Raw genomic sequence first — 49,449 nt, 5'->3', positions numbered from 1 at the left:
TGATTCAAGCCAAGGCTTGTTTCCAACTTTCGCGTTCATTCTGCAAGCAGAATGTTTACTCACTCGTTGTTCAGTTTTCAAAGATCAAACTCGTTTTTTCGTCACCATTCTCTCTCAGCGGCGACTTTTATAATATATCACACTTCGTTTGTTTTGGTCAAGTGTTTTTTTGAAATTCTTTTTCGAAGCTCGTTGTGAACTTCTTCATTTCATCTAAAGCATCTTACCAAGCAAGCAAAGCAACGAGATATAATGTACCATATAAATATCCTCGGAGTCAACTATCCAAACAAAGAAATTTTCAACCCCAACAATAGCCCCACACCTGGCAATCCCAAAACAGTTACAGTCCCTATCGTTGCAGGGTTCAGCGGGATGTAGGTTCCTGTAATCCAGCCGGAATAATTCACGATATATATCCCCACTGCAGCAAGCACCAGATGAATTCCAAATGAAGTGAAAACCGACAGCCCTATCCGCTTTCTGAATAAAACAACGATAAGTCCCAGTAACGATACAACCAATACACTCCCCAGTATAATACTCTTCATATGCTACACCTCCATGTTTAATGTAAACTCGACTCTACATACTAAGCCCTCGCTGTGATTCAATATCATCATTAGCTACGGCTCGCTTCGCTCTTCTCAAGTGGATCTGGTATTTCCGCTCTGCTGCCTCCAATACATAAATAGCATAATCAATCTCATCCTGCCCCTGTGCATCTTCAAACTGTCTCATAGCTCGTTCCCACTCCTGCTTAGCCATCTGAATATCTGCATAAATCTGACCCTCCTCAAGCTCCTTCAATATTCTGTTGTGTTTCTCTATCGATTTCCGTGTATTTCGCCATAAAAACATAAACTCTTCCCCCTTCTGATCAGCACAGCATATTCTCATACTTATCAGGGAAAGGACAAACTTAGAACTCGGGCATTCAATTTCTTCACAAAAAAAGAGAGCCCTAGGGCTCTCTTTGCACATTGAAACGTATTTAGCATCCGAAGTTTCCAAGGAAGTGCACTGCGTAATACAAATTGATTACACTAACGCATCTCCCTGCGCCCTTCCAACGCTTTGGAAAGGGTCACTTCATCCGCATACTCAAGATCGCCCCCTACAGGCAATCCATGCGCAATCCGGGTCACACTGATCTCAAAGGGACGGACCAAGCGGGAGATGTACATTGCTGTAGCCTCACCCTCAATATTGGGATTTGTCGCCAAGATGATCTCTTTTATACGTTCATCACTTAATCGAATCAGGAGTTCCTTCAAACGAATATCGTCCGGGCCAATTCCCTCCATAGGTGAAATCGCACCCTGTAACACATGATAGTATCCATCGAACTCCTTGGTGCGCTCCATGGCCACCAGATCTTTCGAATCCTGAACTACACAGATTACAGAGACATCCCTGGACTTATCCTGACAGATACGACACGGGTCCGTATCGGTGATATTACAACACACAGAACAGTAATGAAGATTACGCTTCACACTTACGAGTGCTTTGGCAAAATCAATAACGTCATCTTCCTTCATGTTAAGCACATGAAAAGCTAAACGCGCTGCCGTCTTGGGACCTACACCCGGCAATCGGGTGAAGGCATCAATCAGCTTGGCTATTGGTTCGGGATAATACAATCGATTGTGTCTCCTTTGACAGGATCAATTTTTTAATTAAAACAATCCCGGAATATTCATGCCGCCTGTGAACTTGCCCATATCCTTGTTGGCAATCTCATCGGCTTTGGCCATTGCATCATTAACAGCTGTCATAACGAGATCCTGCAACATTTCAACATCTTCCGGATCTACCGCTTCAGGTTTGATCGTGATCGCAAGCAATTTCTTGTGTCCGTTAACTTCAGCCGTCACTACACCGCCACCGGATGTACCTTGGACTGTTTTGTCCGCCAGTTCCTCTTGTGCTTTCAGCATTTGCTCCTGCATTTTCTTCACTTGTTTCATCATTTGGTTCATGTTGTTCATAATTGTTCATCTCCTTTGTTATGGTTATCGCGCAATGCGCATTATTCTTTGATCACTACAAGGTCCTCACCAAAGAGCTGGATGGCTTCATCAATCCAAGGCTGCTTGTTGCTTGAACCGCCGTCTTCATGCTCAGGTTCAAGCTTAAAGTCCTCCTTTGGCGTTTCAGAAGCTCCCTCCGTCGCTCCGGTCCAATCTTTGAGCATCATCGTCACCAATCGTGCAGGACGCCCAAGCTGTTCGGACAATACCCGCTCAATGACTTCGCGGTTCGCCTGCTTCTCCGTTGTTTCACGGTGAATGTTGTTTTTGAAGGCAACCAATACATTGTCTTCAAGCAAGGATACCGGCTCACCATCTACAAACCAAGCGTGAACGGTAACCCGCTCTTCTTTCACTCGTTGCAAAATCTGACTCCATTTTTTGCTGATCTCTGCGAACTCAGGAGCACCTTTGCGCGCAACATACTGATCCAACTGTGCAGGAAGCTTCGCAGGTGAGTTACCTCTCGATACAGGGGCTCGTGTTGCTGGACGCGATGGAGCGCTTGATACACCTTCCCCGCCAGGCAATCCACTCTTGAGTGCACGATCCAACTTCTTCTCCAATTCAGCAAGTTGCTGCTTCAAACGGTTGATCTCTCCCCCATCCGCAGGTGCTGCATGAACTGAAGCCCCTACCTGAACTGAGGCCTCACCTTGAGCTGGAATACTGCACAGTTTAAGCAACGCAACTTCAAATAATGTCTGTGGCTGTACTGCATATTTCATTTCACTTTGGTACCGATTAAGGGTGTCAATCATGTGGAACAGTTGCTCCCTGGTGAATGACTCCGCCATATCACGAAAAGATTCAGGATTAAGCACCCGGTCCGTCAGTTTGTCTGCATCAGGTACCATCTTAATCATAAGCAAATCACGGAAATAATACAGCAGATTCTCCATGCACTTGTCTGCACTCTTTCCTTCATGCATGAAACCTTCAATCATCTGCAGAATATGACCCACATCACCCTTGAGCAGCGAAGCAGCCAGCGCAGCAAATTGCTCTGAAGCAATTCCACCCGTCATGTCCATGACCTGCTGGTACGTTACTCGCCCATCCGTATATGAAGAGATCTGATCCAGCACACTAAGTGCATCCCTCATTCCACCGTCCGATAAACGGGCAATGTATTGGAGCGCATCCTGGTCAGCTTCCATGCCTTCCTGTTCACAGATCAGCGTAAGTCTTGCTGTCTGCTCTTCCAGGGAAACCCGGCGAAAATCAAATCGCTGACAGCGCGATATAATGGTAGCCGGAAGGCGGTGTGGTTCCGTTGTTGCCAAAATAAACATCACATGTGGCGGCGGCTCTTCCAATGTTTTGAGCAAAGCATTGAATGCCTCCGTCGTCAGCATGTGCACTTCATCAATAATATAGACTTTCTGCCGGACTTCGGTTGGCGCATATTTAACCTTTTCCCGAAGATCACGGATTTCTTCAACGCCCCGGTTGGATGCAGCGTCAATCTCCTGCACATCCATCACAGCGCCAGTCGTAATCCTCCGGCAAGCTTCACACTCGTTACAAGGTTCAGGCGCAGGCCCACGTTCGCAGTTCACAGCTTTGGCCAAAATCTTGGCGGCACTTGTCTTCCCCGTTCCTCTGGGCCCGCTAAATAAGTAGGCATGGGAAGTCCGCTGTTCACGAATCGCGTTCTGCAAGGTCTGAATAATATGCTGTTGCCCCACCATATCTTGAAACGACTGGGGACGCCAAGCCCGGTATAACGCGATATGCTCCATGATGCGTTACCTTCCTTCCACTTCGCATTCGAGTCCTTTGTCGTTCCCCCATTATACTATATTCCAGGGTGAATCCAAACTTTATCTGACTCATTCATGCGTGGTTTTTTAAGACATATCAAAAAGACCTCTGCATACATACGACTGCAAAGGTCTCTACATTTAAATGGTAAGCCGTGCACCTGCTATCGATATTCGCGATCCAAGTGGCACCCCTGAACAATAGCTCGGGCTAGGCAACCCTCCGGCACAAGAGTGATCTCACTTATGGCTGCTTCCTTCCGGACCTGACCAGGTTCATGAGTACTCATTGCGGAGGACCCAACCGTCAACACCACGTTCAGGGACCAAACCTCACATCGACAAAACCTCTAGCAGGAATTCAACCTCGCTATAGCGGATTGCGAGTTACAGGGCACCGCTACCTCCCCATCTAGCACGGTAAGAAATAGTATAACGTAAGGTTATCCAAATTGCAACCAGAAGGAGCGGGAGACAATTATGCAGGCATGAAGCATATAAAAACCCCTGCCAGATCAGCAGGGGTGTGTTGGATGCAAATTAGCAGACAACTCCCAAGAATTGTCCTATTAGATTCCGTATTTTTTCTTGAAACGATCAACACGGCCGCCAGCATCGATAAACTTCTGTTTACCTGTGAAGAACGGGTGGCACGCGGAGCAAATCTCTACACGAAGTCCGTCTTTAACCGAACCTGTCTCAAAAGTATTCCCGCAAGCGCAAGATACTTGACCAATCGTGTAATTAGGATGAATTGCTTCTTTCATTACCTTTCACCTCTTTCCGCCCTGAGCCTCAAGCGGACCCAGAGTAAATGGCACAACTCTGAGATTATAACACGGCCTTGTGCCCGTTGCAATCCATTATTGTTAAGAGGTAATCAACCGTTTAGGACGTGCCATTCCAGCTGGCGGAACATGGGTATACGATCCGATCACAACATCAGGCAACTCGTCTTCAAAGATCTCAATCATCTGCTTCATACCCAAGATATCACCCTGAGCTGGAGGGATTAATTCCAGATAGCTCTCCGGGTCAATATTGAGATTACGCATCTGAATCAAGCGCAGATCGGTTCTTCTCGCAAACTCAATCATCGCCTCAATCTCTTCTTCACGATCTGTTACGCCAGGGAAGATCAAATAGTTAATGGAGGTGTATACACCCTGCTGCGCTGCGTATTTCATCGACTTTTCAACATTGGCTAAGGTATAACCACGCGGTTTATAGTAGGCATTATAGTGGTCATCCAGTGCGCTGATTGTACTTACACGCATCAGATCCAAACCAGCATCCACAATACCTCTAATGTGATCATTCAGACCGGCATTGGTATTAATGTTGATATACCCCATATCCGTTACGGAACGCACTTCGCGAATCGCTTCAATAATCAGTTTGGCCTGCGTGGAAGGCTCCCCTTCACAACCTTGTCCAAAGCTAATGATGGACTCCGGTGTCTTCAGGTGTTCCAGCATAACCTCCACAATCTCATCCACACGTGGTCGGAAGTTCATACGTGTCTGCGGGGAAACAAAGCCGCTATCATCCGGTTGCTCGGAGATGCACCCGAAACAACCCGCATTACAAGAATAGGATACCGGCACTCCACCTTCCCAACGATTCAGGAATGTGTTCGAAGATGTTAGACATTCATATCCAAGCGCACAGTTGGATAGATGGGTGTAAAGACGGTTCTCCGGGTATTGCTCTGTCAACCGCTTAACCCCGGAACGCACATCGTCACGATTACAGTTGAGCGGGTTCCATTGGTCAGGACTATCTGACTTCGCAGCCGTGACATAGAAACCGCCATCTTTCCAGACTACTGCGGAATAACCGAACAACGGCAACTTATACTCCTTATCTGTCTTCACATAACCAGGGAGACACAAACGAGTGAATCCCTGTGGAAGCAACGCGCCTACAGCCTGTGTGTCCGTTGGCATTGGCAGCATCTCACCGGTATCCGGGTCCATACCAATGGGACGGGTGCTTGGGAGTCCAACCAATGTTGCACCTTCTGGCAAAGGAATTAACTCATCTTCCATAATCTCAACGATCATATCTCCACTGCGGGCAAGCCCGTACAGGGATGGGTGATCAAATACATTACCTTTTTCATCTGCGTATACTAAATACATGATGTTCTCCTCACATCTAATGGGTTAAACCTAACGACGAGTGTATTGTACCATTTACAGCAATGCTGTAAAAAGAAATTGATTAGTCAAACGACACTTAAGTCGATGTACCTGACGTAGCTGTCTGTCTAGGTGTGCGACGGGTTGTTGTTGTCCCCGAATTGCTTGTTGGGGTATTACCAGCCGAATCAAATGCTGCCAAAAACTCTGCATTCGTTTTGCTGTTACGAAGTTTCTTCAGGAAACCTTCAACAAAGTCATGGGAGTCATTCATATTCTTGCGAATCGCCCAAATTGTATCCAGTTCTTCTTTGCTGAGCAGCACTTCTTCACGACGCGTACCAGAGCGACGAATGTCGATCGCAGGGAAAATACGACGTTCTGCCAGTTTGCGGTCCAAATGAAGCTCCATATTTCCTGTACCTTTAAACTCCTCATAAATGACATCATCCATACGTGATCCGGTATCAATTAATGCCGTTGCCAGGATCGTCAAGCTTCCGCCTTCTTCCACATTCCGGGCAGAACCGAAGAAACGTTTCGGACGATGGAACGCAGCTGGATCAATACCACCACTAAGTGTACGACCGGATGGTGGAATAACCAGGTTATACGCACGGGCAAGACGCGTAATACTATCCAACAGGATAACAACATCCTTTTTAGCCTCAACGAGACGAAGCGCACGCTCAAGTACCAATTCCGCCACCTTGATATGATTCTCAGGCAGTTCATCAAATGTCGAAGCCACAACTTCCCCTTTAACAGAACGCGACATATCCGTTACTTCCTCTGGACGTTCATCAATCAACAGGACAAATAGTTCAATTTCAGGATTGTTAGTTGAGATGCTGTTGGCAATTTCTTTGAGGAGAAGCGTTTTACCCGCTTTGGGAGGTGCTACAATCAATCCGCGCTGTCCCAATCCTACCGGGGCGAGCACATCCATAATTCGTGTGGACAAATGGTTGGGGGATGTTTCGAGAACCAGTTTTTTCTGCGGATACAGTGGGGTTAGTGCCGGGAAGTGAAGTCGCTCTGCAGCCGCCGATGGATTCTCACCATTCACAGCGTTGACTTGCAACAAACCGAAGTATCTCTCGTTTTCCTTAGGTGTTCTACACTTACCTGATACGAGGTCACCTGTTCTTAGGTCAAACTTGCGAATCTGAGAAGCTGAGATATAGATGTCTTCCGTACTTGGCAAGTAGTTAATCGGCCGTAGAAATCCGTAACCTTCAGGTAGAATTTCGAGCACGCCTTGCATGAACATCAGTCCACTCTGTTCAGCTTGTGCGCGTAGTATGGCAAAGATTAATTCTTTCTTTTTTAACGTACCATAGTAAGGTATCTGATATTTTTTGGCCAGTTTGTAAAGGTCCGTTAGTTTCATTTCTTCCAAATCGGAAATTTGTAGATCCATATAATAACCACCTATTCAATTAATAAGTCCGTGTGATGGATAGTTTCGCTAGATGTTCCGGCTATAGAGTGCAGCGTCTGCCACAATCTCTTCTGTCCATTGTACGGAATGTAACCGTTATAATGCAAATACTTGTCTTAGAGTGTAAGTTTTCCGGGTGGGATGGCCAACATTCGGCAAGATCCGCTATTGAGTGAACGATGCAATGAGGCGATCAATCCGGATAGACCGGCTATGGAGCGCAGTTCAAACAAAACCGGGGTTTGGGGATGAGAAATGATGTTCTTACAGCCATATGAAGTTTAATTCAAAAAAAGACCCTCCGGTAAAGGAAACAGGAACATTTCGTCTTATGCCGGAGAGACTGAGAACTCTATTAAAACAGGTTTGCCTAATCATCGAAAAGATATGCAGTTCAGTTAAAATAAACATGTGTATAACTGAATCCTGCATCATGCTTCCTGTTAATCCGTTTCCCGCCACACATCTGCACCGAGCAGGCGCAGATTAGTTACTAGATGATCATAACCACGGTCGATATATTCGACCCCGGTTACTTCAGTCACACCTTCACTGACGGTGAGACCTGCTATCACCAGCGCTGCTCCAGCGCGAAGATCGGATGCTTTTACTTTGGCCGCGTTTAAGGCACTGCCTTCAATAATCGCTGACCGTCCTTCTACTCGAATCTTTGCGCCCATCCGTACCAACTCAGGCACATGCTTGAACCGATTGCTGTATACAAAGTCGCTCAGGACACTTACACCAGTTGCCTGTGTTAAAACGCTGGTCATTGGTGACTGTAGATCCGTCGGAAAACCAGGATACACAAGTGCCTTCACGTCGACATGATTATAGCTCGGTTTGCCAATAACACGTATACTTTCATCCAATTCTTCAATACCAACACCCATCTCCAACAGCTTTGCCGTTAAAGCTTCCAGGTGTTTCGGAATCACATTGTCAATCAGAACATCTCCGCGCGTCGCCGCTGCAGCGATCATATACGTACCCGCTTGGATACGGTCCGGAATGATGGAATGACGGCAGCCTTTCAGCTCCGAGACCCCTTCAATACGGATTGTTTCGGTACCTGCACCCTTGATGCTGGCACCCATGGAATTCAGAAGTGTTGCTACATCTATAATCTCAGGCTCTTTAGCCGCGTTTTCGATAATTGTAGAGCCTTTGGCACGAGTAGCCGCCAGCATGATATTAATGGTTGCGCCGACACTGCTTACATCAAGATATATTTTTGCTCCGCGCAGCTCTTTGGCATGCAAATGAATGGAGCCATGTTCGTTCGTTACGGTTGCGCCAAGCGCTTCAAATCCTTTGATATGTTGATCAATTGGACGAGGCTCAAAATTACAGCCCCCTGGTAAACCTATCGTTGCTTCTTTAAAACGTCCCAGTAATGCACCCATCATATAATACGAAGCGCGAAGCTTCTTCACTGGACCATTCGGCATAGGAATGGATTTGATATCAGAAGGGTCAATTTTCATCTGACTGCCTTCCCAAGTCACACGTGCTCCGAGTTCCTCCAAAATTTCTGCATAAACCGCCACGTCACTCAAAAGCGGCAGGTTGTCCAACACGACTTCTGACTCGGCAAGCAATGCTGCAGGAATAAGCGCAATGGCGCTGTTCTTGGCGCCGCTTATAGTTACAGTTCCCTGTAACGGACGTCCGCCACTAATCATCAATTTTTCCATAAAGCTTAATGTCCCCCTACGTGTTTTGCAGCCGATGAACGGCAATACGTGCTGATGGCTTCCGATGTAGAAATAAGGTGTGAAAATGGAAAGACACCGGCTAGGCGGTGTTTTTCCATTTCACAGTATGGAACTGGTAAAGATAAATTACGCTTTGTTGTTGGAACCAAACTCGCGGATTTTACCTTTAACGGTTTCTTTGATTGCATCACGGCCTGGTACGATGAACGTACGTGGATCGTAAGCATCTGGTTTAGCTGCAAGCACTTCACGAACCACTTTGGAGAAAGCAATTTGGTTCTCTGTGTTTACGTTGATTTTGGATGTACCCAGGGAAATGGCTTTGTCGATGTCGTGTTTAGGAATACCTGTACCACCGTGCAATACGAGTGGAACTTGTACCGCGTCACGAACTTCTTCCATTTCTTTGAAGCCCAGGTTAGGCTCGCCATGGTAAGGACCGTGTACAGAACCAAGAGCAGGTGCCAATGTGTCGATACCTGTTTCTTTAACGATACGGATACATTCGTTCAGGTCAGCGTACATGATTCCGCCGATAACGTCGTCTTCTTGTCCGCCTACAGTACCTACTTCAGCTTCTACAGAAACGCCTTTAGCGTGTGCATATTCAACAACTTTTTTAGTCATTTCGATGTTCTCATCGATAGAGTGGTGGGAACCGTCGATCATTACGGATGTAAATCCAGCATCGATCGCTTCTTTACACTTGTCGAAGCTTGAACCGTGGTCCAGGTGAATAGCAACTGGTACGGAGATTTTCATGTCGTGAATGAGTCCTTCTACCATTTTAACTACAGTGTAGAAGCCGCCCATGTGACGCGCTGCGCCTTCGGATACACCCAGGATTACTGGGGATTTCTCTTCTTCAGCAGCACCAAGAATCGCTTGAGTCCACTCAAGGTTATTGATGTTGTATTGACCAACTGCATATTTTCCTTCAAGTGCTTTGTTCAACATGTCTGTCATAGATACTAATGGCATGGTTTCAATCCTCCTAGGGGTTTGGGTTGTGTCTATGGTTTTTAGCCGAAATCACATACGGGCTTATTATACCACATCCCATGTCAAATACTAAACAAGCATTTGCAAAAATGCTGTGCTTTGCAGCACAGTTTTCATAGACACCGCTTTATAACTTCCCCATTTCCAATATTCCCCGGATGAAGGAGTGAAATACCCCATTCTCCCACCAAGCACCTTCTATGTTCTCCACACGCAAAAAAATCCTGTATCAACAGGATTCAGCTGCATTTATTGGCAGTACCATTGCGAAGTTGCATATTCACAGCCACTCGCATCTCGTCGATATCAAACGGTTTCGTAAAGTGCATGAGGGCTCCGAGATCCGTGGCTTCCTTAATCATGTCCAGTTCACCATAAGCAGTCATCATGATCACCTTGATACCCGGATCAATTTCTTTAATATGCTTTAGAATTTCCAGACCGTCCATTCCTGGAATCTTCATATCGAGCAATACCAGGTCAGGCTTGTCATTATTCACAATCTCCAGAGCAACCTTGCCGTTGGGTGCTTGAAACGTGTTATACCCTTCACTGCTGAACACTTCCATTAACAGGATTCGAATTCCATTCTGGTCATCAACAATCAAAACTTTTTTATCTTCCACTCTGTAACCTCCTAGAATTAGGAAAGCATGTACGTCTTCGAATCTGGATAACTATCCCATAGTCGTCATGATAAGTATTCTACCTCTTCCATTAAAATCCTGCTACCTTTACAAAATGACAAAAAGCATTTCCACCTGTTTTTTACGCAAAAAAAGAGATGTTCCGGCATCCGCTACGGCTGCCATGAACATCCCCAATATCTATTACGTTAACACTAAAACTTTATTATTTTTGTGCATTCTCCAATGAAGCTTTCACGAATTCACGGAACAATGGTTGCGGACGGTTCGGACGGGAAGTGAATTCCGGATGGAATTGTACCGCCAAGAACCAAGGGTGTCCAGGAAGTTCCACGATCTCAACCAGACGTCCATCCGGGGATGTGCCCGAGATAACCAGTCCTGCTTTTTCGATCGTTTCACGGTATTCGTTGTTGAACTCATACCGGTGACGGTGTCTCTCATACACCAGCTCGTCATCATAACAAGCCATTGCCAAAGAACCTTCCTGAAGCTTACAAGGATACAGACCCAGACGCATCGTACCACCCAAATTTTCAATATCTTTTTGCTCAGGCAACAGATCAATCACCGGGAATTCGGTAGCCGGATTAATCTCGGAGCTGTTCGCACCATTCAAACCAACGATGGAACGTGCATATTCGATAACAGAAACCTGCATACCCAGGCAAATACCGAAGAACGGAATTTGTTTCTCACGTGCATAACGGATTGCCGATACTTTACCTTCAATACCCCGATCTCCGAAGCCACCAGGAACAAGGATACCGCCAATACCATGTAACAGGTCGCCTACATTTTCATCGGTAATATCTTCCGAAGGAACCCAGCGAATTTTGACATCGGCATTGGATGCAAATCCTGCGTGAGACAACGACTCAACAACACTCAGGTATGCATCATGCAGCGCTACATATTTACCAACAATAGCGATCTCAACCGTATGCTCCAGCTTGTTGATCCGGTTAACCAACCCTTCCCACTCGCTCATATCCGGTGCAGGAGTAGTCAGTTTCAGGTGATTTACCACGATCTCATCCAAGCCTTCTTCACGCAGGTTCAAAGGCACTTGATACAAGGTGTCTGCATCGCGACATTCAACCACGGCATTCTCATCAATGTCGCAGAAGAGAGCGATCTTGGCTTTCATGTCATCAGACAATTTATACTCCGTACGACATACAATCACATTCGGTTGAATACCGATGCTGCGGAGTTCCTTAACACTATGCTGCGTTGGTTTTGTTTTCACTTCACCAGCTGCTTTGATATAAGGAATAAGTGTTACGTGGATGTACATCACATTGTCGCGGCCTACATCACTCTTGATCTGACGAATGGCTTCCAGGAAAGGCAAACTCTCGATGTCGCCCACTGTTCCACCAATTTCCGTAATAACCACATCCGAACCCGCTTCACGTCCAGCGCGGAATACACGCTCTTTGATCTCGTTCGTAATGTGTGGAATAACTTGTACCGTTCCGCCCAGATATTCCCCGCGTCGCTCTTTGCTGATGACGGAAGAGTATACTTTACCAGTCGTGACGTTGCTGTTTTTGGAGAGGTTGATATCAATAAAACGTTCATAGTGGCCAAGGTCCAGATCCGTTTCCGCGCCATCATCCGTTACAAAAACCTCGCCGTGCTGATACGGACTCATCGTCCCCGGGTCGATGTTGATATATGGATCAAATTTTTGGATCGTTACTTTAAGCCCTCTGTTTTTCAGCAATCTGCCCAGCGAAGCAGCTGTAATCCCTTTGCCCAGGGAGGACACAACTCCGCCTGTCACGAAAATATACTTTGTCACTGTTATTACCCTCCTAATATAAGTACAGAAATTCAGGCGATATATGGTGTTATCGTAACCTGTTTCCCAGGTAATCATCGTTAAAAAGAGCAATGGCAGAAATTCCCTGCATCTGCGAACTGCTCTTTCTGCGAAGACGGTTTGAATACACGTTGTTCTACAGCAAAAAATGGTGCAAATATTCCGGTAGCCTTCATTTCATTCCGTGTTTTTGATATACAAAAACGGGCCACGAAATGTTGGCCGGGAGCATACGGAAAACAATCATTTTGCAAAATTATGCCTCTAAAAATACAAAAAAAAGTACTCCCGCAGGACGGGGCACCTTCTATAAAAAACATAAATATATTGTCGCTCATTCATAAGCCCATGCAATAGTTTACCCGTTACCCCGTCCGCTGTCAAGGCTGACTATTCCGGGGAAACGGGTAAATTATAGACGTCAAAAATGACTACCGATTATCAGAATCGTCGTCAAATTCATCCTCGTTTTCGGACTCTTCTTCGTCTTCTTCGAGGTCTTCATCTTCCAGATCGTCATCTTCGACCAGCACTTCTTCTTCGCTGTCTTCTTCATCAAAGATGTCGTCTTCGTCTTCATCTTCTTCGTCTTCATCTTCGTCTTTATCCGCGCTGTCGAAGTCTTCATCGCTGTTATAGCTATCTTCTTCTTCACCGAAGTCTTCATCTTCCAGATCATCATCTTCATCGTTGATGATACGCGGACGCTTCGCACCCGTCATGGAATCTTCTGTTCCAGCTACCGGATACCAGCGTTTTAAGCCCCAAAGACTTGTACCGACGCAAGCAAAACGACCATCGATATTAATCTCGGTATATAGCTGGGCGATAAACTCGTTGATTTCTTCATCAGTCATTCCGCGCTGCTTCGCTACCTCATTCATCAAGTCACGATAGTAATACGGCGTATTAGCCGCTTTCAGCACCATAAAGGCAAGGTCCACCAAAGGGATCTCTCTTACCTTTTCTTTATCAATTTTCAAATTGAGCGAGGTACTCACTGCAGACACTTCCTCTCACACAAAATTCACTTTTTAACCCCTACGAACTGGACTGTTACGTATAACATATCCATTAACAAACCTAAGTAAAACCTATTTAGCGTTAAAAAGCAAGTTTTTATGTACGGATGTGACGCAAATGCGGAAAGCAGCTCCAATCCGTCCAATATATTCAACGCGATGTGACATTAAACTCATACGTAGCCTTCATTACCAAAGAGACATCTCCATATTAAAAAAGACGGAGTCCCCTCCGCCTTCTGACTGTATACCCTTGAAGGATTGCTCCTCACCAGGTTCCCCGCAAGAGCCCTCTAGCTCTCCATCCATCATATGTCCCTGCGCCCGTTTTGACACGAAGAGAATGTGTTTTTGTAAAAAAAGGGCAAGTTCCCCATGCGGCGGGATGAGCGCATTCATAGAATACCTCAGCATGTTCATCCCGAAGGGGGCTGCCCATTATGGACTATACTGGTTTATTGCATCAATTGATTGACGGAATGCGCCGCCCTGAACCAGAGCAGGGAGGGCGATATTTGATCCGATTTGCCAAACCGCAGCAATACGAAGCCTGTCTCGTGGAGTTATCCCGGATGCGAAATGAATTTACCGACCTCGAGACCGTCCGCTCCTCGCGACTAGCCCGTTCCATTATCGCTACAGTGCAACGCCCAGAGGACTTATACCGCTATGGGGATGAGATTACGATTGAAGAAGACATACCCATCTCCCTTCATGCCACCGCACTCCACAGCAGACCGAGCAATGCCCAAGGCATACCCTGGGGAGTGAAGCAGATCCGGGCACCCAAAGTATGGTCTGTGTCTACCGGACACCGGATTAAAATCGGTGTAATTGATACAGGTGCTGATTACCATCATCCTGATCTTCGATATTCCCTGGCACGCGGCATTAATCTGTTAAACCGCAGCCTGCTACCACATGATGACAACGGACACGGCACCCACATTGCAGGAACGATCGCCGCAGCCAACAGCACCGCCGGCATGATTGGTGTAGCTCCACGCTCTCTGATCTATCCCGTGAAGGCATTTGACCACAACGGATCGGCTTATGTATCCGACATTGTGCTTGGCATAGACTGGTGTGTACGCAACAAGGTCGATATCATCAATATGAGCTTTGGCATGAAAACACGCAGCAAGGCGCTTCTTGACGTTGTCAACCGTGCGTACCATGCCGGAATCGTCATTGTTGCTTCATCTGGAAATGATGGCAAACGCCGTAGTATTGATTATCCAGCACGTTATCCCCAGACCATTTCTGTTGGAGCAACCGACAAAAACAGACGTATTGCGTCCTTCAGCAATCGCGGTGCATACGTGGATGTCTATGCGCCTGGCGATAAGATCGTCTCCTCCTGGATACAAGGCAAGCATAACGAGATGAGCGGCACCTCCATGGCGACCTCCCATGTGAGTGGCGCTATCGCTTTGCTACTTTCAAAACATCCAGGGTTATCCCCCAGCGAAATCAAGACACTCGTGAAACGTGCTACAATCCCTTTGCGTGCCCGCAAAACCACCACTGCAAAAAGCAAGGTACGCGGCGGTGAGATTGACGCCCTGCGGCTAATGCAGGAAGGCGGGGAGTAAGACGCCCTCTTGCTCTGTGTCGCTGTAGGCAGGACTCCCTTAAACTTGATGCTTGGTGAATCCTATTAACCCAGCCCCGGGAAACACAACAAAAAAGTCTCCATATACCACGTTGATGACGCAACGTGGGCATGGAGACTTTTTACTTTGGGCAGAGCGGCGATATGCCGCGAGCCTGAGTTACATTTTGTCCGGAGCGGTTACGCCTACCAGACGAAGCGCCGTTGCGATAACGGTACGCACAGCACCGATCAGTGCCAGACGTGCCTGAGTTTGCTGCGCGTCTTCCGTAATGACACGTTCTGCACGATAGTAGCTGTGGAACAAGGATGCCAGCTCGTATACATAACGGATGATACGATGAGGCGCATACCCTGTTGCCGCTGCCGCGATTTCTTCAGGCAGCTCTCCCATTTTGCGAAGAAGGTCATATTCGTGCTCTGTTGTCAGCTTGGACAGGTCGATCTGTGCCAGTGGCAGCAGTTCAATACCTTGTTCTTCAGCCTGACGATACACACTGCACACGCGCGCATGTGCGTATTGCACGTAGAACACCGGATTTTCATTGGATGTCGAAATCGCCAGGTCCATGTCAAAGTCCAGATGGGAGTCCATACTGCGCATCGTGAAGAAATAACGGATGGCATCAATGCCCACTTCATCCATTAAGTCTTCCATCGTTACCGCCTTACCCGTACGTTTGGACATTTTTACTTTCTCGCCGTTTTGGAACAAGCTAACCATCTGTGCAATCAAGACCACCAATTTTTCAGGGTCATTGCCCAGTGCTTGCATTGCAGCTTTCATCCGTGGAATATATCCGTGGTGATCCGCACCCCAGATGTTGATCATCGTGTCGTATCCACGAGCATATTTATCACGGTGATAAGCAATATCTGGCGTCAGGTAAGTATACGTGCCATCGTTCTTGATCAACACACGTTCTTTGTCATCACCGTATTGCATCGTTTTCAGCCAAGTTGCTCCATCTTGCTCATAGATCTCATCGCGGTCGCGCAATTCATCAAGTACTCGCAAAACTTCTCCGTTGTCATACAGGGAGGTTTCGCTGAACCAGATATCAAAGTTAACACGGAAGCGATTCAAGTCACGTTTGATCTTGTCCAGTTCCTTCTCCAGTCCAAAGTCACGGAAATAAGCTGCACGGTCACCCGGATGCATGGACAACAATTCATCGCCCTTTTCAGCAACGAGTTGCTTGGCAAATCCTTTAATATCCTCACCGTGATAACCGTCTTCAGGCATCTCAGCATCCTGACCCAGCTCTTGCAGATAACGAGCTTCAATGGAACGAGCCAGATTAAACACCTGATTACCTGCATCATTGATGTAGTATTCACGGGTTACTTCATATCCAGCATAGTCAAGGATGTTACACAGAGCATCACCTACAGCTGCTCCACGGGCATGACCCAGATGCAGACTGCCTGTTGGGTTGGCACTGACGAACTCCATCTCGACTTTGCGTCCTTCTCCGATGCTAATTCTTCCGTAGTCTTTGCCCTGCTCCTGCACAAGCGCAAGTACTGGATAAAGGTAACTCTTGTCCAACTTAAAGTTAATGAATCCTGGACCGGCAATCTCAGCCTTCTCAATTCCGGCTTCAGCCAGATTCAGATTAGCAATGATCTCTTCAGCAATCTGACGCGGATTACGCTTGGCAATCTTGGTCAGCTGCATGGCAGCATTGGTAGCCAAGTCTCCGTGTGTCTTCTCACGGGGTACTTCCAATGTGATGGCTGGCAATTCTTCCTGCGTAACAATTCCGGCCGCCACAATGGCGTTGCCGATGGCCGTGCTTACCCGTTCGTTAATCGTATCTAGTGGATTACGTGTCATGAAATTGGTTCCTCCTGTATATGCAAACTAATCGCGAAATGTCCGGATTCTTCATCAAAGCGGTAAAAGTCGTAGCTCCACGCTGCGCGTGCGCTCAATCCCTGAATGGAAAGTTCCAGCTTCTGTGTATGCGTGGACAAGGCAAACGACATGTATGGTGATCGGTAGAAACCAGGAAGCTTCCGATTCAATTCAAAAGTCTGCTCCGATTCCACTTCACCATGACGTATAATCTTGATGGATTGTCCGCCCAGCTTCAATGTGGTACGAGTTGTGCCTCCCTCGGGCCCAACCTGCGGTTCTTCATAACGAACATAAAGAACAGACCCTTTCAACACGGCTTCACCCTGCATTTCCTGCAGCACATCTTCACCTTCATAACGGCTGTGCAGCCGGATGTGTACCGGTCGCATGTTCGACATGAATGTTAACCTCCATTATATTCGAGGCGACGCAAAATCAGGCACGGCCGGTGAGAAAAGCCCTTCCCGTATTGTTGTGTCGCTATACGCGCTCATATTCCCGGATAGCTCGCTATCCTACACTCTACTGTATAACTATATCCAGTTCCCTCGCTCAATTCAAATCCAAATTCAGAGTTTTTTCCTGATCAAGCCAAAAAAGAAGAGTCACACCTGTACAGTGCAACTCCCTTTTGCTTCATTATAATAAATTTCATTCATCCGATCAGGCCCATTGTGATTCATAAGGAAACGGACATGTCGACTCGCTCAGCTTCGCTCGCACCTGTACGAGACAGCCACAGTGCCGACAGGTTGTGCCATATTGCAATCCCGGACAGGCAGAGCAGATGGATAGCCGCCGCTCATATTCTTCATCCTGTACCGTCGGACGCGAGCGTGAAGCAATCTCAACAAGCCTGGCCATTTTGGCATCGCTAATCTTTACATCATACTGATCATTGCAACCTTTGCAAGGTTCCTGCCTTTTCATCATTAACCCTCTATAGCGATAACTCCAACGGATGCTGGAGGAAGAACAAAACGCAAAGTGTTATTCTCCAGTGTGAGTCCTTCCCACGCCACAGGCTGAACATGATTCGGCTGTTCAAAGGTATTGAATGCACCAAAATCAGTATGGTGTAGAATCTGGCCGTATACTTTAGCCGCTTGAGTTGCGTCCAGCTGACACACGACTTCCAATTCATCGATGTGGCTCAGATTACAAGCTGTCACATGAATGGCCCCATCCTTGTTGCGGGAGGCTGATAAGCTAAGCTGCGGAATGGTGTCTTCTCCGAAAGTATATCCAGGGCTTTCATAATTCAGATCCAGTCGCTGCGCATCCATATGCACCTGATACATATCAAACACATGATACGTCGGAGTCAGAAGCATTTTGTCCCCTTCCGTGAGCACAAGCGATTGCAGCACGTTCACGATCTGAGCCAAGTTGGCCATCTGTACCCGTTTGTTATGCTGATTGAAAATGTTAAGGTTCACCGCTGCAAGAACTGCATCCCGCATCGTATTTTGCTGGTAGAGAAAGCCCGGATTGGTTCCCGGCTCAACGTTATACCACGTTCCCCACTCGTCTACAATGATACCAACCCTGCCATCTGGATCATATTTGTCCATAATTTCGGAGTGCTTCACAAGCAATTCATCCATAAACAGCGTTTTCTTCAACGTGGTAAACCATTCAGCCTCTCCAAAACCGGTAGCGTTCCCTTTGTCCTCCCACACACCAGTCGGAATCGTATAATAATGAAGGCTGATGCCATCCATGAATCGAGCTGCTTCTCGCATCAGCACTTCCATCCACTCATAGTTACTGTCGTTCGGGCCACATGCAATTTTATAAATCTCATTCCCGGAATAGTTACGTACGTATGTAGCATATCGGCGATATTCATCCGCATAATATTCAGGACGCATATTTCCGCCGCATCCCCAGTTCTCATTACCCACACCAAAATACTTCAGCTTCCACGGTTCCTCCCGGCCATTCTGTTTCCGCCAGTTCGCCATAGGAGACTCACCATCAAACGTAATGTATTCCACCCATTCCTGCATTTCCTGAACGGTTCCACTGCCAAGGTTGCCGCTGATATACGGCTCTGTGTTCAGCAACTCACACAATCTCAGGAATTCATGTGTACCAAAGTGGTTATTCTCCTCCACTCCGCCCCAATGCGTATTAATCATCCGTGCACGTTTGCTTTTAGGACCCACACCATCTTTCCAGTGATACTCATCGGCAAAACAACCGCCTGGCCAGCGGAGCACTGGAATATTAAGCTTCTGTAAGGCCGTCAATACATCATTTCGAATCCCATCCGTATTCGGAATAGGTGAATCTTCTCCTACCCACAGCCCCTCATAAATACAACGTCCCAAGTGTTCGGAAAAGTGACCGTATATATTGCGATTTATTAATCCTTGGTCTGAATCTGCCTTTAGAATAACATTAACCATGACTTCAACCTCCATATAATGTATTGTTATCGCTTACAATAACTTGTTTTAAAGCAGGTTTCAACCGTTTTTATTTCTACACAAACAAGCCCCTTCCCACATCATTAGCCAGGAAGAGACTTATTCATTATAGATATCCATGCAGAGACATACCAAATTGATTTTCATTCATTTCTAATTTGGATTTGCTCCTTTGTTATTTCAGATTAACAGGCTATTTAATCCTTTTCTGAGGGCAACAACATTTTTTGTGCCCATGTCGTTCCGCCATCTGTAGTCCGATAGATCGCAGGGGAGTTATCACTTGTTACAACGAGCCAACCTGTCTTGGCCGATGGGAAAGAAAGACGGGAACTGTACCCCGGATCGTTCAAGTCGACGTTTTTCCACGTGGAACCTGCATCATAAGAACGTCCAATCCCCACTTTGCCAGCTGCCGGTGAACCTGCAGATAGATAAGCCGTCTGATTGCCAATCAACGCCATGTTGCCAGGATGACCACCTGGGTTGGCTGGTCCGGTTCCTTTGCCCGTACTGTTTGTACCGGGTGCAGGCCCTCCCCCTGCTGTGGATTGCGCAAATACTTGGGTCCAGTTCTTGCCTTGGTTACCGCTCGCATAGAGGGAGTAAGATTGCTGGGACATGCCTGCATCACCATACAGAAGGGCCCACACTTGCTGTCCATGTGCATACAGATCCGCTCCGCTCCATGTGTCTGAGACAACTCGAAGAGAGGTTGTCCAGTTCTTGCCGCCATCACTTGTTTGCTTCAAATGATATCCCGATCCAGGTACAACCACGACGGCATACCCTTGTTTCTCTGTCGCAAAAACAGCTGCACGCGTGTTGGCAGGCGTATTCATTTTGCTCCAGGTTACCCCGCCATCCTTCGTCTGATATGCACCATTATAGGTGTAACCATACCCTACATCTTTATTGCGAAAATCGATTCGCTTGAATTGAATGCCGGGCGTGTCGAGCCGCGTCCAGTGCGATCCCCCATCATGGGTACGGATCAGATAGGTTGCAGGTGAATTTTTCACTTGTGCCAACGCAAATCCATTCACATTATTCGGAAAATCAAGCTGTGTGAATTGCCACTGCCCGGTATATATGGACTGCCACGTACATCCTGCATTCGAGGTGCCGATCAGGAAGCCTTCACCCCCAGCTCGTCCAGTCGTATCATTTAGAAAATCAATGTCAGTAAATTGCAATCGTTGCTCTTCCACACCACTACCTTTTTTCAGTATAGCAGAGAGTCCATGATCTCCCTTTCCACATGCCTGCGAGGATGCAGCGTTAGCGCCTGATAGCGTATGTATCGGTCCCATCCCCCAAGCCAGCGTTAACGATAATGCGAGTGCACCAATCCGTTTCCATGTCCTTGTACTCTTAGTTGTCATCGTAACACCTCCTTCTATGGTTTTACCCAAATTGTTTGGTTATAACGTAACAATCTGGTGCACTTGGATGACAATTTCGCAAGAAAAAAACCACCTTTACCCATGATTGGTATCATGCGGGCAGAGGTGGTTGATTACTAAACGTTGTGCACTCTAAGTTACATGGGGAATGTTCTTATACCAAGGATAACAAAACTGACACTTAAGAACAGGCATAAACTAAAGTATATTTTGTTGTATTTATATTCCCGAATACTATATGCAGCAAAAAGCATCGCGAGGCTAGCTAACATCAACGTGAAGTTAAGAAATACCGTCACTGCTAATACAAAATTGATGAAAAAAACTATAAAAACTATAGGAAACCATTTGGGATACATACTCAATTGAGATCGAATCACACGCATACATATTCACCTTCCTTTACTTCCATATTATACATAAGTGTGGTGATAGATTCATGGCAAGGCAAGATATCTGGATGTGCGAGCCTATACTGATACAAGCAATAAATGGTAGAGACATGGGAACATACGTGCTATAATTGATTTTATGGACTCTTGAATAACGGTGGATGTTTTCAGATCACGGCGCAGCTTCCCGAGAGGGGGTGACGTCGATGGTCAAACTTGTGGCGTTGCTTGATGTGATCCGATGGATTGCTGCGATCCTCAGTATTGTACTGAGCGGACGAAAGCTTTACCGTTGGTTACGCAAAAAGTTTCGTAGCAAGCGAAAACCCACCTCATAAGGTTTGCGGCCTGACGGTGGGTTTCGCTTGAATAAACGTATTTAATTCATGCACGCCGTGGCAGTCCACAGCCTTTCGGGTCCTAAGAGTCTTTGCCGTTGGCGCGGTGAAGACTCTTTTTTAGTATATGGTCGAACCCGACCACCATATACTTCACGAATGTAATATATCAATTCATATACTACTGAATACTTATGTAGTCAGTATAGCATAGCTCTGCATAGAAGTTAAATTAAGTTAACTTCGTAATTTCGTTTGGCAGAATCGTTTCAGCTCGATTATCCAGTCCGTTCATTAAGCTGGAATAGTTGAGTCAGGCAGATAACATGAACGATAAAAAAACGCCCTCCCCTGCGCAAATTTGAGTCGGCGCAGACAGAGAGCGTTATGAGTATCGATTATTCTGTAATTACTTCACGAATCCAAGCAGCATTTCACGGATCAGCTTCGCAGCTACAATCTGTGTCTGTTGTGTCGGATCATAGATTGGTGCCACTTCAACCAAGTCACAGCCAACTACATTTACATCAGATCCCGCGATCATGTGAATGGCTTCCAGCAATTCCTTGGACGTAATACCGCCTGCTTCTGCCGTACCTGTTCCAGGTGCTGCTGAAGGATCAAGCACATCGATATCGATGGTCACATACACCGGACGGTTGCCCATCTTCGGAAGAGCTTCCTTCATCGGAGCTGCCACTTCGAATGGATAGAAGTTGATGTTCTCGCGACCATACTGGAACTCCTCACGTGAACCGGAACGGATACCGAACTGATAGATGTTTTGGCCCCCCATCAACTCCGCTGCTTTACGCACTGGCGTGGAGTGGGACAACGGCTCGCCTTCATAGTTTTCACGAAGGTCTGCGTGTGCATCAATATGAATCAGGATCAGATCCGGGTATTTCTTGTACATTTGTTGGATGACTGGCCAAGTAACCAGATGCTCGCCACCGAGACCAACCGGGAATTTGTCGTCAGCCAATAGACTGCCGATATACTCATGAATCACATCAAGGCTGCGTCCAGCATTACCGAAAGGCAATAGCAGGTCTCCAGCGTCAAAGTACGTCATGTCTACAATACTTTTGTCGAGATATGGGCTGTACTCTTCAAGTCCAACCGATGCTTGACGGATATGAGATGGGCCGAAACGGGAACCCGGGCGGAAACTGACGGTGTAGTCCATCGGCATACCATAGATAACTGCTTTCGAGTTCTCATAATCCTCAGAGCTGCAAATAAATACGTTTCCTGAATAAGCTTGATCCAGTTTCATTAATGATTTCCCCTTTATTTCGTTAAATCTTCCACGAATTTAGGAAGTACAAATGCTGCTTTGTGCAGACGCGGAGAGTAATACTTGGTATCCATCTCCGGGATTTGAGTCTCATCCACCTCGAGCGGGTCATGTTTCTTGCTACCCATGGTGAATGTCCACAAACCACTTGGATAGGTTGGAATATTACAGCCGTACACATGTACGATCGGGAAGATTTCTTTGACGTCTTTGTTCACCTTCTGGATCAGATCCGCCTTGAACCAAGGGTTGTCCGTCTGAGCAACGAAGATTCCGTCTTCTTTAAGTGCTTCGTAGATGCCTTGGTAGAACCCACGCTCAAACAATGGCGCAGCCGGGCCTACAGGCTCCGTGGAGTCTACGATAATCACATCGTATTCATTTTTATGTTCAATAATATGCATATAGCCGTCGTTAACGAGAACTTCAACATTAGGCTCGTCCAACTTGCCGGCGATTTCAGGCAAATATTTTTTGGAGTATTCAATGACTTTACCGTCGATCTCGACGAGAACTGCTTTTTCTACAGCAGCATGCTTGATCACTTCACGAATGACTCCGCCATCGCCGCCACCAACAACCAGAACTTTTTTCGGATTCGGGTGAGTGTTCAGCGCAGGATGTGCCGCCATTTCGTGATATACGAATTCGTCTTTTACGGTCGTCATCACCATGCCATCAAGAAGCAACATGTTACCGAATTCTTCGGTCTCTACCATGGCCAAATCTTGAAAATCCGTTTTCTCTGTAACATAGGTCTGCTTAATCTTCGCGGTGATCCCGAATACCGGGGTCTGTTTCTCCGTAAACCACAATTCCATAATCTCTACCTTCTTTCCGTAAAGTTAATGATCAGCCATACCCGACCAAGCGCCGTGCACTATAATCGGTTCGCCCAAGCACGTCCAGCGTTCGGCGACATATCGCGTTATGATTGCCGGCCTGCGGGAAAGGTACGCGGTTCACTTCATTATATAGATTAAATTGACCAGAGCGTGCAGAGCGTCTGACTAATCAATGAATCAATGACCACTCGTCTGTTCGTCCTTACGCGCTTTAGTATCTTGTGCCGAATCTTACCTTTTCATTACCCTTTTGCATTATACGCGATTGACGTTTATACTGCAAAACGGTTTTTCCGATGAAAATGCTACATTTTGTTTGCTTATGCACCCCATTGAATATCCCTGCCAATGAAGTCCCATACTGGAAGAAAAGAGAGGAGCCCGTTCCATGACCAAACCAAATCAAAAGACCCGCAAACGCGGGTTCCGTGTACGTAAATTGTTTAAAAACCTGTCTCTGCTCGCCGTGCTCGCTATGCTTGCCACCGCTGCAGGATTGGTGTACCTATACGCAACAAGCCTGCCTCTTGCAGACTCTGACCGGAATTCCAGATTACTGGACAGTCAGGGTGAAGTCATCGCTACCTTCTCCGCAGGTGGCAAAGACTCTGTTCCCGTTCAACTGGAGGATATCGCTCCAGATCTGGTCAATGCCACTCTGGCTGTAGAGGACCGCAAATTCTATAATCACTACGGGTTCGATGTGCAAGGGATGGGACGGGCTGTGCTCGTTAACCTCGAACATATGCAGATGTCGCAGGGTGCGAGTACATTGACTCAACAGCTGGCGCGTAACCTGTATCTATCTCATGAGAAAACATGGACTCGCAAAGCCAAGGAAGCCATGTACACGGCTCAATTGGAGATGAAATACAGCAAGGATGAAATTTTGCAGATGTATCTGAATGAAATCTATTATGGACATGGTGCATACGGAATCGAAGCAGCTTCACGAATGTATTTTGGCAAATCAGCCAAACAGCTGGATCTCGCAGAGAGCGCTATGCTGGCAGGAATCCCAAAAGGACCAACCTACTATTCACCCTATAACCATATGAAAAACGCCAAAGACCGACAGAAGATTGTGCTGAATGCTATGGCTGATATCGGCAAGATCACCCAGACCGAAGCGGATAAAGCTTATGAAAAAATGCTAACATTCAAACCCGAAAGTGAACGTAAAACGGTGGAAAGTGCCCCGTATTTCCGCGACTATATCCGTAATCTGGCCATCAAAGAACTGGGAATCAGTGAAGCGATGCTGGATCATGGGGGATTGAATATCTACACCACCCTGGATCTGCGTGTACAAAAAGCAGCTGAAGACGCCATAGCGAAGGGTATGGATGCCAAAAGTGAGCTGGAGACAGCTCTGGTGTCCATCGACCCTCGGACAGGCTACATTAAAGCCATGGTGGGCGGCAAGAATTACCGCACCAATCAGATTAACCATGTACTGGCGACAACACGCCAGCCAGGTTCGGCGTTTAAACCCATTATGTATCTGGCAGCCCTGGAGTCCAAGCAGCTTACCAGTGCATCCATATTTAACAGTGAACCTACCCTATTCCACTACGACAATGACCGCAAAACTTATAAACCCGGCAATTTCGGAGACAAGTATCTGGGTGAAATTGATCTTAGGCAGGCGATCGCCGCTTCAGACAATATCTATGCGGTGAACACCATTATGCAGATCGGTCCTGAGCAAGTTGTAAGTATGGCGAAAAACCTCGGCATTACAAGCAACCTGAGCGCCGTGCCCTCTCTTGCACTGGGAACTTCACCTGTAAGCCCGCTGGAGATGGCGTCAGCCTTTTCCGTCATTGCTGCTGGTGGACAACGGACACCACCTGTGGCCATTCTGCAAGTGACAGATGCAGCAGGACGTGTACTCTATGAATCGCCTCAAACCAAGGCTGAGACCGTGGTGGAACCTGCGGCGGCTTATGTACTAACTCGTTTGATGGAAAGTGTGTTCGAAAATGGGGGAACGGGTAACCGGGTATCTAAGGCGATCAAACGTCCGGTAGCCGGAAAGACAGGGACGACCAATACGGATGCCTGGCTCGTTGGATTCACACCAGAGCTCTCTACCGCCGTATGGGTTGGGTACGACCAAGGCAAAGCCATCTCAACTTCCGATGGCCGCCGGGCTGCACCGATCTTTGCCCAGTTCACAGAGCAAGCACTTGCGAGTGTACCACCCAAAATTTTCACCGTGCCTGATCATGTCGTAAGTGTCTATATCGACCCGGAATCCGGCAAGCTGGCCGGCAACGGTTGTGAAGAGAAACGTCTGGAAGTTTTTATTGATGGCACTGAACCGACAGAGGTATGCCATGGGACAACGAATGATTCGGATTCTGGTGAAGATGAGAAAGCCCGTCAGGTACAGAATCAGCAAGGCATACAGGAAGAAAAACATTCCTGGTGGGGTGATTTCAAACGTTGGTGGGTAGAATGACGCAAATGCGCAATGACTTAAATGCGTCACCTTATGACCACTACATCTACTGGGCATTTGGAAATTCACTGCGGATGAAAACTCATAATTATTCAGATCGATGAATATGGTTAGTGCACAAGCAAAAGACCCCAAACCGAACTTTCCGGTCAAGGGGCCTTTTTTTTTGCTTTTAAACGGTGTTGAACGATCTGCCTTAGGCGAGTGCTTCTTTCAATTCATCTGGAGAAGCGTTCCACCATTCTTCATTATGTGAGATCAGCAACTTCTTGAGTGCAGCCCGATCTTCCGGCCCCAGCTCATCCAGCATGAAACGGCGCTTCATGGCGTAATCCATGCGATTCACATGTTCAGCCAGCAGTTTCCATCCGCGTCTCGCTTCTGTATCGATCCACATCTCACATGCCGTTGCTCCACCATACAGTTGCCCCTCTTCCGTGCGATCTACAGCTACCCACACCAGCCATACCTGGCGTCCGTTGGGTACATCTTCGCGATTCGTCGAGAACTTGATATTGCGCTCCACTTTACTCTTCGCATGCATCGCACCAATATCAATTTTGGCTTCGCCATTATCAATAATGACCGGAGAAAGGTTATTCAGATCAATGGAGCCTGCACCGAAGCCTTTATGCTTGCTCTTTGCACTAACGATATTCAAGGCAATCTGTTTTTTGCCGTTTTGCTCGTTTTGGTCCATGTTTATAGCCTCCAAGGGTTGATACAAATATTTTAACTAATAATTGGCCCATTGCAAACATATACATGCTGTAGATGCTTGTCAACGGGAGGTATTTATCGATGATTCCACGACGCGCCAAGAGCTGGCTCACCGCATCCCTGGCCCTGTGTGTGCTGGCCGGAGGGATATGGATCACTCTGGGTTATACTCACTCAACTCATTCCGAATTGCCAACACTTGCCCCGGAATCGGGCAAGCCTAAGGCAAAAGCCCCAACGCCAGCACCTCCAGAAAGTGTACAGACCCCCACTGCCGAAGTGTACAGCAACCGTGTTGTGGAATATCACATGGATGTAAAACTGGTCGAAGGGAACGTACTGGAAGGAACTCAGACGATTACCTGGACACACCCAGGTAAAAAAACCGTCAACGAGCTTTACTTTCATATGTATCCCAACGCCTTCTCTTCTGCTGACACCACCTTTATGAAGGAATCCGGTGGAAAACTTCGGGGTGATATCATGCCTACCAATGGTTATGGCTCGATGAACATTACCGAAATGAAAACGGAGGACGGGCTCTCTCTGCTGCACCGGATGCAGTATGTGCAACCAGATGACGGAAACATCAAGGACACCACACTCATTAAAGTCCGCTTACCCAAACCCGTCAAAGGCGGGGAAAGCATTACAATCCATACCCGATTTGTGGTGAATCTGCCGAAAATTTTCGCCCGGATGGGAACTGCTGATGATTTTGTCATGGCAGGTCAATGGTTCCCCAAAATAAGTGCATATGAACCTGTGGGCAGACGCGGACGGACAACAGAAGGCTGGAATCTGCATCAATACCATGGCAATTCAGAGTTTTACGCCGACTTCGGTATATATAGTGTGCGTATTCGGGTGCCTGAAACATACAAAGTTGCTGCTACCGGATTTCCGACACAACAAGCCGTGGTGAAGAACGGAGAAAAGGTTTATCAATTCTATGCCGATGATGTGCATGATTTCGCCTGGGCAGCTTCACCGGATTTTGTCTACGCCGAGGAACCCTTTTCTGCACCCAATGTGCCCGGTGTACGAATCAAGTTATATCTGGACCCTGCTCATCAGGATTTGAAAGAACGTTATTTCTACGCCGCTAAAGCCGCACTAGCCAATTATAGCAAATGGTTTGGCCCATATCCTTACGCTACCTTATCCATCGTTGTTCCACCCAAATCGGGGAACGGTGCTGGAGGTATGGAATACCCTACGCTGGTTACAGCCTTTGGAGCCGATGATACCACTCCAGGTTATGACCTGGAACGTACCGTAGTCCACGAGATCGGACACCAATATTTCTACGGTATGGTTGCCAGCAACGAATTCGAGGAAGCCTGGCTGGATGAGGGGTTCACCTCTTATGCAGAAGACAAACTGATGGAGCAGGAATACGGATTGATTCCGAATCTGCCGGTACAATCAGGCCTGATTACGTCTCCTTCGTCTTTAACCCAAGAATCCTGGAAGTTCGATTCACAGAATGAGTATGCAGCCAATGTCTACACACGTGGCAAGCTTGTATTGCTTGGTATTGAACATCAAGTCGGCACAAAAAAGATGGAACGCATTCTCTCTACCTATGTGAAGAAGTACCGTTTCAAACATCCCACTTCGGCTGATTTCCAGAACGTTGTGGAACAAGTGACACGCACTTCCTGGTCTGAATATTTTGATCATTACGTCTACGGTGACGGGATGGCTGACTTTGCTGTAGAAAAGATTCGTGTTACGCCCATACAGAAAGACGGTCAAACATGGTACGAGTCATCCGTAACAATCGCCAAAAAAGGTAGTGATTACAACGCCGTTCCTGTTCGAATTGCTTTTGAAGACGGACATACCCTCACCAAGCAATGGGATGGCAAAGAAGATCGCATTACTTATAAATTAACTCACACATCACCCGTATCCTGGGCCATGACCGATCCACTGTACACGATCGTGCTGGAGAACCGCCATATGAACAATTTCCTGAAATCCGGACTGGATGAGCAGACGAAATCCCGCTGGAGCATAAGTGTAACCAAACTAATAGAAGCCATATTCGGAGGTCTGTCATGGTGAGGTGGAAACGGTGAAAGCGAAAATACGTGAAGGCTGGTTTCTCGTCCGTCAGCATATGTTCATTGCGGCACTCTTATTTCTTTATCAACTCATATGGGGATATTTCTTCTATCGAATGGTACAATCGGCAGTCATCCCACTCCTCCTGCGCTATCCAGATCCTGATGCCGGGGAGCTGAGTACACTTTTGTTCAAAATGGAAAGCCAACTTAACTTGTCTACCCATCCGGAGGTTCATCGTTATCTATGGATTCTCGGGGGCATGCTGCTGGTTCGCATGTTGATTAGCCCCCTGATTCAGGCCGGACTGCTCTACTCACTTCAGCACTTTAATTCTACAGAAGAGCGCATCCCATTCGTCCGCGGAATCAGAAACCTGTGGAAACCGATGATGCTGCTCCACACCATACGTACATTATTGATACTTCTGCCCGCCTACTGGCTCATACCTAAGCTCTACTCGATCCTCATGGACGGATTTCATTCCCTTCAATTACTTGTACCTGGCATACCTTATGTTGCTGCCTGGATTGTATATGGTTGGATCATCCACCATGCCCTGCTCTACATGCAGTTCGGTGTTTCGGCACCAGAAGGAGAAGGTGGGGCTCACGGTACTCTCAAGGCACTCTGGATTGCACTGCGTCATCTCTTCGCCGTAATCGGCATTGCACTCCTGTTGGGCGGAGTTCATCTACTCGTCTTCGGGGCATTCACTTCAGCCTCATGGTTAGTAACGGGGCTTACCGGACTTATACTACAACAGACGTATCCACTAGCCAGATGTCTATTGAGTCTGTGGAAAATATGCAGCCATTTCCGATTATGGCAGTCCAAAATAGCCAAAGGTGAGAGCAGATAGTTTAAAAATTGTTACCATCACATGTTAAACTTATGGCCTGATATGTACTTATAAATAGGCAAACCTCAACCTTTCCCCGTCAAAGGTCGAGGTTTTTTTTGCTAATTTTGTTGCTAAACGTTGCCAAAGCCGTACTCCTCTGTTACAATAATCGCAGTGAGTTTTTAGTAACAACTTTGTAATCTTTACATTCATATTTGTAACTACTTAAAATTAAATCGTCATTTCTTGATTTCGCAGGTGCATAACTAGCATAGCCAAATTCCTGGCACCTGGGAAGCGGGGGAACCAGTTATGGGTGAATTGATCTTGCTACAGAGGGATCATAGGGGACCTTCAACCGAATCCTTAAGCTAACCTCGCAGGCGTTGGAAGGGGAATATCTCTTGTTCAAGAAGAAATTAACCGCAGCTGTACTTAGCATCACATTCGCATTATCGCTTGGTGCAGGTAGCGCATTCGCAGATTCAAAAATGGACGCAGTAATTGATTCAGCAATGGGAACTACATACAAAAGTGGGGGAACAACGCTTAACGGCTTTGACTGCTCCGGATTTACACGATATGTATTCGACAAATTGGGTATTGATCTGGCACGCCAATCGAGTTCCCAATTCGACATGGGCGATTCTGTATCCCGCATGGAAATGAGAGCTGGCGATCTGGTATTCTTTAATACAACAGGTAAAGGCGTATCACATGTAGGAATCTTTGTAGGGGATGGAAAGTTCGCACACTCCTCTTCTTCCAAAGGCGTGACGATCAGTGCATTGAGTGAAAATTATTGGGCCAATCGTTATGTTGGCGCTAAACGGATTATGAGCACGGACGCGTATGAATCACTGGCCCTTGACTAGGGACAAGCTGAGCAACATGATGCTGTAACCATTAACCATACTGGAACGAAGCAAGAAGCATAACAGAACCGCCCGGTACATTCTCCGCAGGAATGTATCCGGCGGTTTTTTTGTGCTTCCATCCTGATTCATGTGGCAAGTTACACTCGGGGTATATCTTGCCACATCAACAGGTTCATTTTTCGTTCATTCGTCCGTGCCCTTATGATGTTTTTACCCATCCTGTTATAATATAAACGAAATTACCGGAACTTTTGTTTCATATTTTTTCTGGTAAGGCAGACTTGCTAAATGAATATCTCTTTTGTAGAGTGGACAAAGAGTTCTGTTTCAAGGAAAGGAGCATACAGGTGTATGAAGGAAGCCCCTTTGATGTTTCACGTTGTACCCATGCAAGAAGAACATGCGGAGCTCATCTGCAGTTGGCAGTATGATCCGCCTTACAATATCTACAGCTGGCTCCTTTGGGAGCAGATGAAAGCGCTGGAAGTGGAATTCGGAGATGCACAGCTGCGGCAGGAGCAATATGCGATCGTTCTGGATCAGAATGATCGTGTAAGTGGATTTGCTCAATACTTTCCGCTTCAAGGGGTAACCCGGATTGGTCTCGGCATGCATCCAGAGCTGTGTGGTCAGGGTCAAGGGACAGCTTTTGTTACGGCCATTGTACAAGAAGCTATTCGCCGAAATCCCACGAATGAGATTGATCTTGAAGTGCTTACTTGGAACACTCGTGCCATTCAAGTCTATCTGAAGAGTGGATTTGTCACCCAGGATACATATGAACGACAGACCCCAAGCGGCTTGAAGCCCTTTCACTGTATGGTTTATGAAGGGCCTCGTGATTAAAACCCATTGCAAAGCAACCAAATTTGCGCCTTGTTATGTGATTAGTTCAAAAATTTCCCACAAAATGCTATGATGTCAGTACAGGTTCCGTTATAATGATATGGATAGTTTCAGGTTAGATGATCTTTCATTCTGGAGGGGACATAAGGGATGCACAAATGGATCATGAGCGGAGTATTTTTTGCAGCATGCGCTTTAGCTATTGTTTTAATGTTTACGCTTCCAGGGAAAGAAGAAGTGGCTGAAGAAGCCAAGCCAACCATGCCGGAAGTCACATTGGATGCCGGACAGGCTGAAGCACTGGTCAAAGCGAATTGTATCTCCTGTCACGGGGATCAGCTTCAGGGTGGCGTAGGACCTGCTCTGGCCAACATCGGCAGCCAGGATGATCTGGAGAAGATCTACTCTACGATTGTCAAAGGTAAAGGTGGTATGCCTTCCTTCAAGGGCAAACTGCAGGATGAAGAGATTGCCAATATCGCCATGTGGCTTTCAGAGAAGAAATAATCTCTGCACGCGCATAACAAAGAGGCCCTTAATCCCCTTTTGGGAAAATAAGAGCCTCTTTGTTATGCCATTGATTAGGCCTCTGCTGCATGCTCAGCCAGAAAGGCCTCCACTTCACGTGCAGACGGCATCCCGGACTGGGCGCCGAGCTTCGTCACGGATAACGCGGCCGCACCCATGGCGAAGCCTACGGCCGCGTCCAACGTCTCACCGCGCGCGAGGGCTACCGCCAGCGCGCCGTTGAAGCAATCGCCAGCGCCGGTCGTATCGACGGCGCTTACGGCGTAGCCGGGCGCACGGCATGCGCCGGCACGCCCTGCCTGTACGCGGCCACCAGGCGCCGCAGCGTATACAGCCCCCTCGGGGCCGAGCGTCGTGACGACAGCGGCCCCGAGGGATGCGGCGAGCTCTGCGACCGCCGCATCCAAGTCTTCCGGCCGGAGGTGATCCCGGCCGGTAAGCACGGCAAGCTCACTGCGGTTCGGCGTGACAACGTCGACGCACCGCAGGAGCTCCTGGGGCAGACCCGGCACCGCGGGAGCCGGGTTGAGCACCACCAGTGCGCTGCCTTCAGCCGCCAGTTGGGCGGCGCGGGTAACCGCTGGCAGCGGGATCTCCAGCTGCAGCAGCACCGCTGCGGCTGCAGTCAGGCTTTTTACCGTATCCGCCTCTTCCAGCATCTCAGGCACAACTTGCCCATTCGCACCAGGAATAACGATAATCCGGTTGTCTCCCCGAGAGAGCCAAATGGAAGCTGTTCCTGTAACCGTGTCTTCCAATCTGCGAACCTGCGAGACATCTGCGCCACTTTCCGTCAGACTGTGCAGCAGACGTTCGCCAAAACCGTCCGATCCCACCGCACCAATCATCGTCGTCTGTCCACCCAGACGCGCAGCAGCAACAGCCTGGTTCGCCCCTTTACCCCCAGCAAGATAATGCAGTTCCTCACCGCTCACCGTCTCTCCCTCTTCCGGAATCGTGTCTGTCTTCACCACGAGATCCATATTGAGACTGCCTACGACAGCAATAAGAGGTTGTTCCTGATTATAGTCTGACATGTATGGTTCACTCACTTCCGGCCGCGCGACAATAACCGAATTCGTTATTCCGACCTCATTTTGTCATAAGCTTCGTTATATTGCCCGGCTTCCTTAATATCTACAGATGTGATACCTCCCGCATCCCATGACGTGAGACGCAGCGTAACCGTTGTATAGTCAATCGTAATAAAAGGATGATGATTGAATGCTTCCGAGATCGCAGCGACCTCATCCACAAATGCAATCCCTTTCATGTAGTTGGAGAACACGAATTTGCGTACAATCCACCGTCCCTCTTCCAGTTCCCAGCCTTCCAGCCTTCCCAGATGAGCTTCGACTTCCTCTTGCGAAAAAACCATGCGTTATCTTCCTCCCCATAGGATGGTACATTACAGACGTCTGTCCGAATAACCACCAACACCTTTGGCGCTATCGTCAGCAATTTCAAAGGCCAGGCTCACCGCCATGCGGTTGGCCCATTTCACGACTAACATCTTACCACGGACAAGCTTCAAAATTCAATCAACTTAAATGGCATAGAGCCAATAACCATAAGGCTTTGAGGAAAATTCCAGTTCCATTCATCCCTCTAAAAATACATGTATACACACTAAATTAAAGGCACAAACGTCAACTCTTCTTCCCCAATCAAAATATGAATGCGGTGCTGCTCCTTATCATGGATGACCACACCACTTCCAACCGGAATGATCGATTCCTCACCCAGCGCATAGAACAGATCCTCCGCCAACGCCTCATCTACTTCAAGTTGCTCAGGTGCCCCGAGTCTCTCCCACTCTTCCGCGTCCATTTCAAAGAAAACATACCGATCCGGTATGCGTCCGATTGCCGTTGTCAAATCTGTCAAAATTCCTTCATAATCCCGTCCATGCTTTACGCCCATTGGCTTTTCACTCCTATTCGGCCCCTAAGGAGCGGATTTGATCTTATTATACCTGAAAATAACCCTTAAAAAAAAAGGCCTTCTGGTCGATAAATACATATATGACCGTTTTAACTGTTTCAGCAACCGTAAGGAATGCCTGACATTGAACGGATTGCGGCCAAAAATTCGTCCGGAAGCCCGAATACAGCCGCTTGAAAGGATTCAATTTTATCTCATGGATGAGGTGTATGATGAACATTTCAACGATTATTGGACTAGTTTTTGGACTGGTCTCCCTTGTACTCGGTATGTTCCTGAAGGGTGCGCCCTTAATCAACCTGGTTAACAATCCGGCAGCCTACGTTATTATCTTTGTGGGTACGGCAGGAACTATCTTTATCGCATTTCCGATGTCTGAAGTTAAAAAAATCCCTAAGCTTTTCGGGATTATTTTCAAAAACCAAGTACTTATTGATCGAGTATCTCTGATCGGCACGTTTATGGATTGGGCTTCCACTACCCGTCGTGAAGGTTTGCTTGCACTGGAATCAAAAGTAGAAGAGATTGACGATCAGTTCCTTCGTGGCGGTATGCGTATGATTATCGACGGCAACGATCAGGAATTTGTAAGTGATGTACTCATGGAAGATATTCACGCTACAGAGGAGCGCCACCGTGGCGGTGCCTTGATCTTCGCTCAGGCGGGGATGTACGCACCAACGCTCGGGGTTCTCGGGGCCGTTGTAGGTCTCATCGCAGCACTTGCCGATCTCAGTGACATGGAGAAACTCTCCCATGCGATTGCGGCAGCCTTTATCGCAACACTCCTTGGTATATTTAGTGGTTACGTGTTATGGCACCCGATGTCGAACAAGCTGAAGCGGATGTCCAAGCAAGAAATGGAGATCAAGCTGATGATGGTTGAAGGATTGTTATCCATACAATCTGGCGTCTCCACCATTGCCATCAACCAAAAGTTATCCGTATTCCTGACACCTTCCGAACGTAAACAACTGGAAGAGAAGGAGGGATCATCAGGTGAAAAAGGCTAAAAAGCACGAACCACATGAAGAACATATAGACGAGAGCTGGTTGCTTCCCTATTCTGACTTGATGACCTTGTTGCTTGCCCTGTTTATCACGTTGTTCTCCATGAGTTCACTCGATGCAGCCAAGTTCGAACAGATGGCTTCCGCACTAAGCAGTGCATTGAATGGGGGCTCCGGTATTCTGGATCATACGTCCATGAACCCGGATACGCCAGGTGTTGACTTAGGTAAGAACAAACAGGAACCAACAGAAATCACCAAAAAAACACCAGCTCAGATTACGGATGCACAGATGGCTCAAAAAGAACAGGAAGATCTGGAGAAGCTCAAGAAACGGCTTGACCAGTATATCTCGAAGAACGGGCTTTCAGACCAGTTGAACACCAAGCTGAATCAGTCTGAATTGAAGATCACCATCAGTGATAATGCCCTGTTCTCCTCAGGCCGAGCAGATGTGAAGCCTGAATCACGATCCCTGGCCAAAGCGATTTCAAGCATGCTGCAGGAGTTCCCTGAATATGAAGTGGTGGTATCCGGTCATACCGATAATATTCCCATTTCGAACAACCAATATAAGGATAACTGGGATCTGAGTGCAGATCGTGCGCTCAACTTCCTGAAAATCCTGTTGCTGAACACGCAATTGGACCCTTCCAAATTCACACCAAGTGGCTATGGAGAGTATCACCCGGTTGCCAGCAATGATACCAATACCGGAAGAGCACAGAATCGCCGTGTAGAGGTGTCTATCATTCGGAAGTATCAAAGTAACAATACGAATGTAAAAGCCGTTGGCGAAGGAAACTAGAAGCCTGCTGCGATGCATCAAACAAAAGACCGTTCTCCAGATACAAGGAGAACGGTCTTTTCGTGTATATATCTTTATGCTTGGTTTATATTTACATTTTATTTCTATATCGTTTAAATCAGTCAGAGCCTGAATCAACTATTCCAGTGAATAGTCCAACAGTCCGCCCAGCTCCGCTTTTTCGGCGGCAGTAAGCTCTCTCCATGCACCTGTTGCCATTTCTCCAAGATGGATGTTCATGATCCGAACCCGCTTCAGCTTACGAACCTCATATCCAAAGGCACTACACATACGCCGAATCTGGCGGTTCTTTCCTTCGGTCAGGATAATACGGAATACACGATCCGTCATCCGGGTCACTGTACATGGCAGTGTCATTTCGCCCAAAATCTTGACTCCTGTGCTCATACCTCTAAGGAAACTCGGGGTTACAGATCGATCAACAGTGACGATATACTCTTTCTCGTGGCGTCCTTCTGCTCTAAGAATCCGGTTAACAATATCCCCATCATTGGTCATCAGGATCAAACCTTCCGAGTCCTTATCCAGACGTCCAATTGGAAAAATACGTTCATCGTGCCCGACAAAATCAACGATATTACCCTGAATATGCTGCTCGGTTGTACTTGTGATTCCAATCGGTTTATTCAGCGCGATATATACGTGTTTTCTCTTTTCCTTAATCGGTTTACCATTAATTCGTACATCGTCGCCTTCTTCTGCCTGACTGCCCAGTTCAGCCTTAACTCCATTAATGGTTACCTGACCACTATCCACCAACTTGTCGGCTTCACGCCGGGAGCAATAACCTGTTTCACTAATAAATTTATTAATACGCAAAAGGTAATCTCACCTCATCTATTTCTCTTCATCTGTAAGTGTGTCATCCGTTACCTGATCTGCCTCAATAACTTCCGGTTGTTGCTCGGATGCAGGCAGTTCAATAATAACCGTTGTTCCCTTGTTCATGACGCTTTTAATATCCATCATGCCCTTATGTGATTGAATAATGCGCTGACTGACCATCAGTCCAAGCCCTGTTCCAGACTCTTTGTTCGTAAAGAAAGGCTCTCCAAGCTTGGGCATCATCTCTTCAGGGATACCAATCCCTTCATCCCTGATCTCAATTCTGACCCTGTTGAGCTGTTCATCATGCTTGAGCTTGATATGAATACTTCCTCCATTTGGCATGGCCTCCATACCATTTTTCAGCAAATTGATGAATACCTGCTTCAACTGGTTCTCTTCACAGTGTACCATAGCCGAATCGGATGAGGCACGCAGTACAAATTCTACACCATGCAGATGTGCCTGACTATCCAGTAGCGAGATGACATCGCCGAGAATAAAACGAATATCCCGATTCTGAAAATGAACCGCCTGCGGTTTGGCCAAAATCAGAAATTCACCGACAATAAGGTTGATGCGATCCAGCTCCGATAACATCAGATCCAGATGACGATGATTCAGCTTATTACTCTCTTGCTGTAACTGCAAGAACCCGCGCAGCGTGGTTAACGGATTACGAATCTCATGCGCCACGCCTGCTGCAAGCTGACCCACGGTTGTAAGCTTCTCAGAGCGTCTGAGCAGCTCTTCCATACGATTACGACTTGTAATATCCCTGGAGACACTAATGAGCGCGGTAATCTCTCCAGCCTCATCTCGTACCGGGGCCGTACTGACACTAACCTCTACCCGGGTCCCGTCTTTCTTCATCCAGGTGGTTTCGTTGGACGTAATGGACATCCCTTCAACGAGTTGGGCATGCTGACGTTTCATTTCTTCTTCTGCCTCTGGCGGAATGATCTTCAGGTTACGACCTTCCACCTCACGACTTCGAAAGCCATATAATTGTTCAAATGCCCGGTTAACCCGCAGCACTTTCCCTTCAAGATCCGTAATGTGAATGGCATCAGCTGTCTGATTGATAATGGATTCCAGATGCTCTTTCACCGCTCGATTCTCTTCATACATCTGTTTCAGACGGCTCGTATAGTGTCCCAGATTGCGAATCATGGCATTAATACGATTAGCCAGTTGGCCAAGTTCATCCTTCCTCCGGACTTTCAGACGGAAGTCAAAGTGTCCATCGGCTACATCATTCACTTTGCCCAGTATGGATTGGATCGGGCGCGTAATATAGCCTGCGAGCAAATAGCTGCCAAAGATCACGATCTCCAGCAAAACCAAAGATATTGAGGCATGGCTCACCAGCTGCTCAGATACCATGGAGGATATTTGCTTATAGTCCATGACAATACTGATGACATAGGAAGACTGATTGGGTGTGAAAATGGGAATAAAACTCTTCAATACCTTCTGTTCGTGTGTTTCGCTGACAAAAGATACATTCTGCCCTGTTCGAATGGCGCGCACCACAGCACGGTGGTCCTCTTCCGTAGAACCATATTGGTATGTGCCGAAACGAATCGGTCTGTTATTCAACTTGCTAAAGTTCGAATCTCTTCCGTCATCACCCATGTTGGGGCTGCCGAAAGTTAACGGATTGATGCCTGTAATCTCCAGAATGGAGGGATTGACCTCACGAATTTTATTCAAAATCTCATCCGGACTAGAGATTTTCACATAGTCATCAACTTCCGTATTATTATAGAAGGGATTGATTATGTAGTTTCTCTTTCCATCATGGTAGTAACCCCAAATATCAATATCCGAAGGACTGGATGTCGAATATTCGAATCCATCTGACCAGAAATGCTCCAACTTCTGCCCCTGGGGGATCGTTACCTGTTGTTTTTCAAACAGCTGCTTAAAGGCCTGATACCAATACGTCATGGATTTGGTGGACAACCCGATCTCTCTCGGATCGGAAGAACGGCTAACCACAATGTCATCATCCGTCTGCTCCATCAACGATATATGTGAGACGCCAACCTTCTGACTCAAGCGAACAAGTTCTTCATTTGTGATATTATTAATATCCGGGTCCAATTCTTCCGCTGCCATGACAGCAGCAAGCCACAGATTGTTGCCAATCTGTCGTTTTACATAATCCGAACTGTATTGATTCTGTTCGACAGCAATTGCAATCTGCTTCGCAGTGAGCACCATCTTGGTTTCACTGTCCTGCCTCAGATTCTCTTCTGTAGTATAATAACTCAGTGCGATATTCAACACTAAAATAACGAGCACTGAGCACGACATAATCATGGATAATTTCGTTTTAATAGACAAGTTTTTTTGTTCACCTCTCGGCTTGTACCCTCTGGCGATATATGGCAAAACCTATCTCCATCATAACGCTTGTATGTCTTTTTGAAAAGGATAATTGACCTGTGTCCAAAAGTTACCGAATGACTGAAAAGGTCGAAATTCGTTGTTTTTTGCATTTTCGAACTCTACAGTGAAATTAATCACTATATTTATCCACATACCCACAGGCTTGTGGATAGTTTGTTTATAACTTTGTGAGCAACTCTATGCTTATCCACATTTCTATACACAACATGTTAACAACCCGAATACTTGTTCGCTGAATAAATGCTTTTTGGAAGGAGTTATATTATAATGAATGACCATTCTCTCCAGTTCGATCTTGAGAATTTATCTGAGGAGGCTCAACATGAGCACTGGATGCGGGAAGCCATTGCTGAGGCCTACAAGGCCGAGGCTCTTGGAGAAGTGCCTATCGGAGCTGTAATTGTACAACATAACCAAATTATTGGCCGAGGATACAATCTGCGTGAAACTACACTGGATTCCACCGCCCATGCAGAGATGGTAGCTATTCGTCAGGCCAGCGAGACTATCGGAGCTTGGCGTTTGTTGGATTGTTCTCTGTACGTCACACTGGAACCTTGTCCGATGTGTGCAGGTGCAATTGTACAATCCAGGGTCCCCCGTGTAATCTTTGGTACGGCTGATCCCAAAGCAGGCTGTGCAGGTACACTGATGAACCTGTTACAGGAGCCTCGTTTTAACCACCGCACCGAGGTGATCCCGGATATCCTCCAGCCTGAGTGCTCCACGATGCTGACACAATTTTTCAGACGTCTGCGCCAAAAGTAAAAGGAGTCACCGACTACAAACATCCCACTTGGAAAGGAAGTGTGCTGCAATGGCACTAACACTCTATGATACAGCCAATGGCATAAGCCTTCGGTTGCTTACATCTCAGGATACACAATCCTATCTGGACCTGATTCAGGTTACACGTGTCCCCTATCAAGCTGTAGAACCCGTGCGAGAGAATGATTTTTATACATTGGATGCTCAGACTCGACGGATTGAAGATCGGGTCAAGGCAGCAGAAGAAGGTACTGGATATCAATTTGGAATCTATACCATTAAAGACAGCCTGTTGATTGGACAAGTAAGTCTTAACAATGTCGTATTGGGCGTTGCCAATTATGCTGATATGGGTTACTTTATCCATCCAGATTATCAAGGCGGCGGACGAATGACAGCCGCAGTTAAACTGGCCGTAGCTTATGGCTTCCGTGCGCTGAAGTTGAATCGGGTTCAGGCTGCCGTATTGCCCACCAACAAAGGTTCACAGCGTGTATTGGAGAAGAACGGATTCCAGTTTGAAGGTACTGCCCGCAAATACCTCAAGATCAATGGCAAATATCAGGATCATCAGATCTATGCTGTACTTGCTGACGACTTGGATGAACTTGCTGATTAATTAAATTAGAAGTTCCACCACATAGCTGTCTGTAAACCCAATTCGACCATATGCAATTCAATGTTTAAACCGCACTCCCCTAGTAATCCAGGGAGAGAGTGCGGTTTTATTTATATGGATCACCAGCTCCAGTTCAATATCCAATCCATCATAACGTAGACCTCCTTACTGCCTGTGTAACAAAAAAACCGCCTGTATCCAAGCGGAAGGAGATTATCCTTCACTTGAATCACAGACGGTTTGAATCAGCGAGATTAGTATCCGTATGAAGCGTTCATCAGTTCTTCGAACTCTTGCATGGTAATTACGTCATCGCCAGTCGGGATGTTGATTTTGAAAGCAGCTTTTTCGTTAATCTTGGTGTACGTATTGGAACCCGTAAATGCCAATTTCACTTCGTCTTTTGTATCTTCTGGCTTGATCAGCACATCAGCGACCATCTTTTGATATACAGGGAAGTCGTTTTTGTCCAATGCGAAATCGATGTTGAATTGGTTGATTGTCAGAACATCTTTCAATTTATCCAAGTCTTTAGCCATTTCAGCCTGATCTACTTCAGTGATTTTCAAATCTTCTTTAGCTTTGTCGATATCAGCCTGATCCATTTGAAGCATTTCACGATATTCCTCTTTGGACAGAATATCCAATACTTTAGGCATAGCTTTTGTTACCAGTACAGTAACTGCTTCTTTCACATTGTCATTATTCACTGTGAATTGTACAACCTGCTTCGCATCTACACCTTCAGGAAGTTTTGCATCTTTGGTGTCCAGGTTTTTGAAGAATTTAGCTTGGTCGTACTCACTCAGCACCGCGTCCATAACTTCGTTGCTCAGCTTTTGGGTTTTGGCTGCATCCATAGCATTCGGGTTCCATTCTGTACCCTCTTGCTCAGCCAGTTCTTTCAGATCCAGTTCCAGGAACTTGCCAACAACATTCTCCGGAATCGGGAAGAATGGAATATTCGGCACTTTCACATAAAGTTTCTCGGCCGTCATCACCATTGGAATGGTAAAGGTCATACCCATGTCGCCTTTAAGTTCAATGCCCAGAGTCATCTCTGTCTGCATTGGCTCACTTTGGTATACACCTGTTACATTCAGCTGAGCATCCTTCAACATACTCATAAACTGAGTCATAGTAGGATCAGTCTGTGAAGTATCCCCAGGTTTATAGCTCAATTCATTAATTGTGAAGTTGGAACTCATTTCATACGAAGTCAATTTGGAAGCATTGGCCGCAGCCGTCTTCAATGCCTCTTTTGGTTCCTGCTTGCTGCTACATGCTGTCAATGCCATAGATACGGTTAACAGCAACGTAAGAAGAAGCGCCCCCATACGTTTAGTCATTTTTGTCTCTCCTCTCGTGATAACCCCAAAAAAAGTAATTCAATATCAATGATATACCATATCACCTGATACCGAAACCTAATTTGGGAAAAATGTGATCTTTCCTCTTTAAAATGGCTACAAAGACCTAGGTGAGGTTTGGGATTCAGCAGGTGCATGTCTTTATATATGTATGAATACGCAAAAGCCCCCTGTTAGGTAACAAGGGACTTTTGCGTGATTTGATTTCTTCTAAATTAACCTTGGGGATTCAGATGATCCACATGATTTTGATTTTTCACTTTTTTTGAACCGGATAATGGTTCGTGCATGGAAGGACGTTTGGATGAATGATGATGCTGTTCGGCAGCTTGCGCTTCCGGTACAGGAATTGTTTTTGGTTTGCTCATAATGTTGCCCCCTCATCAATGTTAGGAATGGGATGGGTCCCTATCTTCCGTTTTATCATGATTTAGTGCATCTTGATGACGGCGATCATTGATATCTTGCTGAATTTGCTGGGCATGGTGACTGTTTACGGCTGGCTGCTCCAGATCATCGACTACATTTTGCAGGTTTTTGTCTACTCCCGCTTTGGCTTTAGTCAATTGAGTTCACTCCTTCAGATTTCAGGCTATTGTCTCGTCTGGGATTGTAACGACTGGGCGCATTCGTGAATGTGCCGTGTATAATCGTGGGCCAGTTCCTGAATTGGCTCTGTACGCTCATCTGTCGTTCGTCCATCCCGTTCCACATCAATCAGTTGTACACTGACTTCACGGGAATCCACATACGCACACTTGAAATCAAAAGAGTACATCTCATGACCTGCTGTCGCAATGTGTATCCGAATGGCCTGTTGATCGGCTTCATCCGCCATTACTTGAGCCTGATCGCCAACATTCAAGACTTGAGGCAAACGCTCTTGCCAAGCCCCTACAAGCTCTGTCTGATCGATGTTTAACTCGCGATTCATCTTACCACCTCCACTCCTATAAAGTGCGGCGATGAAGATGTTTTTATACATATCAGAATTACTCAAAATATAACGTTGTACTGAGAAACATATACACCAGGTCATCAACCTGTACGCTCACTACGTTGAACAAACCCACAATGCAAAAAAGGACCCGAGTGAGATCGCTCGAATCCTTGTTATAAGTGTAGTATGGCGGAGAGGGTGGGATTCGAACCCACGTGGAGTTGCCCCCTAACGGTTTTCAAGACCGCCCCGTTATGACCGCTTCGGTACCTCTCCAGGGAATTAACTTTTATAAACTTGCCACGAAAAGTATCATACCACATCTCGACATCATAATGCAACCTTTTTATATTAAATTGATAATCCGTATCAGACATTAGCCTCAGTTTATAAAAAAGACTCCATGCCGCCACTCTGAAATGACGGATGGAATCTGTATTCCCCTTGAGGAGGTTAATCAACTCTTAAGAGCGAGGTGCAATCACACTTGTACCGCCCATATAAGGACGCAATGCTTCAGGAATAACAACTGTACCATCTTCCTGTTGATAGTTCTCCAGGATAGCAGCTACCGTCCGTCCAACGGCCAATCCCGAACCGTTCAATGTATGCACAAATTCCGGTTTGGCTTTCGGCTCTCTGCGGAAACGGATATTGGCACGGCGTGCCTGAAAGTCCTCACAGTTAGAGCAGGAAGAAATCTCACGATAGGTGTTGCTCTCAGGTAACCATACTTCGATATCATACGTTTTAGCTGAAGTGAAGCCCATATCTGCGGTACACAATGTCAGAACGCGATACGGCAATCCCAATAATTGAAGCACACGCTCCGCATTTTGAGTCATTTGCTCCAGCTCTTCATACGAAGTCTCTGGAGTAGAGAGCTTGAGCAGCTCAACTTTGTTAAACTGATGCTGACGAATCAATCCGCGTGTATCCCGTCCAGCCGAACCGGCTTCAGAACGGAAACAAGAGCTGTATGCCACAAAGTGCTTAGGCAATTGATCCAGATTCAGAATCTCTTCGCGATGATAGTTCGTTACCGGAACTTCAGCAGTAGGGATCAGATAATATTCGGTATCTTTCAACTTGAACAGGTCTTCTTCGAACTTAGGCAGTTGACCTGTTCCAAACAAGCTATCCCGATTAACGATGTATGGAGGCAGAATCTCCTCATAACCATGTTGATCGCTGTGCAGATCCATCATGAAATTGATCAATGCCCGTTCCAGACGAGCACCCAATCCTTTATAAAAGGTAAAACGAGATCCTGTTACTTTGGCAGCAGCTTCAAAATCAAGGATATCGAGATCCTGTGCAATTTCCCAATGGGCTTTTGGTGCAAAAGTAAATGACTTGGGCTCTTCCCAACGACGAATCTCAACATTGTCGTCTTCAGAGGCTCCAACAGGTACACTTTCGTTAGGAATGTTCGGAATCGCCATTGTGAGATCATTGATCTTCACTTCCAGTTCCCGAACCTCTTCGTCCATGGCTTTGATACGATCAGACACTTCGCGCATCTCCACAATCAGATCATCCGCATTCTCACGGTTCTTCTTCAGTCTAGCAACTTCCGCAGAGACCGTATTCCGACGGCTCTTCAGCGTTTCACTCTCTTGAAGCAATTCCCGACGCTTGGCATCCATCTCGGTAAATCCAGCGATAAGATCCAGCGATTTGCCACGTTTAGTCAATGCCTCTTCTACACGTGCATACTCATTACGCAATATTTTCACATCAAGCACGATATACCCCTCCTAAATAACCCCACGTAGTGAAGCTTTATGTTAAATCGAATCTCAAAACTCTACTGTGTATACCTTACTATATACTTATCGGAATCTGTAACCACAAAAACAACCTACGTCCCCCGTGTGACCCTCTGCTGCGATTCCCGCTATGAAGCAGATACAGGCAACATCAGGCATCCGTTCAGATGCAACTGCCAATCAGCGGCCTTACAAGGCTGCTGGTGAAGTGATCCGATGACCGGGAGATCATAGGTTGTACATCATGCACTATTTAAGGTCCACCGTGTGTTTGTAGGACTTGGCCATGTCTACAAAATAAGCATGCAGACGATAGTCATCCGTCAACTCCGGATGATACGAGCAAGCCAGCAAATGTCCCTGACGAGCTGTAACAATCTCATCCTTGTAAGTAGAAAGTACCTCTACCTGCTCTCCAACACTCTCAATCAAGGGAGCCCGGATAAACACAGCTCTCACCGTTTCCTCGATGCCTTTAACCGGCAAGTCTGTTTCAAAACTTTCTCTCTGCCGTCCAAATGCATTTCGGGATACAGTCATATCCATTAGCTCCAAATGAGCTTCTTCCTGTCCTGTAATATGCTTAGCCATAACGATTAAGCCAGCACAGGTACCAAATACCGGTTTTCCTTCAGCAGCAAACGCTCGAATAGCATCCATAAACCCATACTTACGCATCAGTTTGCCAATCGTTGTACTCTCCCCGCCAGGAAGGATAAGACCATCCAGATCCTCCAATTGCTGAACCTGTTTGATAGCCACTCCCTCTGCTCCAGCGCGTTCAATACTCCGTATATGTTCTGTGACAGCTCCTTGAAGTGCTAAAACGCCGATCTTCATTTGCACATTCCCCTTCTCTTACCAGCCGCGATCTTTCATACGCTCGAAAGGTGCAAGTTTGGATATCTCTATGCCCTTCATCGGTGCTCCAAGATCATGGACACTTCGGCCCGTAATGTATGTGTCGCTCATTGCCTTAAATAGAGCTATTAACCGCTCCACCCAGTAAATGAACATTGGAGTTTTTTGCTTCATTATACGTGAATTCTAACTTGATATTTTACCTGAAAAATTGTAAATATACAATCCATCCGGTCAGAATAACTTGCATTTTGTCAATACTATGACCACATAAGCATCAGATTCATAATCATACTCTTTTTCATGAAGTACGCTATGGGCTAAAACAGGTTTTTAATCCCGTCAAAGAGATCCACGAAGAAATCCTTAACAGCACGGAAGAACAGACGGAACCAACCGCCTTTTTCGGCCTCTTCGGCTGTAATCAAGTTCACTGTTTTTTCCTGAGGCTCAATTCCATCTGCTTTGTACGTGTACGTCACTGTACCAACCTTCGTACCTGCCTTGATTGGTGCTACCAACTTGTCAGCCTCAGTTACGTTTGCTTTGAACGTCACATCCAGGTTCTGAGTACCTTTGGGTACAACGAAACTTACCGCATTATCGGTTACAACAGGAACGGTTGTTTCTTTCCCTTTTTTCAAAGGTACAGCTTCCCAGCCCGTCACTTTGGTCTTGCCTGCGACAGCCTGCTTCACTTCAAAGTTGTTAAATCCAAAGTCCAACACCTTTTTAGTTTCTCTGAAACGTGCGGATTCCGAATCTGTGCCCATAACGACACTAATTAGACGCATACCGTTACGTTCCGCTGTACCTGTAAAGTTATTACCTGCGTTCGTGGTATGGCCTGTTTTCATTCCATCCAGACCTTCATAGGCATAGCTTTTGAAATTGGTTATATTTTTATTCGCTTCCAGCATCCAGTTATAATTGATAATTGGGGCTTTATCGTTGGGACGGAATTTATACGATTGAATGGTAGTAAAATCTTTGTAGTCCGGGTGGTCCATAATGATATATCTGCACAGAATCGCAGCATCCAGTGCAGACATCACTGTTTCTTTATCTTCAGCTGGACGGAAGTCGGCAGGCATATCTGCTCGATCGAGACCGGAAGAGTTGATGAAGAACGTATCCTTCATGCCCATGCGCTTCGCTTCATCATTCATCATTTTCACGAAATCTTCTTCCGAACCTGCAACATGTTCAGCCAAAGCAACCGTAGCATCATTGGCAGATCCAACAGCCATGGCAATATAAAGATCCTTAACTGTGTGTTGGTCACCTTCCGCGAGGAAAATACGCGAGCCGACACTTTGTGCAGCATTCTTTTTAACAGTTACAATATCGTCCCAGCTGAGTTTGCCTTGTTTGACTTGTTCGGCAACAATGTACTCTGTCATCATTTTAGTCATACTCGCAGGTGGCATGGCTTTATCTGCATCGACATTGAGCAGAATCTGGCCCGTTGATGCCTCCATGAGCACTGCTGATCTAACTTCGAGCCCAAGTGAGTCTACCCCAGGAACCTGAACCGCTTTCTCCGTCTTCGTTGTTGTTGCTGCAGCAGTCAGAACCTGACCGGAGTTATTCGCAGCAGCCATGACCGGCATTACTGCAGACATGCAAAGCATGTTAATTAGCATTACCGAGGCTACGCTCTTTTTGAGCATTTGGCGTTTCTTCTTATTCATGTGTTTGGCTTTCAATGATGAATACTCCCTTCGTTCCAAAGCATTGTTGTTTGCTTCAGTGCAGCTTATGCTGCGATTTTCTTTGTCCCTAACCTGTGTGTTTGATGTGTGAGAGGTGTACTATATGCGCTGTATCGAACGAGCAATATTATTGCTCCTAAAGTTCGTTAACGATTGTCACTTAGTCCGCATTTTGCGAATGCTTATGTAAAAGGACGTCCGCGCTTCTGTGTAGCAGCCAGTCTTTCTGGCATTTCCATTTGCTTTTCATAACCATATACATAGATTCACGTCAAATAACCGCCGTAACGCCTTAATCCAACCTAGGATCGTCACCGCTTGTTCTATTCTATCACAGGGGTATCTGCAAAAAAAGACAGACCCGGTGAAAATCACCGAGCCTGTCCTGGAAATGATTAACTCTCTTCCGATTACAACGAGTAGTTAGGTGCTTCTTTTGTGATCTGTACATCATGTGGATGACTTTCACGCAGACCTGCACCAGTAATGCGAATAAAACCAGTATCGTTCCGAAGTTGCTCCAGGTTGCTTGTACCGCAGTAACCCATACCGGAACGCAGACCACCGATCAATTGGTGAATTGTATCAGACAATGGGCCTTTGTACGCGACACGGCCCTCAATTCCTTCTGGAACCAGTTTCTTGTCATCATCCTGGAAGTAGCGGTCTTTACTACCTTGTTTCATTGCCGCCATTGAACCCATACCACGATAAACTTTGTAGCTACGTCCTTGGAAGATCTCAGTCTCCCCTGGGCTTTCTGCTGTGCCGGCAAATAAACTTCCCAGCATCACCGCGTGTGCACCTGCAGCCAATGCCTTCGTAATTTCACCGGAATATTTGATTCCGCCATCCGCGATAATTGGAACCCCATATTCACGTGCCACTGTTGCACAATCGTACACAGCAGTTACTTGAGGTACACCAATACCAGCGATAACGCGTGTTGTACAGATTGAACCTGGACCAATACCCACTTTGACTACCGAAGCCCCTGCTTCGATCAGGTCACGAGTGGCTTCACCAGTAGCGACGTTACCTGCAACGATAGTCAAGCTAGGGAAACGTTCACGAAGCTGACGTACAGCTTCAATGATATTGATGTGGTGTCCATGAGCCGAGTCTACCGTAATCAAGTCCACACCAGCTTGTACCAGAGCATCAGCACGTTCAAATGTATCTTTGGAAATACCAATCGCTGCACCAACCAACAAACGTCCTTGAGCATCTTTGGCTGCATGAGGGAATTGAATGGCTTTCTCAATATCTTTAATGGTGATAAGACCTTTCAACGTGTTCGTCTCATCAACTAATGGAAGTTTCTCAATCTTGTGCTTCTGAAGGATACCTTCAGCTTCTTGCAATGTAGTACCTACAGGAGCGGTAACCAGATTCTCACGGGTCATGACTTCGCTGATTTTGATGCCATAATCATGGATGAAACGCAAGTCACGGTTAGTCAAAATACCAACCAGCTTCTGATCTCCTTCAATAATAGGTACACCAGAGATACGATATTTCGCCATTACTGCTTCCGCATCAGACACCAGATGATCAGCCGTCAGTGAGAACGGGTTTGTAATAACACCACTCTCCGAACGCTTAACACGATCTACTTCTTCAGCCTGTTGTTCAACAGACATATTTTTATGAATAATACCGATACCGCCTTCACGTGCAATGGCAATAGCCAAAGTCGCTTCAGTTACCGTATCCATACCCGCACTGATCAAAGGAATGTTTAACTTTACACTATCGCTCAAGCGAATAGATACATCTACTTCTTTAGGCAGTGTCTCGGATTTCCGTGGCACTAGCAATACATCATCAAAGGTGAGGCCTTCCTTACCAAATTTATCTTCCCACACGCAAGTGTTCCTCCTTATGTTTGCTCAGCTTTACGGTCCAAAACCCGAAGATTCCAGGCTGTATTTTACGCCGAAAATACGTTTTCTGAAAAATTTATTATTGCCATCTTAGCAAAGCGATATTTAGACTGTCAAGGAAAAGTACTTGGTTATATAAGGTGTGTTGTCTCATGAATACAACTGTTTTTCTCAAGAGGACAAGTGTAATCAATATAACATATAAACTTCTAATCAAATCAAATGACGGTTATCTTTTATAAGTCATTTTGGCTATACATTTAATGTATTCACACTAGTTTTTATACCTCAATTATTCATTTATATATAAATAAAAACCACCACCGAATAA

At 46.5% G+C, this 49,449-nt stretch carries 46 protein-coding genes, 1 tRNA gene, 1 other RNA gene and 1 riboswitch; of the genes, 12 read left to right on the top strand and 36 right to left on the bottom strand.

The genetic code is table 11. The features are described from left to right. Positions 1-281 precede the first annotated feature (281 nt). The 14 genes from MHH93_RS27235 to rpoE all read right to left on the bottom strand — a co-directional run bounded on the left by MHH93_RS27235 (position 282) and on the right by rpoE (position 13,589). Positions 282-551, bottom strand: a complete 270-nt coding sequence (locus tag MHH93_RS27235; protein ID WP_440392529.1) for a pro-sigmaK processing inhibitor BofA family protein — start codon at positions 549-551, stop codon at positions 282-284. 34 nt (positions 552-585) lie between these two features. After that, complete coding sequence (locus MHH93_RS27230) at positions 586-861, bottom strand: DUF2508 family protein (protein WP_500056582.1); 276 nt, start codon at positions 859-861, stop codon at positions 586-588. A 185-nt stretch (positions 862-1,046) separates the two neighbouring features. Next, positions 1,047-1,646 (bottom strand): recombination mediator RecR, encoded by a 600-nt coding sequence (gene recR, locus MHH93_RS27225; RefSeq protein ID WP_062838113.1) that lies wholly within the window; start codon positions 1,644-1,646, stop codon positions 1,047-1,049. A gap of 36 nt (positions 1,647-1,682) precedes the next feature. Then, complete coding sequence (locus MHH93_RS27220) at positions 1,683-1,994, bottom strand: YbaB/EbfC family nucleoid-associated protein (protein WP_036607248.1); 312 nt, start codon at positions 1,992-1,994, stop codon at positions 1,683-1,685. Positions 1,995-2,035: 41 nt separating this feature from the next. Continuing rightward, positions 2,036-3,781: a DNA polymerase III subunit gamma/tau gene (gene dnaX / locus MHH93_RS27215; protein ID WP_500056579.1), complete on the bottom strand. Its 1,746-nt coding sequence runs from the start codon at positions 3,779-3,781 to the stop codon at positions 2,036-2,038. A 174-nt stretch (positions 3,782-3,955) separates the two neighbouring features. Then, an RNA gene (ffs, locus tag MHH93_RS27210) (signal recognition particle sRNA large type) lies at positions 3,956-4,223 on the bottom strand. Between the two features lie 148 nt (positions 4,224-4,371). Then, the gene (rpmE, locus tag MHH93_RS27205; RefSeq protein WP_036607255.1) at positions 4,372-4,569 is read right to left on the bottom strand and encodes a 50S ribosomal protein L31; all 198 of its coding nucleotides are present in this window, start codon (positions 4,567-4,569) and stop codon (positions 4,372-4,374) included. A gap of 102 nt (positions 4,570-4,671) precedes the next feature. After that, entirely contained in the window at positions 4,672-5,946 is a 1,275-nt protein-coding gene (locus tag MHH93_RS27200; RefSeq protein WP_500056575.1) for a radical SAM family protein, read from the bottom strand. A gap of 97 nt (positions 5,947-6,043) precedes the next feature. Continuing rightward, on the bottom strand, positions 6,044-7,369 hold the full coding sequence (gene rho / locus MHH93_RS27195; RefSeq protein WP_500056574.1) for a transcription termination factor Rho: 1,326 nt from the start codon (positions 7,367-7,369) through the stop codon (positions 6,044-6,046). A gap of 464 nt (positions 7,370-7,833) precedes the next feature. Then, positions 7,834-9,087 carry a UDP-N-acetylglucosamine 1-carboxyvinyltransferase gene (gene murA / locus MHH93_RS27190; RefSeq protein WP_017691290.1) on the bottom strand — a complete coding sequence of 418 codons (1,254 nt, stop codon included), beginning with the start codon at positions 9,085-9,087 and terminating at the stop codon, positions 7,834-7,836. A 147-nt stretch (positions 9,088-9,234) separates the two neighbouring features. Continuing rightward, positions 9,235-10,089, bottom strand: coding sequence for a class II fructose-1,6-bisphosphate aldolase (fba, locus tag MHH93_RS27185; protein ID WP_091039193.1), 855 nt, complete (start codon positions 10,087-10,089; stop codon positions 9,235-9,237). A gap of 260 nt (positions 10,090-10,349) precedes the next feature. Beyond that, positions 10,350-10,736, bottom strand: a complete 387-nt coding sequence (locus MHH93_RS27180; RefSeq protein ID WP_017691292.1) for a response regulator — start codon at positions 10,734-10,736, stop codon at positions 10,350-10,352. 226 nt (positions 10,737-10,962) lie between these two features. After that, positions 10,963-12,567 (bottom strand): CTP synthase, encoded by a 1,605-nt coding sequence (gene pyrG / locus MHH93_RS27175; RefSeq protein WP_500056572.1) that lies wholly within the window; start codon positions 12,565-12,567, stop codon positions 10,963-10,965. A 452-nt stretch (positions 12,568-13,019) separates the two neighbouring features. After that, positions 13,020-13,589 carry a DNA-directed RNA polymerase subunit delta gene (rpoE, locus tag MHH93_RS27170; RefSeq protein ID WP_500056571.1) on the bottom strand — a complete coding sequence of 190 codons (570 nt, stop codon included), beginning with the start codon at positions 13,587-13,589 and terminating at the stop codon, positions 13,020-13,022. Positions 13,590-14,050: 461 nt separating this feature from the next. On the opposite strand from rpoE, the gene MHH93_RS27165 reads away from it, so the two are divergent. After that, a complete protein-coding gene (locus tag MHH93_RS27165) occupies positions 14,051-15,205 on the top strand; it encodes a S8 family peptidase (RefSeq protein ID WP_500056570.1) in 1,155 nt (384 codons plus the stop codon). 180 nt (positions 15,206-15,385) lie between these two features. On the opposite strand, the gene argS is transcribed toward MHH93_RS27165, so the two are convergent. The 5 genes from argS to MHH93_RS27140 all read right to left on the bottom strand — a co-directional run bounded on the left by argS (position 15,386) and on the right by MHH93_RS27140 (position 20,909). Then, entirely contained in the window at positions 15,386-17,065 is a 1,680-nt protein-coding gene (gene argS, locus MHH93_RS27160; protein ID WP_500056569.1) for an arginine--tRNA ligase, read from the bottom strand. Beyond that, positions 17,062-17,487, bottom strand: coding sequence for a YwiB family protein (locus MHH93_RS27155; protein WP_017691299.1), 426 nt, complete (start codon positions 17,485-17,487; stop codon positions 17,062-17,064). The genes argS and MHH93_RS27155 overlap by 4 nt, the downstream gene beginning before the upstream one ends. A gap of 265 nt (positions 17,488-17,752) precedes the next feature. Then, the gene (locus MHH93_RS27150; RefSeq protein WP_237178610.1) at positions 17,753-18,022 is read right to left on the bottom strand and encodes a DUF6171 family protein; all 270 of its coding nucleotides are present in this window, start codon (positions 18,020-18,022) and stop codon (positions 17,753-17,755) included. Then, a complete protein-coding gene (locus MHH93_RS27145) occupies positions 18,022-19,503 on the bottom strand; it encodes an alpha-N-arabinofuranosidase (protein ID WP_500056567.1) in 1,482 nt (493 codons plus the stop codon). Before MHH93_RS27145 ends, MHH93_RS27150 begins: the two co-directional genes overlap by 1 nt. Positions 19,504-19,721: 218 nt before the next feature. Beyond that, positions 19,722-20,909, bottom strand: a complete 1,188-nt coding sequence (locus tag MHH93_RS27140; RefSeq protein ID WP_500056565.1) for a WD40/YVTN/BNR-like repeat-containing protein — start codon at positions 20,907-20,909, stop codon at positions 19,722-19,724. A 619-nt stretch (positions 20,910-21,528) separates the two neighbouring features. Here MHH93_RS27140 and MHH93_RS27135 point away from each other — a divergent pair. Beyond that, positions 21,529-21,660 carry a hypothetical protein gene (locus MHH93_RS27135; RefSeq protein ID WP_017691304.1) on the top strand — a complete coding sequence of 44 codons (132 nt, stop codon included), beginning with the start codon at positions 21,529-21,531 and terminating at the stop codon, positions 21,658-21,660. A 409-nt stretch (positions 21,661-22,069) separates the two neighbouring features. Here the strand turns inward: MHH93_RS27135 and speB are convergent, their stop codons facing one another. Together speB and speE are read right to left on the bottom strand one after the other, a co-directional pair. Next, the gene (gene speB, locus MHH93_RS27130; protein ID WP_278297424.1) at positions 22,070-22,939 is read right to left on the bottom strand and encodes an agmatinase; all 870 of its coding nucleotides are present in this window, start codon (positions 22,937-22,939) and stop codon (positions 22,070-22,072) included. A 14-nt stretch (positions 22,940-22,953) separates the two neighbouring features. Next, complete coding sequence (gene speE, locus MHH93_RS27125) at positions 22,954-23,781, bottom strand: polyamine aminopropyltransferase (RefSeq protein ID WP_017691306.1); 828 nt, start codon at positions 23,779-23,781, stop codon at positions 22,954-22,956. Between the two features lie 412 nt (positions 23,782-24,193). On the opposite strand from speE, the gene MHH93_RS27120 reads away from it, so the two are divergent. Then, positions 24,194-26,272, top strand: coding sequence for a transglycosylase domain-containing protein (locus tag MHH93_RS27120; RefSeq protein WP_500056561.1), 2,079 nt, complete (start codon positions 24,194-24,196; stop codon positions 26,270-26,272). 196 nt (positions 26,273-26,468) lie between these two features. Here the strand turns inward: MHH93_RS27120 and MHH93_RS27115 are convergent, their stop codons facing one another. Continuing rightward, positions 26,469-26,972, bottom strand: a complete 504-nt coding sequence (locus tag MHH93_RS27115) for a YwhD family protein (protein ID WP_253428974.1) — start codon at positions 26,970-26,972, stop codon at positions 26,469-26,471. Positions 26,973-27,073: 101 nt separating this feature from the next. On the opposite strand from MHH93_RS27115, the gene MHH93_RS27110 reads away from it, so the two are divergent. The 5 genes from MHH93_RS27110 to MHH93_RS27090 all read left to right on the top strand — a co-directional run bounded on the left by MHH93_RS27110 (position 27,074) and on the right by MHH93_RS27090 (position 32,140). Then, a complete protein-coding gene (locus MHH93_RS27110; protein ID WP_500056560.1) occupies positions 27,074-29,065 on the top strand; it encodes a M1 family metallopeptidase in 1,992 nt (663 codons plus the stop codon). Between the two features lie 10 nt (positions 29,066-29,075). Further along, the gene (locus MHH93_RS27105; protein WP_500056559.1) at positions 29,076-29,927 is read left to right on the top strand and encodes a hypothetical protein; all 852 of its coding nucleotides are present in this window, start codon (positions 29,076-29,078) and stop codon (positions 29,925-29,927) included. A 245-nt stretch (positions 29,928-30,172) separates the two neighbouring features. Further along, positions 30,173-30,310, top strand: a riboswitch (cyclic di-AMP (ydaO/yuaA leader). Between the two features lie 3 nt (positions 30,311-30,313). Further along, positions 30,314-30,784, top strand: a complete 471-nt coding sequence (locus MHH93_RS27100) for a C40 family peptidase (RefSeq protein WP_500056558.1) — start codon at positions 30,314-30,316, stop codon at positions 30,782-30,784. Positions 30,785-31,138: 354 nt separating this feature from the next. Further along, the gene (locus MHH93_RS27095; protein WP_500056556.1) at positions 31,139-31,633 is read left to right on the top strand and encodes a GNAT family N-acetyltransferase; all 495 of its coding nucleotides are present in this window, start codon (positions 31,139-31,141) and stop codon (positions 31,631-31,633) included. A gap of 150 nt (positions 31,634-31,783) precedes the next feature. Next, positions 31,784-32,140 carry a c-type cytochrome gene (locus tag MHH93_RS27090; protein ID WP_036607288.1) on the top strand — a complete coding sequence of 119 codons (357 nt, stop codon included), beginning with the start codon at positions 31,784-31,786 and terminating at the stop codon, positions 32,138-32,140. A gap of 74 nt (positions 32,141-32,214) precedes the next feature. Here the strand turns inward: MHH93_RS27090 and rbsK are convergent, their stop codons facing one another. From rbsK to MHH93_RS27075, 3 genes are all read right to left on the bottom strand, one after another. Continuing rightward, complete coding sequence (rbsK, locus tag MHH93_RS27085; protein ID WP_500056555.1) at positions 32,215-33,198, bottom strand: ribokinase; 984 nt, start codon at positions 33,196-33,198, stop codon at positions 32,215-32,217. A gap of 44 nt (positions 33,199-33,242) precedes the next feature. Continuing rightward, positions 33,243-33,539 (bottom strand): 4a-hydroxytetrahydrobiopterin dehydratase, encoded by a 297-nt coding sequence (locus MHH93_RS27080; RefSeq protein WP_062838136.1) that lies wholly within the window; start codon positions 33,537-33,539, stop codon positions 33,243-33,245. A 251-nt stretch (positions 33,540-33,790) separates the two neighbouring features. After that, positions 33,791-34,084, bottom strand: a complete 294-nt coding sequence (locus MHH93_RS27075; RefSeq protein WP_340400080.1) for a hypothetical protein — start codon at positions 34,082-34,084, stop codon at positions 33,791-33,793. Positions 34,085-34,317: 233 nt separating this feature from the next. On the opposite strand from MHH93_RS27075, the gene motA reads away from it, so the two are divergent. Beyond that, positions 34,318-35,118, top strand: a complete 801-nt coding sequence (gene motA, locus MHH93_RS27070) for a flagellar motor stator protein MotA (protein ID WP_017691317.1) — start codon at positions 34,318-34,320, stop codon at positions 35,116-35,118. After that, positions 35,105-35,923 (top strand): flagellar motor protein MotB, encoded by an 819-nt coding sequence (motB, locus tag MHH93_RS27065; protein WP_442034999.1) that lies wholly within the window; start codon positions 35,105-35,107, stop codon positions 35,921-35,923. Before motA ends, motB begins: the two co-directional genes overlap by 14 nt. Positions 35,924-36,061: 138 nt before the next feature. Here motB and rluF read toward each other — a convergent pair whose 3' ends face one another. Next, positions 36,062-36,763: a 23S rRNA pseudouridine(2604) synthase RluF gene (gene rluF / locus MHH93_RS27060; protein ID WP_062838140.1), complete on the bottom strand. Its 702-nt coding sequence runs from the start codon at positions 36,761-36,763 to the stop codon at positions 36,062-36,064. Positions 36,764-36,781: 18 nt separating this feature from the next. Next, the gene (locus MHH93_RS27055) at positions 36,782-39,121 is read right to left on the bottom strand and encodes an ATP-binding protein (RefSeq protein ID WP_500056554.1); all 2,340 of its coding nucleotides are present in this window, start codon (positions 39,119-39,121) and stop codon (positions 36,782-36,784) included. A gap of 333 nt (positions 39,122-39,454) precedes the next feature. Here MHH93_RS27055 and tadA point away from each other — a divergent pair, with 333 nt between their 5' ends. Next, a complete protein-coding gene (gene tadA / locus MHH93_RS27050) occupies positions 39,455-39,955 on the top strand; it encodes a tRNA adenosine(34) deaminase TadA (RefSeq protein WP_500056552.1) in 501 nt (166 codons plus the stop codon). A 49-nt stretch (positions 39,956-40,004) separates the two neighbouring features. Further along, entirely contained in the window at positions 40,005-40,574 is a 570-nt protein-coding gene (locus MHH93_RS27045; protein WP_500056551.1) for a GNAT family N-acetyltransferase, read from the top strand. Positions 40,575-40,828: 254 nt separating this feature from the next. Here the strand turns inward: MHH93_RS27045 and MHH93_RS27040 are convergent, their stop codons facing one another. From MHH93_RS27040 to guaB, 9 genes are all read right to left on the bottom strand, one after another. Further along, positions 40,829-41,923 (bottom strand): hypothetical protein, encoded by a 1,095-nt coding sequence (locus MHH93_RS27040; RefSeq protein WP_500056550.1) that lies wholly within the window; start codon positions 41,921-41,923, stop codon positions 40,829-40,831. A 236-nt stretch (positions 41,924-42,159) separates the two neighbouring features. Beyond that, on the bottom strand, positions 42,160-42,312 hold the full coding sequence (locus MHH93_RS27035) for a small acid-soluble spore protein P (protein WP_500056548.1): 153 nt from the start codon (positions 42,310-42,312) through the stop codon (positions 42,160-42,162). A gap of 21 nt (positions 42,313-42,333) precedes the next feature. After that, complete coding sequence (locus tag MHH93_RS27030; protein ID WP_017691325.1) at positions 42,334-42,510, bottom strand: hypothetical protein; 177 nt, start codon at positions 42,508-42,510, stop codon at positions 42,334-42,336. 26 nt (positions 42,511-42,536) lie between these two features. Beyond that, entirely contained in the window at positions 42,537-42,878 is a 342-nt protein-coding gene (locus MHH93_RS27025; protein WP_124118848.1) for a hypothetical protein, read from the bottom strand. A gap of 193 nt (positions 42,879-43,071) precedes the next feature. Further along, positions 43,072-43,160 (bottom strand) — tRNA-Ser (locus MHH93_RS27020). Between the two features lie 188 nt (positions 43,161-43,348). Continuing rightward, on the bottom strand, positions 43,349-44,632 hold the full coding sequence (gene serS, locus MHH93_RS27015; protein ID WP_500056547.1) for a serine--tRNA ligase: 1,284 nt from the start codon (positions 44,630-44,632) through the stop codon (positions 43,349-43,351). A gap of 273 nt (positions 44,633-44,905) precedes the next feature. Further along, complete coding sequence (gene pdxT, locus MHH93_RS27010) at positions 44,906-45,496, bottom strand: pyridoxal 5'-phosphate synthase glutaminase subunit PdxT (RefSeq protein ID WP_500056545.1); 591 nt, start codon at positions 45,494-45,496, stop codon at positions 44,906-44,908. A 341-nt stretch (positions 45,497-45,837) separates the two neighbouring features. Next, a complete protein-coding gene (locus tag MHH93_RS27005; RefSeq protein ID WP_500056544.1) occupies positions 45,838-47,226 on the bottom strand; it encodes a D-alanyl-D-alanine carboxypeptidase family protein in 1,389 nt (462 codons plus the stop codon). 416 nt (positions 47,227-47,642) lie between these two features. Further along, positions 47,643-49,100, bottom strand: a complete 1,458-nt coding sequence (gene guaB / locus MHH93_RS27000) for an IMP dehydrogenase (protein WP_500056543.1) — start codon at positions 49,098-49,100, stop codon at positions 47,643-47,645. Positions 49,101-49,449 lie beyond the last annotated feature (349 nt).

It is taken from the genome of Priestia sp. FSL H7-0729, assembly GCF_038005685.1.
In the GTDB taxonomy this organism is placed as follows: Bacteria; Bacillota; Bacilli; order Paenibacillales; family Paenibacillaceae; genus Paenibacillus.
Note: the sequence above shows the minus strand (reverse complement) of the source record. Positions and strands in the feature narration are given on the sequence as shown.

What these genes read in the sequence shown, in the direction of transcription:
- rho (WP_500056574.1), bottom strand. Translation starts at nt 7,369, where the DNA reads ATGGATCTACAAATTTCCGATTTGGAAGAAATGAAACTAACGGACCTT.
- MHH93_RS27150 (WP_237178610.1), bottom strand. Translation starts at nt 18,022, where the DNA reads ATGATGAAAAGGCAGGAACCTTGCAAAGGTTGCAATGATCAGTATGAT.
- dnaX (WP_500056579.1), bottom strand. Translation starts at nt 3,781, where the DNA reads ATGGAGCATATCGCGTTATACCGGGCTTGGCGTCCCCAGTCGTTTCAA.
- MHH93_RS27040 (WP_500056550.1), bottom strand. Translation starts at nt 41,923, where the DNA reads ATGACTAAACGTATGGGGGCGCTTCTTCTTACGTTGCTGTTAACCGTA.
- MHH93_RS27110 (WP_500056560.1), top strand. Translation starts at nt 27,074, where the DNA reads ATGATTCCACGACGCGCCAAGAGCTGGCTCACCGCATCCCTGGCCCTG.
- rbsK (WP_500056555.1), bottom strand. Translation starts at nt 33,198, where the DNA reads ATGTCAGACTATAATCAGGAACAACCTCTTATTGCTGTCGTAGGCAGT.
- MHH93_RS27200 (WP_500056575.1), bottom strand. Translation starts at nt 5,946, where the DNA reads ATGTATTTAGTATACGCAGATGAAAAAGGTAATGTATTTGATCACCCA.
- MHH93_RS27035 (WP_500056548.1), bottom strand. Translation starts at nt 42,312, where the DNA reads ATGAGCAAACCAAAAACAATTCCTGTACCGGAAGCGCAAGCTGCCGAA.
- MHH93_RS27135 (WP_017691304.1), top strand. Translation starts at nt 21,529, where the DNA reads ATGGTCAAACTTGTGGCGTTGCTTGATGTGATCCGATGGATTGCTGCG.
- MHH93_RS27115 (WP_253428974.1), bottom strand. Translation starts at nt 26,972, where the DNA reads ATGGACCAAAACGAGCAAAACGGCAAAAAACAGATTGCCTTGAATATC.
- MHH93_RS27145 (WP_500056567.1), bottom strand. Translation starts at nt 19,503, where the DNA reads ATGGTTAATGTTATTCTAAAGGCAGATTCAGACCAAGGATTAATAAAT.
- motA (WP_017691317.1), top strand. Translation starts at nt 34,318, where the DNA reads ATGAACATTTCAACGATTATTGGACTAGTTTTTGGACTGGTCTCCCTT.
- murA (WP_017691290.1), bottom strand. Translation starts at nt 9,087, where the DNA reads ATGGAAAAATTGATGATTAGTGGCGGACGTCCGTTACAGGGAACTGTA.
- MHH93_RS27120 (WP_500056561.1), top strand. Translation starts at nt 24,194, where the DNA reads ATGACCAAACCAAATCAAAAGACCCGCAAACGCGGGTTCCGTGTACGT.
- MHH93_RS27235 (WP_440392529.1), bottom strand. Translation starts at nt 551, where the DNA reads ATGAAGAGTATTATACTGGGGAGTGTATTGGTTGTATCGTTACTGGGA.
- MHH93_RS27095 (WP_500056556.1), top strand. Translation starts at nt 31,139, where the DNA reads ATGAAGGAAGCCCCTTTGATGTTTCACGTTGTACCCATGCAAGAAGAA.
- MHH93_RS27140 (WP_500056565.1), bottom strand. Translation starts at nt 20,909, where the DNA reads ATGACAACTAAGAGTACAAGGACATGGAAACGGATTGGTGCACTCGCA.
- pdxT (WP_500056545.1), bottom strand. Translation starts at nt 45,496, where the DNA reads ATGAAGATCGGCGTTTTAGCACTTCAAGGAGCTGTCACAGAACATATA.
- speB (WP_278297424.1), bottom strand. Translation starts at nt 22,939, where the DNA reads ATGAAACTGGATCAAGCTTATTCAGGAAACGTATTTATTTGCAGCTCT.
- tadA (WP_500056552.1), top strand. Translation starts at nt 39,455, where the DNA reads ATGAATGACCATTCTCTCCAGTTCGATCTTGAGAATTTATCTGAGGAG.
- MHH93_RS27025 (WP_124118848.1), bottom strand. Translation starts at nt 42,878, where the DNA reads ATGAATCGCGAGTTAAACATCGATCAGACAGAGCTTGTAGGGGCTTGG.
- MHH93_RS27165 (WP_500056570.1), top strand. Translation starts at nt 14,051, where the DNA reads ATGGACTATACTGGTTTATTGCATCAATTGATTGACGGAATGCGCCGC.
- argS (WP_500056569.1), bottom strand. Translation starts at nt 17,065, where the DNA reads ATGACACGTAATCCACTAGATACGATTAACGAACGGGTAAGCACGGCC.
- MHH93_RS27090 (WP_036607288.1), top strand. Translation starts at nt 31,784, where the DNA reads ATGCACAAATGGATCATGAGCGGAGTATTTTTTGCAGCATGCGCTTTA.
- MHH93_RS27075 (WP_340400080.1), bottom strand. Translation starts at nt 34,084, where the DNA reads ATGGGCGTAAAGCATGGACGGGATTATGAAGGAATTTTGACAGATTTG.
- MHH93_RS27230 (WP_500056582.1), bottom strand. Translation starts at nt 861, where the DNA reads ATGTTTTTATGGCGAAATACACGGAAATCGATAGAGAAACACAACAGA.
- speE (WP_017691306.1), bottom strand. Translation starts at nt 23,781, where the DNA reads ATGGAATTGTGGTTTACGGAGAAACAGACCCCGGTATTCGGGATCACC.
- MHH93_RS27155 (WP_017691299.1), bottom strand. Translation starts at nt 17,487, where the DNA reads ATGTCGAACATGCGACCGGTACACATCCGGCTGCACAGCCGTTATGAA.
- fba (WP_091039193.1), bottom strand. Translation starts at nt 10,089, where the DNA reads ATGCCATTAGTATCTATGACAGACATGTTGAACAAAGCACTTGAAGGA.
- MHH93_RS27220 (WP_036607248.1), bottom strand. Translation starts at nt 1,994, where the DNA reads ATGAACAACATGAACCAAATGATGAAACAAGTGAAGAAAATGCAGGAG.
- rpmE (WP_036607255.1), bottom strand. Translation starts at nt 4,569, where the DNA reads ATGAAAGAAGCAATTCATCCTAATTACACGATTGGTCAAGTATCTTGC.
- MHH93_RS27080 (WP_062838136.1), bottom strand. Translation starts at nt 33,539, where the DNA reads ATGGTTTTTTCGCAAGAGGAAGTCGAAGCTCATCTGGGAAGGCTGGAA.
- MHH93_RS27045 (WP_500056551.1), top strand. Translation starts at nt 40,005, where the DNA reads ATGGCACTAACACTCTATGATACAGCCAATGGCATAAGCCTTCGGTTG.